This is a genomic window from Ralstonia sp. UNC404CL21Col, from assembly GCF_000620465.1.
Classification (GTDB): Bacteria; Pseudomonadota; Gammaproteobacteria; order Burkholderiales; family Burkholderiaceae; genus Ralstonia; species Ralstonia flatus.
This window is the reverse complement of sequence record NZ_JIBE01000009.1, coordinates 1-55,959: the sequence shown is the minus strand read 5'-3', so window position 1 is coordinate 55,959 and position 55,959 is coordinate 1. Positions and strand designations below refer to the sequence as shown.

The window sequence follows — 55,959 nt, the reverse complement described above, 5'->3', positions numbered from 1 at the left end:
CCGTTTGCTTTTTGGCAACGGATTGCCCGCAAAGGTGCGCCAGTCAACGCTTTACAGGTGCTTCAGGCACCACGCGCGCGCACCGTTTTTACAACGCCTGATGCGCGTTCGCAACAGCGTGTGCGCAAGGCTGCGCGCACGTGGCGCATGCGTCGTAGGCGCGGCGCCTACATCCCGATGATCCGGTCCGCATGGCCGAGACAGAAACCACGTCGGTCATGGTGCCCACAGGTGGGCATCACCTCGTAGCCGGCAGCGCGCAGCAACACCGCGCGGGCGGCCACTTCCACTGGAGGCAGGGGCTGCCCCGAGTCTTCATCGCGCACCAGGCGGCCCAGGAGGCCAAACGGCTGGCGCAGCAGATGGTCCAGATCCAGCGAACCGCAGTACCGCATCACATCACCTTCTTGAAAACAGCGGCGGCACCGGGCACGCCGTTACATTGATTCGTCTGCCAGCTCAGGACACGCAACCAGCGTCTGGCGCACCTGCGCATAGGCGGCACGCTGTGCCCAGATCGCGTCGGTCAGGGCCGCGATCAGCGCGTCGCGCGGCAGGCTTTGCGGTGCCACGCCGAACTGCGCCTCCACGGTACGTAGAGCCTCCGTCACTTCGCTTCGCCATCGGGCGTCGAGTCGCTGGGTCATGTTGTTCTCGTCGGGTCGGTCTGGCGCGGTGGGCGGCGGGCTTGTGCCCACTCTGGCCGCGCTGGGAAGGGATTGGCGGAATGGGTTCCGCTCTTGCTTGTGAAGAACGGCACACGGAACTGAAACTTGATTGCCGCGGCGGGGGGTAAACCGGTTGCCCCGGATGGGCTGCCACCCGCCGCGACTCCGCCAAACGGCTTCCCCCATTCGCGCAGCAACTTCAGCGGGTGCCTGTGGCCCAATTCGGTTCTGAAACCGCCACCTAGCTAACGATGAAGATGGAACGTCACGTGTCTCGACTGTCTTTGCTGCGCCGTACCGTGCTGGCCCTCGCGTGCGCGCTGGCCCTGCCCGCCGTCGCCACCGCCGGGGCGCCGGACCCGCGTCAATACATGCATGGCATCGGCGCAGTGCCCGGCGCAACGGCCAACACCTTCAACGTGTTCTTCAGCAGCTCGGGTCTGCCTCCGCGCGGCGCCGATCACAGCGGAAGCTGGCCGCACGATGTCTATGTCGCGCAGTGGCATGCCGACACGGGTGTGCTCGATGCCCCGCGCGTCTTCATTCAGAAGCCCGAAGCGCAGGAGCCCGTGACGGTGGCCCGCAACCGCGCGGGCCAGGTGATGGTGTCGTTTGAAGACGGCTGGAATGCGCCGGAAAACGTGAACCAGCGCTTCGGCATCTACGACGCCGCGCTGCGGCCCATCAAACCGTATCCGCAACAGGTGGAATCCGGTGGGCACTCCGGCCATATCACGGCCGTGGGCGACCGCTTCGTGGTGTTCTATTCCGACGGCTGGGTCACCGGCGGCGGGGTCGACAACCTCGGCAGCGGCAACGGCGTCTACCTGAAGGTCTACGACGGGCGCGGACGCCGCCTGCACAACGTCGATGTTGCCGATGGCCGGCGCGAATGGTGGCCCATGGTGGCAGGCGGCAGCACCAACGCGCTGCTGGCCTGGCAGCAGTTCGTGCCGGGCCAGACCGAAGCCAATCTGAAGATCGCCGTCTTTGACCCGGTCAGCGGACGCGTGACGGGCGAGCAACTGCTGCACAAGCATCTGCAGTACTACACCTACAACGTCACGTGGATGCCGGCGATTGAGCGGTACCTGCTGGTGGGCGTGGCCAAAGGCAACGGCTTTGCCGATTTGATCGACACCACGGGCAAGGTGCGCGCGTCCATTACCTGCATGCCGGCAACGGTGCGCGAAGCGGGCATCACCGTCAACCAGAACACCGCCTATACGCCCGCCGCCGATGGCCGCCTGCTGCAACTGCAGGCGGGGCCGGATTCGCTCACGCTATCGGCCACGCTGCTGAATACCGACGGCAAGCGCGTGCAGTGGCGCCCGGTGGGCAGCACCGGTTTGCTCCGCACGTCGGGCGCAATCGACTGGATGTCGCTGACGGAAAAGGGGCTGGAGCAAGTGCACTTCGACCCTGCAAAAACGCAGCCCGCCAATGCGGTCGATCAATGCCGCTAGCGCGAAAGCTCAAGCGTCGGTAACAAGCACGCGCAGGCGCACGAGACCATCCCACCGCGCGTGGACGGCATCGGCAATGCGGCGGAGTTCGCCGGCCAGCGCCGGTGGCAAGACCAGGTCGACCTCCACCGCCCCATCGACGTAATGCAGCACGCAGTGGCGCGCGTCGAGCGGCGTGCCGGGCGGCAGCAGTTGTGCCAGCACGGCGTGCAACGCATCGCGGTCGGGCAGCGGCACGGGGTCGGTCGCGATGTGCTCGCGCGGGTCGACGTGAATCTGCACATCGAGTACGGCCATGGCGGTATGTGCCGTCAGCGCGTTGGTGCGAGCCCGCACGGCAATCGCATGGCCCTCGCTCACGGAGACGCGCGGATCCACCTCGATATGCGCGTCCACCAATGCCTGGTCTCCGGTCACGCGCGTGCGCAGGTCGTGCACGTTGATCACGCCCGGCGTGGCCTCGAGGCTGGCGCGAATGGCCTCCACCTGCGCGGGCGGCAAAGCGCGGTCCATCAGGTCATTGAGCGCTTCCCAGCCGAAGCGCACGCCCACACGGCCGATCATCAGCCCGACGACACAGGCGGCCAGCGGGTCGAGCCAGTGATAGCCCATCAGGTTGCCCGCCACGCCGACGGCCGCCACCAGCGACGACACCGCATCGGAACGCGCATGCCACGCATTCGCAATCAGCATGCGTGAGTTGATGCGCTTGGCCACGGCGAGCATGTAGCGGAACAGCCCCTCCTTGGCGGCCAGCGCGATCAGCGCCACCACCAGCGCCAACCCATGCACCGGTGCCGGCCCCTGCGGCGAGCGCAGGCTCTCCACGGCCGCCCAGATCATGCCGGCGCCCGCCCCGACCAGCAGCAGGCCGAGCCCCAGCGACGCGGCGTTCTCGTAGCGCGCGTGGCCGTACTGATGATCTTCATCCGGCCCCTTGTGGCTGTTGCGGTTGGCAATGAAGACGATGCCGTCAGCAATCAAATCCGACAGCGTATGCAGCCCGTCGGCCACCAGACCCTGCGAATGTGACCACAGCCCCGCCGCGATCTGCCCCGCCGAGAGCAGGCAATTGACGCCCGCGCTCACCAGCGTGGAGCGTTCGGCGCTCTGCTGGCGCGCGGCCGCAGAAAGGGTTGTCGGGGATGTGGGCGTCATGGAAATCGGCGTGCTGAGGCGGGGAAAGACATCGCGAACATTGTGCCACGCAGTGACGCGCCGATTCGGTTCGAACCGATGGCCACGATCACAACGCGCTGCGACAAATTTGCACCAGAAGAGCGCAGATCGAGGCGCATTAATAAGACTTTTCCGATGTTCTGCGCTTTCTGCATCGGCGATTCTCAGCAATGCGGCAAACACGTTGCCGCACGTTACACGCTGGAGACACGTCGACATGCAAACCCCCATTCAACTCGTCATTGCAGATGACCACCCCGGCGTGGTGGCCGCCGTGCGGCATCTCGTCTCGTCGGTCGAAGGGTTCGAGGTGGTGGGGGAAGCCGGCAACGCCGATGAGTTGCTCGCCGTGCTGGGCCGCGTGCGCTGCGACCTCGCCATCACCGACTACGCCATGCCAAGCAGCCGCTATGGCGACGGCATCTTTCTGCTCGAATTTCTCGCGCGCCGCCACCCCGATCTGCGCGTGATGGTGCTCACCATGCTGGAGACCCGCGTCCTGGTGAGCAACATCCTGCGCGCGGGTATCAAAGTCATCGTCAGCAAATCCGACGAGCCGCGACACATCCTCGAAGGCATGCTGGCGGCGGTGACCGACCGCATCTACCTTTCGCCGCAACTCGATGCCAAGCTGATCCGCCGCACGCTCGAACCGCTTCCCACCGACGACCCGATCAACAAGCTCGGCAAGCGCGAATTGGAAGTGCTGCGCATGTACGTGACCGGCAAGACGGTCAGCGAGATTGCCGTGCAACTCAACCGCAGCGTCAAGACCATCAGCGCACAGAAGCAGGCCGCCATGCGCAAGCTGCAACTCGGCACCGAGGCGGCGCTGTTCGATTTTGCCGTGCGCCACGGGCTGCTTGGCAGCGGCGAGGCCTGAGCGGATGAGGCGTTCCCTCTTCGCGGTATCCGCCCTCATCTGTGCGGCCATCCTTGTGTGGTGGGGCGGCGGCGCACCCCCAAACGATACCGACGACGCTGCGCACGGACAGGCATATCGATTCGCCCACTTCCCGCCGACGCTCATCGTGGGGGTTATCGGCAACGCGATGATGCCGCTGGAAGGGATTGAAGCGGACCGGCTGAGTGGCTTCTCGGGCGATCTCCTCATGCAGTTGGTCCCACACGACCAGGTGCGTGTGGTCCCTCGGGTATTCGCGCGGCGCGACGAGCTTCTGAATGCGGCATGTCGCGGCGATGTCGACATCATCATGAGTGTGGCACCGCGCTCTCAATACGACCATTGCCTCGAGTATTCGGCGCCGTATCTGGAACGCCCCACCGCAGTGGTCGCGCGCACAGAAAACACCGACATTGCGCAGAACCCCTTCGGGGCGGGCGTTCGCGTTGCGGTAGAGCAAGGCTCTTCACTCGAGCAAGAGCTGGCCCATCAACACCCGAACATCGTGCTGAAGAGCAGCCCCACAGCAGCCGACGCTTTGGACGCCGTGCTCGACAAGACGGTCGACGTCTACGTTGGCATAACGTATCCCACACGGGCGTTGATGGCGCGGCCGCGCTACCGGGAACTATCCATCGTGCAGCTTGCAAACCAGCAGGTCGATGCGCTCCATTTTGCCGCGCCTCGGGATCAAGCGACGCTGATTCGCCATCTGGATCGCCATCTCGCGCAGTTGCCTGACACCACGATGAGCCAACTTCGCGCGCGTTGGATCACACAGGGCGGTACGTCGACCGTGGCACTGCAATTGTCTGACGAGGAGCGCACCATGCTGGCATCACTGCCCCCGTTGCGGTACGCAGCCGACCCGGACTACATGCCGTACACATTTGACGACACGAGCGGTGGCCTGCTCGGCATCTTCCCGGAGTACCAGAATTTCCTCTCGCGAACGCTGGGCCTGCACTTCGAGCGCGTCGCCGTGCGTGACTGGGCCGACGCACTCGACAAGGCGCGCAATGGCGAGGTCGACATCTTGCTCGGCATGTCAGATCAGGACGCGCGCCCAGCTGGATTTACGCTCACGCAGCCCATCGACGCCACGCCTCTGGTTGTCGTCGGGCGCAACGATGCGTTGACTGTGGCAGCGTTGCCCGAGCTTTCCGGCAAGACAGTCGCACTGCCCGCCAGCGATACGCTGACCGCGCTCTTGCACCAAAACGTGCCGAAAATCCGCCTCGTGGCGGCTGGTTCAGTCAACGACGCGCTGTCTATGGTGGCAAGCGGCAAAGCCGATTTCACCATCATCAACCTGCCTGTGGCTGACGCGCTGATCCGCCATCATTTTCCCGGCGAGCTGAAGGTCACGGGCTCGGCCAACACGACCGAGAGCATCGGCGTGGGCGTGGCGGCCCGATACGCCGCACTGGTTCCACTCATCAACCGCGCGCTGTTCGCCATGCCCGAAGGCGAGCAGGTCAGCATCCGCAACAAGTGGCTGTCGGTCAGCTACCAGCTGGGCCCGTCGGCATCGGCCGTGCTCGGCAAGTTTGGGCCGGTGGCCGCGCTGGTGCTGGCGGCACTGGTGGCGCTCTTCATCAAGCAGATGCAGCTGCGCCGCGAAAATCATCAGCGCCGCTGCGCCGAAGAATCCCTCGCCCGGCAACTGAGCTTCCAGCGCGCGCTGATGGAAGCCGTGCCGTTTCCGCTTGTCGCCAAAGACGCCGGCCACCGCTACGTTGCGGTGAATGCGGCGTTCTGCAACATGTTTGGCCGAACACGCGCATCCCTGCTCGGCCGCACGGCGCAGGAGCTGGGGCTGTATTCGGTCAGCGATGCGTCGCCGTTGTCCGAGATCAACCAGCGCGCCGTGGAGACCAGCGAAAGCACGCGCGAAGAACTCGTCATCGACACGCCAGACGGCCAATCGCGCAACGTGCTGTACTGGATTGAGCCGTTGCACCTGTCGGATGGACAACCCGCGGGGACCGTCGCCTCGCTGGTCGACATCAGCGAGATCCGCGAAGCGCAGGCGCGTGCCGAACGCCTGGAGCAGCGCCTGCGCGAGGTGACGGAGTCGCTGCCGGCGCTGGTCTACCAGTTCGAACTGCTGCCCGGCCAGACGCAGGGGCGCATCACCTACGTGGCAGGCAAAGCTCACGAAACGCTGGGCGCGCGCCCGCAAGATCTGCTGGGCTACCTGTCCACGCCCGCGCGGCTGATTCATGAAGACGACCGGCAACGCATGATCGACACGGTGCTCGTCTCGGCGCAACAGCTGACACCGTTCGACCAGCAATTCCGCCACGTCTGCGAAGACGGTGCGGTGCGCTGGTTGCACGCGCGTTCGATTCCGCACCGCGAGGCCGACGGCCGCACGGTCTGGAACGGCTATCTGAGCGATGTCACCACGGAGCGCGAGCAGGCCGATGCGCTGGAAGCCGCCAAGAACGCTGCGGAATCGGCGCTGCACGCAAAGGATCGCTTCCTGGCCATGATGAGCCACGAAATCCGCACGCCCATGAACGGTGTGCTGGGCCTGGTCGAACTGCTGCAGCAGACGAAGCTTGAGGGCGAGCAGAAGCAGATGGTCTCTCTGGTGCAGGATTCGGGGCGCGCGCTGCTGCATATCCTCGATGACATCCTCGATTACGCAAAGGTCGAGGCTGGGCGTCTGGACATCTCGCCGGCAGCCACGGACCTGCGCGAGGTCTTTGACGGCACGGTGGGCTTGCTGGCGAGCCGCGCACACGAAAAATCGCTGGCGGTGCATGTGACTGTGGCCGCCGACGTGCCGGCCAGCGTCTCGGTCGACAGCATTCGTCTACGCCAGATCCTGTTCAACCTGCTCTCCAACGCCATCAAGTTCACCGACACCGGAAGCGTGCGCCTTTCAGCAGAATGCGCGCGCGTCACCGACGACACGGCGCATCTCATCATCTCCGTCACGGATACGGGCATCGGGATCTCGCCGGCGGTACAGGCCACGCTGTTCGCGCCGTTCGTGCAGGCCGAGCGCTCGACCACGCGACGCTACGGCGGCACCGGCCTGGGCCTGGCGATCTCTCGTCAGCTCGCCGGCCTGATGGGCGGCGAACTGTTCATGGAAAGCGCCCCGGGACACGGCACGGCCGTCACGCTGCGGCTGGCCGTGCCTGTGCTGCAGGCGCGGTATGCGTTGCCGCAGCTGGCGGGGCACAGCGTTGCCATCGACGTGGAAGATGCGGCCGTACGGCACAACCTTACGCAGTTGGCGATCGCCGCCGGGCTGCAGCCCGCAGCTGCTGCCGACGCCGACATTCTCCTCTCCGCGACGGCGCAGGCGCAGGGTCGCGCGGTCCGTATCACCTCCGATGCCGGCTACGACGAACCGGGCAACGCGCTGAGCGTCAATCCGCTGAACTGGCACGCATTCGTGCGGGCGTGCGAGCACGCGCTGCGGCGAGCCGGGCATGCGCACATGGCCTCCGTGGCGGCCCACACACCGCCGGCCGCCGCGCCTGCGGAAGCGCCCGGTGCACATATCCTCGTGGCGGAAGACCATCCGATCAACCGCGAACTGATCGCCAAGCAACTCCGCTTGCTGGGCTATCGCGTAACGCTGGCGGAAGATGGCGTGGTCGCGCTCGAACGTCTGCACGAACACCGTTTCGACGCGTTGCTCACGGATTGCCACATGCCGCGCATGGACGGCTTCGATCTGGCCCGGCATATCCGCCACGAAGAGGGCGACGGCCCTCGCCTGCCGATCATCGCCATCACCGCAACGACGCTGGCCGAGGAGCACGCACGCTGCCGCGCCGTCGGCATGGACGCCAGCCTGCTGAAGCCGACCACGCTCGCGACGCTGCAGGAAGCGCTGTCTGCGCTGTGGAGCGCTGACGCCCCCGCAGGCGCCGGCGCGGCCGAGGAGGAGCCGCCCACCCTCTCGCTCGACGACCTGCACGCGGCGCTGGGAACGGACCCTGCCGCGGTCGGTTTGGCGCAGGTCTTCCTTTCGTCGCTGGCCGATGACGCCCAGCGCCTCCAGCCGCTGCTCGATGCAATGGACCTTGCAGCACTGCGCCGTTGGGCCCATCGCACCGGTGGCGCCCTCGCGCTGTTGCACAACCCGGGCGTGGACGCCGTGGCAGAGGCCTTCCGCCATGCCTTGCAGGACGGCAGTGCGAACGCCATCCGCGCAGCCGGCGCGCGCACGATGAGTCTCCTGGCGCACATCAACGGATTGCTAAGCGCCTTCGGATCCGGCGCCACCGACGTTGTGCACCGCACGCAAGTGACGGATTCATAAGGGAAAACCGTTTCAAGCGGTGCATGCGCCGCTTTTAGATGAACCGTTCCAATCGGCCGATTGACTCGGTCGGGGCAGCCTCCTACGATGACATCGACCAATGTCACATTAAGAGGCGCCCATGTGGTGCCCACGGAGACACCACGTGAACGCACGGACCGACTTCCCGCGCGCCGACGCCTTTGCATCGGCCCCGCACAACGCTGACGCCCCGCCCCTGATCGATGCCGCCATCATCGGGACGGGCTTTGCCGGCCTGGGCATGGCGATCCAGCTCAAGCAGCACGGCATCGACAACTTCCTCGTCTTCGAGAAGGCGGGCTCCGTCGGGGGCACGTGGCGCGACAACCATTACCCCGGCTGCGCGTGCGATGTGCAATCGCACCTGTATTCGTTTTCGTTCGCGCCCAATCCGGACTGGTCGCGCATGTATTCGCCGCAACCGGAAATCCGCGCGTATCTAGAGCGCTGCACCGATGAATTTGGCGTGCGCCCGCATGTGCGCTTCCATCACGAGTTGGCGCGCGCGGCGTTCGACGACGCTGCAGGCGTGTGGAACCTAGAGATGGCCGACGGCCGCCGCTACCGTGCACGCACGCTGATCTCCGGCATGGGCGGCCTGAGCCGTCCGGCCTGGCCGAACATTCCCGGCATCGAGACCTTCCAGGGCAAGGCCTTCCATTCGCAGCTCTGGGAACACGATTACGACCTGCGCGGCAAGCGCGTCGCCGTGATCGGCACCGGCGCGTCGACCATCCAGTTCGTGCCGCAGATTGCGCCGAAGGTCGGCCGGCTCGACCTGTATCAGCGCACGCCGCCGTGGATCCTGCCCAAGCCCGACCGCAAGGTGTCGCGCGCCGAGCATTGGCTGTTCCGCCACCTGCCGTTCACGCAAAAGCTGATGCGTACCGGCATCTACTGGATGCTGGAGTCGCGCGTGCTGGGCTTTGTGATCCATCCGAAGTTGATGAAGGCGGTGGAGCGCATGGCGCGCGGCCACATCAAGCGCCGCATTGCCGACCCCGTGCTGCGCGAGAAGGTCACGCCGGACTACACCATCGGCTGCAAGCGCATCCTGATCTCGAACGACTATTACCCGGCGCTCACGCGCGAGAACGTCGACGTGATCACCTCGGGCATCGCACGCGTCGAGCCCAACGCCATCGTTACCACCGACGGCACGCGGCGCGAAGTCGATTGCCTGATCTTCGGCACGGGCTTTCACGCAACGGACCCGTTCCCGCGCGGTGTGCTGCTCGGGAGCCAGGGCGTGGACATTGTCGACATGTGGGACAAGCACGGCGCCGAGGCCTACCTGGGCACCACCGTGTCCGGCTTCCCGAATTTCTTCATGGTGGTGGGCCCGAACACGGGGCTCGGCCACTCGTCGATGGTGTTCATGATCGAGTCGCAGGTCGCGTACATCGTCGATGCGCTGAAGTCGATGCGTGCGCACAACGTGGCCGCCATCGACGTACGCCCGGACGTGCAGCGCCGCTTCAACGACGGCATCCAGAAGCGGCTGTCGAATGCGATCTGGTCTGCGGGCGGTTGCGTGAGCTGGTATCTCGATCCGAAGACCGGCAAGAACACGACGCTGTGGCCGGGATTCACGTGGCAGTTCCGCCGCGCGACCGCGCATTTCCGGCTGGCCGATTACCGCACGCGCCCCATGACCGTACCGAAGGGTGTGCCGCTGCGCGTACCCGCCCGCACGGTGCCGGCCGCCCAAAACACCCCCAACGAAGAAGCGCTCGACCGCGTCTGACGCGCGTCAGCCCCACGGAGACCACGCCATGAAGTCATTCAATAACCAGGTTGCCGCCATCACGGGTGCCGCGTCGGGCATGGGCCGATCGCTGGCGCTGCAGCTGGCGCGCGAAGGCTGCCACCTCGCGCTGGCCGATCGCAATGAAGCGGCGCTCGCGCAGACGCTGCAACTCGTGCGCGCGCATGAAGGCGACCGCATCCGCGTGACCACGCACGCCGTCGACGTGGCCGACCGCGCCGCGGTGTACCGCTGGGCCGAAGAAGCGGCGGCCGCGCACAGCAAGGTCAACCTCATCTTCAACAACGCAGGGGTGGCGCTGTCCAGCACGATCGAAGGCATGGAAGACGACGAGCTGGCCTGGATCATGAACATCAACTTCTGGGGCGTCGTGCACGGTACCAAGGCGTTCCTGCCGCTGCTCAAAGCAACCGGGAACGGCCACATCATCAACACGTCGAGCATCTTCGGCATCTTCGCGCAACCCGGAATGGGCGCCTACAACGCCAGCAAGTACGCCGTGCGCGGCTACACCGAGGCGCTGCGCCAGGAACTGGATCTGATGAACTGCGGCGTGTCGGCCACGTGCGTTCATCCGGGCGGCATCAAGACCAACATAGCCAAGTCGAGCCGCGTCTCGCCGAGCATGAACGGCTTCCTGGTGCGCGACGAACAGCAGGGCAAGGCCGAGTTCGAGAAGTTCTTCATCACCTCGGCAGACAAGGCCGCGGAGGTAATCCTGGACGGCGTGCGCAAGAACAAGCGCCGCGTGCTGATCGGCCCCGACGCCCACGCCGCCGATGTGATGGCCCGCGTGCTGCCGGCCGCATACCAGGCGCTGGTCGTGCGCGAAGCCCGCCGCACGCGCAAAAAGGCGCTGCGCGACGATACGGCGCCGGCCACCGCCCGCGCAAAGTAGGAGGCCGCCGATGAACACGGCCACCACCGGAGAATTGTTCGCCAGCCCCCCGCGCGCGAACCTGCTCAACGTTGCACGCGCCATGCTGCGCCCCGGCCGCATCGGCCTGCGCAGCATCGGCCGCGACGTGCTCATCGCACGCTACGCCAAGCCGCAATCGCGCTACCTGCCGTTGATGGGCACGCGCGTGCATTACACCGACGAAGGCGCTGCCAACGCCGAAGGCACGTTGCTGCTGATCCACGGTTTTGGCGCGTCGCTGCATACGTGGGATGGCGTGCTGCCGCAGCTCACGCGGCGCTACCGCGTGATCCGGCTCGACCTGCCGCCGTTCGGCATCACCGGGCCGCTGCGCGATGCACAGGGCCGCCCGCGCACGATGGAGCTGCCGCTGTACCGCGACTTCATCGATGCGTTTGTCGATTCGCTCGGCCTGTCGAAACTCACGCTGATCGGCAACTCGCTGGGCGGCATGGTGTCGTGGGATTTTGCCGTGCGGCACCCCGGCCGCGTCGAGAAGCTCGTGCTGATCGACTCCGCCGGCTTCCCGATGAAGCTGCCGATCTACATCGATCTCTTCAATCACATTGGCGTGCGGATGACGTCGCCGTGGATGCTGCCCGAGGGGATCATCCGCGCCGCCACGCGTGATGTGTATGGCGACCCGTCGCGCGTGTCCGAACCCACGCTGCGCCGCTACGCCGATTTCTTCTATGCCGACGGTGCACGACAGGCCATCGGCAAGATGGTGCCGAAGTTCCGCTTTGACGATGTCGATACCAGCGGGCTGGCCTCGATCCGAGTGCCCACGCTCATCCTCTGGGGCCAGCGCGACCGGTGGATCCCGCCCGCGCATGCCGGCGAATTCGCCCGCCGCATTCCCGGCGCCACGCTGCGCATGTACCCGGCGCTCGGCCATATCCCGATGGAGGAAGACCCCGTACGCGTGGGGACCGACCTCTGTGCATTCCTCGATCAGGGGCGCGCATCGACGCGCCTTTCAGAAACCACATTCCAGGAGAACCGCCCATGATGCCAGTCCGTCGCGACGTGCATCCTCACCTGCCGGCTGATCGCATCAGCAACTGGCACGAGCGAGGCCCGCACGTGACCCACTTCCTGAACGCGCTGTCGATCTTCTTCCCGACCGGCGAGCGCTTCTTCATGGACAGCGTGCGCAACTACCGCCACCTGGTGACCGATCCCGAACTCAAGCAGGCCGTGGCCGGCTTTATCGGGCAGGAAGCCATGCACACACGCGAACACGTGCTGTACAACGACCTGCTCGATCGCGCCGGACTGCCTGCCACGCGCATCGACCGCTTTATTGGCAAGTTCCTGAACGTGCTGCGCAAATACACGCCCAAGTCGCACCAGTTGGCCGTGACCGTGGCGCTCGAGCACTACACCGCCATGCTGGCCGGTCAGGTGCTTTCACATGAAGATGGCCTGGGCCGCAATTCGGAACCCGGCTATCGCCAGGTCTGGCTGTGGCACGCCATGGAAGAGACCGAGCACAAGGCCGTCAGCTACGACGTATGGAACCTCGCCATCAAGCCGGGCGTGGGCCGCTACCTCACGCGCACGCTCACGATGTTGGTGACGACCGTTACCTTCTGGGCGATGGTGTTCTACGTGCACTTGCGGCTGATCTTTGCGGATCGCACCGTCAAGCACAAATTCCTCGGCCTCGGTAAGGCGTTCCATTTCCTGTGGATTCACCCGGCGCCGCTGCGCAAGATCATCCCGGAATTCTTCGACTTCTTCCGGCCCTCATTCCACCCGTGGGATGAAGACAACCGTGACGCACTTGAACGCCTGCCCAAGCTCATCTCGGAAATCGAAGCGTATGCGGCAGCGAACGGCGAAGCGCCGTCGCCATCGATCCGCCGCAAGCTGTCGACCGCGGGTGCAGCCGGATCTTGAGCAGGCATTCAAAACGCCTGCAGCACCCGTCGTATCGGGATCAAACTAGAAATAGATAAGGCGCGCCCCACGCATGGGCGCGCCGGAGACACTAGCCTTTGTCCGGCCCGGGCGCGCTGCCCGGCGGTTCATGCATGTGCTCGATGACCTGCGCCACGCGGTCGCCCAGGTATTTGTTGGCGGCCGTCTCAAGCGCGCGCATCAGCTCGGCTTCGACCGCCACCAGCGCCAGCGGACGGATGCGCCAGATCACATCGACCAGACGCGGCACGTCTTCGACCGGCGGCAGGTCGCTGCCGTATTTGTCGAGTTCGCGCACGACCATGGAGACGAGATCGTCGGCCACCGCCTGCGTATGCGGCCGGGCACGCTCGATGATGTCGAGCACTTCGATGAGCGGGAAACCGGCCTTCGCCATCTGCGCGCCGGCCAGCAGCGCTTTCGGGCTGCGCGCCAGATAGCCAAGGCCATCGGGTTCCAGCAGGCCCAGCGAGATGGCCCGTGCCAGCGCCTGACGCGACATGGCGCGGCCAAACAGCTTGGCAAGCGCGAGGAGCGAGTAATGCTTGGGCGACTCGTCCGACCACGGGCTGGCGATAGCCGATTCCAGCCCGAGGATGGAACGCAGGTCATGGCCTTCGACGATGGCCTTGAGCAGCTCCTGGATGTTGGAGAGCGTGTAGCCGCGCCCGAGCAGGTGGTTGATGAGCTTGAGCCGCCCCAGATGCGCCTGCGTGTAGATGCCCACGCGGCCGCGCCGCTCGGGCGGATCGATCAGGCCGCGGTCCTGATACGAGCGAACGTTGCGGACAGTGGTTTCAGCCGCGCGCGCGAGTTCGTCGATGGTGAACTCGCGGGCGGGTGGAGTGGCAGGCGGACCGGCGTCGCCGGTTGGTTTGCGGGCAGGCATGCAAAAAATTCTACACGAGCGCGGCGACAGACCGCGTCGGTGACCGGAACGTTTCCGGTGCGTTTCTCACGACGAGGAGACCGTCGATGTGGGACTTGATGATGCGTCATCGAAATAGCGCGCTGCGGGCTGCGGGCGCGCTGGCGGCGGCACTGCTGCTGCAGAGTTGCGCCACCGCGGGCGACGGGCACGGCGCCATCGAAGCCGACAAAGCCAAGCAGCTGGAAGATGCACGCGCGCAGGCACGGGCGCCATTCCAGTCGGGCAATCTCGCCACGCGCGAGGTGAGGCCCGCCACGCTGCGCGATTCGGGCCAGCCCGATGCGATCTCGTATCTGCGTCATGTCGATTTTCGTTTCGACGGCGGCGTGGGCTTTCTGGTCGATCAGCTCGCGCTGCGCATGGTGCCGCGTGCACCGGGCGACCCGGTGTGGCTCGACGATGTGTCGTCGTACACGCTGCAGCCGGTGAGCGGTTCGGTGCGCGTCACGGCCGAGAGCATGGCCGCGCTGTTCAACACCGTGGTGTTTGCGCGCGGGCCGGGCCAAGATCCGCCGCTGCGCGGCTTCAGCTTCGCGCTCGACGACGGCACGCTCGACATGCGGGCCGAGATGCGCCGGCGCGGCGCGTGGGTGCCCATCGAGCTGCGCGGCCCGTTGGTGCTGCGCGATCCGCAAACCATCGTGTTCCGCCCCAACGTGGTCAAGGTGCGCGGGCAGGACGCCGGCGCGCTGATGGGCGCGGCGCATATCGAACTGGCCGATCTGCTGCCGGTATCGACGCCCGCCGTGCAATTGGCCGGCAGCGAAATCGTCATGCAGGTGCCCAAGCTGTTTCCGCCGCCCGCGCTGGATTTGAAGCTCTCCGCCATCCGCGTCACGCGCGACGGGCTCCTCATGCAGATCGGCGACGGCAATCCGCAGATGCCGCCGCTGGCCAACGCCGCCGACGCGCAGCGCCCGTACATCCTCTTCCGCGGTGGCGACATCCGCTTCATGCGCTCGATGCCGATGAACGCGCGCATCGATATCGTCGTGGCCGACCCGGCCAAGCCTTTCGTCTTCAATCTGTACCGCTATCGCGATCAGCTCGTGGCGGGGTCGCTGCGCTTCTCGCCGGATGGCGGCATTCGCGTGCTGATGCCGTCGTTCGACACCCTGGCCGCTGCCAAGACCGCCAAGGCAACTGCGGTTGCCAAGACGAGCAGGCCCGCCCTGCAACTCGCCAAGAGGACCGCGCCATGATCGCCCCCGCCTTCGCTTTCGCCGCTGTGATGTTGCGCCTGGCGTTGGTGACGCTCGGCCTGACCGGCCTTCTGGCCAGTGCGCTCGCCCGCGCCGCGGAGCCGCCAATGGCCAACGCCCAACGCAAGGAGTTGACCACGGTGCGCCAGCAATGGGCACAGCGCTGCGACCCGTCCTCGGGCGCGCCCAACGCCAGCGGCCCGGCCGCCGCGCGCGATTCCGGCACCGCACCGCCCGTCGTGCAGATGCGCGATGTGGATTTCCGCATCACCGGCGACATCGGTTTCCACGTGCATCAACTGACCGCGCAGCTCGTGGCGCACAAGCCGGGGCAGCCCGTCGACATGGACGACCCGGGCCAGTTCGACATCCGCATCCTCGGCGGCGAAGTGACGGTGCCCAAGGAGTCGCTCGACGCGCTGTTCAACCGGTATCTGCTCGACTATTCGCCGCGCTCGCTCAACGCGCTGTCGCTCACACCCGGCGACGGCGTGCTCGACGTGTCGGGCGGGCTCAAGCTGCGCAATCATTTTCCCGGCGTGTGGCTGCCGTTCGGCATGCGCGGCACGTTGGCGCTCAAGGAATCGCGTTACCTTGTCTACACGCCCACCGAGGCACGCGTGATGGGCATCCAAACGCTGGCGCTGCTCAAGGGGATGGGCCTGGAGCTGTCGCAGCTTGCGCCGCTCAACCGCCCCGGCGCCAAGCTCGACGGCAACGACATGGTGCTGGACCAATACACGGTGTTTCCGCCGCCGCGCCTGATCGGTCAGATGAAGACGGCGCGTGTCACGCCCGACGGGCTGGTGCTCGGCTTCGGCCCCGCGCCCGCCATGTGCGCGCCTGCGCCAACCGACGCCGCCAGCCGCATCTGGATCCAGTCCGGCGACCTGAAGATGTACAACGTGCTGGTGGCCAACAGCCGCATTCTCGTGACCGATACGTCAACGCGTGGGCCGCTGCGCTTCGATCTGTACCACTACCGCGAGGCCGCCGCGCGCGGCACCACGCGCATGGACGCGGACGGCACGCTGCGCGTCGACCTCGCGCCGGCGGCGGCCGTCCAGTAACGCCATCGTCAGCGCACTACTTTTGGCACACGGCGCGCAGGATCGCCTCGCCCTCTGAGCGCGGCACGACGGCCTCCCAGCGGGGGCCGTCGATGGTCTTGGTGAGCACTGTGCCGTGCTGGCTATCCTGGATCAGCGCACTGACCGGCAGAATGCGCCCCGCCTTGCAGTCGTAGACGGACGTGCGCGTATCGTACTGATACGCCTTGCCGTCTGAGAGCTTGCGCGGCGCGTCATAGGCGTCGCGCGTCGTGGCGCGCACGGTGCCATCCGCGTTGCGCTCGATGGAGTCCTTGTCCAGATAGAGCGAGCCGCTGTTGTTGGCCAGCGGGGCCAGCTTGACCCAGTTGTCGGCCGCCATGGCCATCGAGCTGCCCATTGCCAGCGCAGCAGCCACCCAGTAGATCAGCGTCGTTCGTTCCGTTCGCATCACAACCTCCGTTTGCCTTATTGCACAGACGTATGTGCGGCGTGGCAGCACCACTGCATCGTTCTCCGCACATCAAAACTGGGGGTAGCAAACGGCATGCCTCACGTGCGCCGCTGCCCCGGCAGACAACAAAAAAGCCCGCACGGGGCGGGCTTCTTCGGGGATGCGGGGACGGCTTACTTGGCAGCGGCGGCCATGTAGTCGACGGCGGCTTTCACGTCTTCGTCGGAGCCGGCATACGTACCCTTGGGCGGCATTGCGCCCTTGCCGTGCAGCGCGATGTCGTACATCTTGGCCTTGCCTTCGGCAATGCGCGGTGCCCAGGCAGCCTTGTCACCAAACTTCGGCGCGCCGGCCACACCGGCAGCGTGGCACATCTGGCACGTCGAATCGTAGACCTTCTTGCCAACCTCGCCTGCAGCTGCTTGCGGTGCGGCAGCTGCGGCGGGCGCGGCCGGGGCCGCAGCAGGTGCCGGTGCAGCAGCGGCCGGAGCCTGTGCAGCCGCAGGGGCCGATGCTTCCGGTGCAGCCGCCTGAGCCGGTGCTGCGCCCGCGCCCGCCGGGGCGGCCGGTTCCTGCAGCTTGCCGCCCGCAGAATTGGCCATGTAGACGATGGCGCGCTCGATTTCGTAGTCGCTCACATCATCCGGGGACGTGCCGCCGCGTGCGGGCATGCCACCCTTGCCGGCCAGCGCCACCTTCGTCAGGCCATCCAGGCCCTGCGACAGGCGCGGGCCCCAGCTGGCCGCATCGCCAAACTTGGGCGCGCCAGCCACGCCTGCTGCGTGGCAAGTCGCGCAGACTTCCTTATAGAGCTGCTCGCCGGTCTTGTAGACGCGGGGTGCGTTGGGATCTTTCAGTTCGAGTTGCGCAACGGGCTTGATGCGATCGTTGACGGCCTCTTCCGACATGCCGGAGCCGCCCGCGCCTTCCTTGGCGCCCAGGCCAACGTAATTGGCCAGCAGGATGATGATGAGGATGGGAACGGCAAAGGCGGCGATCACCGCGATGATCAGCTGCTTGGGGGTCTTGATCAGAGGCTCGTGTTCGTCGTGTTGCGCGTCGCTCATGCTCAACTCTCAGGATGGTGGAACCGCTCTTGGAGCCCTCGGAGCGCCGCCGGCAAGGTCACGAGCATCGCCGGCAGAGCGTGGGGGCCGCATTGGATCGCGATGAGGGCAGGAAGACCATGGCGATTGAGTCGCCGCGTCGGCCCAGACAGACCTGTCCCCGTCTTTCTTCTGGCAAATAACGCGCGATTATATCCGCAATGCCTGGGCCTTTGACACGCGGGACAGCCCTAGGCGCCGCTTTTCGACCTGCGTCAAAAACCCAACGAAACGTTGCAGCAGCACGCCCCGTACCGGGCCGTTCACGGGCGCCCGATGGACGGTTTCGCCCAAATGCGCTATCCTGCGGGGCTTCTCTTTCGGTGCGTTCTGTGCCGATATGCGCCCGTAGCTCAATGGATAGAGTACTGCCCTCCGAAGGCAGGGGTTGCTGGTTCGATCCCAGCCGGGCGCGCCAAAAATCAAAGATTCACTCAAACTTGTACGGCTTTCCCTGCCACAACCGCGCTTGCGCCGCGACGTGCCGGTTTGCCTGTTTTCGAACCATTTCAGCTCCCTGCATTTTTCGATGCCGCGATCGCGCTGCGGGCACGCTGAAAATCCCCCCATCAGGAGTCGAACCGTGAGCCGTTACTGGAGCGATATCGTTCAGCAACTGGTGCCTTACGTCCCCGGCGAGCAGCCGGCCATCGCGCGGCCCATCAAGCTGAATACGAACGAAAACCCGTACCCGCCGTCGCCGCGCGTGGTAGCGGCCATCTCTGCAGAGCTGGGAGCGTCAGGCGACAGCCTGCGCCGCTATCCCGATCCGCTGTCGCGACGGCTGCGCGAGACCGTCGCCGCGCAGGTCGGCGTCAAGCCCGAGCAGGTCTTTGCGGGCAACGGGTCGGACGAAGTGCTGGCGCACGTCTTCCACGCGCTGCTCAAGCACGACAAGCCGCTGCGCTTTCCCGACATTTCGTACAGCTTCTACCCGACCTACGCGCGGCTGTACGGGGTGCAGTGCGAAGTGGTGCCGCTGGCGGACGACTTCTCCATCCGCGCCGATGACTATCTTGGCGATGCGGGCGGCGTGCTGTTCCCGAACCCGAACGCGCCGACCGGCCACGCGCTGCCGCTGACAGAGATCGAACGGATCGTCGCCGCGAATCGGTCGTCGGTGGTCGTGGTGGATGAGGCCTATGTCGATTTCGGGGCCGAGTCTGCCATTGCGCTCATCGACCGCTATCCGAATCTGCTCGTGGTGCACACGACGTCGAAGTCGCGCTCGCTGGCGGGCATGCGCGTGGGCTTTGCGTTCGGGCACGTGGCGCTCATCGAAGCGCTCAACCGCGTGAAGGACAGCTTCAATTCGTACCCGCTGGACCGCCTCGCGCAGGCTGCGGCGCAAGCGGCTTACGAAGACGATGCGTACTTCCGCGCCACGTGCGCACGCGTGATGGCGAGTCGCACGCGGCTGACGCAATCACTGCAGTCGCTGGGGTTCGAGGTCGTGCCGTCGATGGCGAACTTCGTCTTCGCGCGGCATCCGGCTCACGATGCAGCCACGCTGGCGGCGCGCCTGAAAGAGCAGGCCATCTTCGTGCGCCATTTCAAGCTCGCACGCATTGACCAGCACCTGCGCATCACCGTGGGCACCGACGATGAATGCGACGCATTCTTAAATGCGCTGCGGGGGCTGCTGAAATAAGTACGCGGGCGTCTGCGGCAAATTGCCACCGGGGTCCGCCCGCCGTTCGGCGGACAGCGCCCCGCGCCGGTGGCTGCAGGCCTCGACCACACGGTGCATGCGCGGCAGGGCGCGATGTGGATGGAGGGCCGCGAAAGTCAGCGATTACTGCGCGCAGGTATGGGGAACATTGACCGTACGCAGATGCCGGCGGCCAATTGCTGTGCCAGAATGCACGAGCGGGTAAACGGCGCGCCGACGCCGTCCGCTGTCCCCTAGGGCGAGCCTGAGCACTGCGCGGGCGGCACGGGACGCCACACAACACACTCCCACAAAAGGAATCAGCATGTCCAATCGTCGTCAATTCCTGAAGAGCATCCCCATCGTGGCCGCCGCGGGCGCCGTCATGTCGATGTCGGACCTGGCACTGGCTGCACCGATGGTGGCGGAAAGCGACCCGCAAGCCAAGGCGCTGGGCTACGTGGCTGACACCACCAAGGCCGACAAGGCGAAGTTCCCGAAGCACACGCCGGATCAGCACTGCGGCAACTGCGCCCTGTACCAAGGCGGTGCGGCTGCGCAAGGCGGTTGCCCGCTGTTCGCCGGCAAGGACGTCGCCAACAAGGGTTGGTGCAGCGCCTGGGCCAAAAAAGCCTGAGCGAAGCGGTATCGCACCCATGAAAAAACGGACTCTGCGGGGTCCGTTTTTTCATGGGCACTCGCTCTACAATGCGTGCCATGCCGTTCACATTCACGCCCACCGTCCTCGTCATCGACGACGAACCGCACATCCGACGCTTCGTGCGCGCCGCACTGGAGGAGGAAGGCTGCGAGGTCCATGAAGCCGACCGCGTCGAGCGCGGCCTGATCGAAGCCGGCACACGCCAGCCGGATGCGGTGATCCTCGATCTGGGCCTGCCCGATGGCGATGGCATGCAGCTGATTCGCGAGCTGCGCACCTGGACGGAAGTGCCGGTGCTCGTGCTTTCGGCGCGCGTGGATGAGCGCGACAAGATCGAGGCGCTCGATGCAGGCGCGGACGATTACCTGACCAAACCCTTCGGCGTGGGCGAGCTGGTTGCGCGCCTGCGCGTGCTGCTGCGGCGACATGCCAAGCGCGGCGAAGACGGCGGCAGCGTCATCCGCTTCGGCGAGGTGGAAGTGGACCTGGCGCGCCGCCTGGTCAGCCGCAACGGCGAGGCGGTGCATCTCACCCCGATCGAATACCGGCTGCTGGCGGTGCTGCTCGGCCGACGCGGCACCGTGATGACGCACCGCGAGCTGCTGCGCGAAGTCTGGGGCCCCGCGCATTCCGACAGCAGCCACTATCTGCGCATCTACATGGGCCATCTGCGCCACAAGCTGGAGCGCGACCCCGCGCGGCCCGAACATCTGCTGACCGAAGTCGGCGTCGGGTACCGCTTCACGGCATAAGCCGGTTCACTGCTCCTTGATGCCGGCAGCGCGCACGATGCGGCCGTTGCTGTCGTATTCGGCGCGAATGGCCGCGGCAAACTGCTCGGCTGTGCCGCCCGCCGGCACCACGGCGGCCTGCGTGAGGCGCTCACGCAGATCGGGCGCCGCCAGCGCCTTGTTGATCTCGGCGTTCAATCGGGCAATCACGGGGGCTGGCGTCTTGGCGGGTGCGAACACGCCGAAGGTCGAGGCCATGTTCGCCTTGGCGTAACCGAGTTCGGTGAAGGTCGGCACATTCGGCAGCGCGTCGAGCCGGTGCGGCGCACCCACCGCCAGCGGGCGCAGCTTGCCGCTGGTGATGTGTTGCATCAAGGTCGGACCGACGTTGGTCGACATGACTTCCACCTGGCCGCCCAGCGCATCCGTCAATTGCTGGCCGCCGCCCTTGTACGGGATGAGCGTGATATCCACGCGCGCCTGCGACTTGATCTGCTCCAGCGCGAGATGCCCCACCGTACCAAGGCCCGATGTCGACCAGCGGATCGAACCCGGCTTGGTGCGGGATTGGCTCAGCATGTCGGCAAAACTCTTGCCGGTGAACGACGGCGTGCCCAGCAGGATCATCGGTGCGTACATGACGTTGGCCACGGGCGCGATGTCTTTCTGCGGGTCATACGGCAGTTTGCCGAAATGCGGATTGAGCGTGAGGGGGCTGACCGACGAAAAGCCCAGCGTGTAGCCATCGGGCGCCGACTTGGCTACGGCGTCCATGCCGATGCTGCCACCGGCACCCGCGCGGTTTTCCACCACCACCGGCTGGCCCAGTTGCGCAGACAGCTTTTCACCCAGCGCACGCGCCACGTTGTCGGAAATGCCACCGGTCGGATACGCGACGATGATGCGAATCGGCTTGGCCGGATAGTCCTGCGCCTGGGCAGGCACAGAGGCCAGCAGCGGCAGGCCAGCGCACAGCATCACGGCAGAAGCAATCAGACGACGGCGGGCGGTACGTGCGGAAGTCATGGCGCAATGTCAGGGGAAGAAACGGAAAAGAACATTGTAGGCCGATGCCCAGGCAAGCTCGCCAGGGCGACGTACAAAAACAGCAGGCAAAAGAAAAGGCGCCCGAAGGCGCCTTTTCCATTCCCAATCGCGTGACAGTGTCGATTAGAAGATGTGGCGGATACCCACGCCAACGCTCGTCTGGTTCGACTTGCCAACGCCGGTTGCGTTGCCGCCACCCGACAGTTCCGGCAGAGCTGCGTCCTTGACCTTGTTGTAGTCGACCGTGCCGTACACTTGCGTGCGCTTGGACAGGGCGTACTCGGCCAGCAGCACGCCGGTGTAGCGCTTGCCGTCGTTGCCGGCGGTCAGAGCAGCGTTCTTGATGCTGTCGTAGTAGAACGCGCCCGTCAGAGCCAGGGCCGGGGTGATGTTGTACGTCACGCCCAGGATGCCGACGTGGTCACGACGCTTCGTGGCGCCCGGGGTCAGGCCAGCGCCCGAGGTGGCGTTGCCGTAGATGTTCAGGCCGAAGGCGCTGCCGCCGACGCAGTTAGCCGAGCTGTTCACGCAACCCGTGGCGTCGCTGCTGTCGATGTAGCCTGCGAACAGCTTGGCTGCAGCGATGGTGTAGTTACCACCGATACCCCAAACGGTTTGCTTGTTGCCAGCAACGTCCTTGTGCTGCTGTGCGAATGCGCCGATGTAGGCCGGGCCGAATTCATAGGCCACCGTGCCGCCAACGTACGAGTTCTGGCTAGCAGCGCCAGCCACTTCGCCAAAGCCGTAGGCCAGGCCGACCGACAGGCCGTTCCACTTGCCTTCGTACTTCAGCATGTTGGATTCACGCAGACCGGTCAGGCCGTAGTACATCCACGAGTTGCCGTCGTAGTTACCCACGCCCAGCGGGTCGAAGTTGCCGCCCGTCGTGAAGCCGAAGTTGTATTGACGGCCCAGGGTGATGGTGCCCAGGTCCTTGTTCGACAGACCCACGAACGATTGACGGTTGAACAGCGTACCGGTGCTGCTCATGCGGCCCGAGTCGGAGTTGAAGCCGCTTTCCAGCACGAACAGTGCCTTGTTGCCGCCACCCAGGTCTTCCGAGCCCTTCAGGCCCCAGCGGCTGTTCGACACAGCACCGCTTTCCATCTGGGTCACGCTGTTGCCAGCTTGGTTGGCGTTGTTGATGTAGTGAATGCTGGTATCGACAATACCGTACAGCGTCACGCTCGATTGGGCGTAGGCAGAACCTGCGAACAGGGCGCCAACTGCAACCAGAATGGCAGACTTTTTCATGTGGGCTCGTAATAAAAGAGTTGTCTCAAACCGCCCGACCCCGTGTGCATGAGGTTGGGCTCCTCCGTTTCCTTAACTTCCGTGTCGGAAGTGCCGCGCAAATTTAACAAAAGCCCATATGCGCGGCAAAGCAATTCACGGAATCGTTCTACCAAGTGTGGTAAGCGCGCATCGCTCTTAATGCGCTGCACCAAATCGGCCTATGGCAAGGCTTGCCGGCTCGTGACGCCCTGCTGTGGTGCATCAACGCCGAGCGTCGGCTTTCACCCCATCTCTTGATTAGACAAAAAGGTTGGGAGATTGCAGGACGCGTTACGCCATTGGCGCGCTTTTCAGCGCCGTTCACGCTGACTTGCATCATTTCGGCGCCGACAACGAACCGTTCGTCGCACCACCGTGGATACGGTATGTCCCCTGACCTAGGCTGTAGACCGTGGCAGGACATCAAATGACCACGCCTAAAAACAGCACCGAAAATCAGTTGAAGAAGGAGTTCGCCATGCGACTCAAGCAGATGGGGTTGGCCGCCATGCTGGCGGTCGGGGCCCTCGCGGCGGGCAGCGCTTGGGCGCAGGCCAGCCGCGTGGAAGTGTTCGGGCAGGATGCACGCGCCGAACGGTTCGACGTCTACAGCGACGGTGCCCGCACCGGACGCTTCGATACGTATACAGAAGGCGCGCGCGCAGGCCGCTTCGATCCGTATTCGGAAGGCATGCGCAGCGACCCGGCCGGCCGCGCCCGCGAGGGCGGCGGTACGGTCTACGGGTATCCGGTTCCGAATTGATGCGCTGAACGGCATTCACCGCGTTCGTCACGCGGCGGTCACGCAGCCGTTACGCATTGATCAGTTACGGGCCGGTCTCCAGGCATCCTCCGTTTTCCGCCTCTTGGCCCACTCGGGCCCCGCCGGTGATGCGCCAGCGGGGCTTTTTCATGCGCGCTCAGATGAGCTTGTCGAGCGTGATCGGCAGTTCGCGCACGCGCCGGCCGGTGGCATGGTAGACCGCGTTGGCGATGGCCGCCGGCACGCCCGTGATGCCGATCTCGCCGATGCCCTTGGCGCCCAGCGGGTTGACGTACGCGTCCGCCTCGTCGAGTACGAGGATGTCGATGTCGGGCACATCGGCGTTGACGGGCACGTGGTACTCCGCCAGGTTGTTGTTCACGGTGCGGCCGTAGCGCGTGTCGAGCAGGCTCTCTTCGAACAGCGCCATGCCCATCCCCCACACGATGCCGCCCATGAGCTGACTGCGCCCCGTCTTGGCATTGAGCAACCGCCCCACGCCGTAGCTGCCGACGATGCGCGGGACGCGGACCACGCCCAGATCCGCATCGACATGCACCTCGACAAACACCGCGCCGAACGAGTGCATTGAGAACTTCTGCTTTTCCTCCCCCGGCTGCACCTTGGCGGTCACCTCGATGGGGCTGCCATGGCGGGCAACCACGGCAGCCACCGGTTCCCGCGCACCGCCGCGTGCGGTGAGGACTCCGTCGGCCACAGTGATGTCCCCCGCGGCCAGCCCATGCAGCGGCGAACTGGCGTCGGCAATGGCCGCGGCAATCAATGCATCGCGCGCCTGCTGGCCGGCGGCCTGCACCGCGGGCGAGACGCTGGCCACGCTCTGCGAGCCGCCCGACACCGGCGCTTCCGGCATGCGCGTATCGCCCAGGCCGAAATGCACGCGGTCGACGGGCATGCCCATGGCATCGGCCGCTACCTGCGTCATCACCGTGTAGGTGCCGGTGCCCAGATCCTGCGAGCCCGATTCGACCTGCGCCGTACCGTCCGGCAGATAGCGCGCCGTGGCAGCGGCCGCGCTGCGATTGGCCGGGTACGTGGCCGTGGCCATGCCCCAGCCCACCCGTGTGTTGCCCTCGCGCATGCTGCCCGGCTGCGGGTTGCGGCGCGCCCAGCCGAAGCGTTCGGCGCCCGCCCGGTAGCACGCAGCCAGGGATTTGCTCGACCACGGGATGCGTTTTTCCGGGTCTTGGGCGGCATCGTTGCGCAGGCGCAGTTCCACGGGGTCGATGCCGAGCGCGTAGGCCATCTCGTCCAGCGCGACTTCCAGCGCGAACGTGCCGGTGGCTTCGCCGGGCGCGCGCTGGAAGGTGGGCGTACCGACGTTCAGACGCGCCAGCCGATGCGTCGTCCGCTGGTTCGGCGTGTCGTAAAGCATGCGCGTGACAATGGCGCAGGGCTCGGTCCAATCCTCGATCATCGACGTGGTGGTCAGCGAGTCATGCGAGATGGCGGTGAAGCGGCCATCGCTGGCGGCGCCCAGGGCGATGCGCTGCTCGGTACGTGGGCGGCCGCCAACGGGGCCAAACATCTGCGGCCGCTCCAGGACCAGCTTGACGGGCCGCCCCACCTGCCGAGCAGCCATCGCCGCCAGCACCACGTGCGACCACACCGAGCCCTTGCAGCCGAACCCGCCGCCCACGAACGGGCACACGACACGGAGCTTGTCCGGCGACAGGCCAAGCGTCTTGGCGACGGTGCGGCGCACGCCCGAGACGTATTGCGTGCTGTCGTACAGCGTGAGCGAATCGCCCTCCCACACGGCGATGGTCGCGTGCGGCTCCATCGGGTTGTGCGTTTCCATGGGCGTACCGTAGACGGCCTCGATGCGCTGCGCCGCCTGCGCCATGCCGGCAACCACGTCGCCGCGTGTGGTGTCGGCCGACTGCCCCTGCACTTTGCCGGGTGAGTGCGCATCGGCGCGGGCAGTTTCGAAGTCGAGCCGCGCCGCCTGCTGCGCAACCTCTACGCGCACCATGCGCGCTGCGGCCTGCGCATGTTCCAGCGTGTCGCCCACCACCAGCGCGACGGGCTGGCCGTTGTAATGCACCTGATCGTCCTGCAGCAGCGACAGCGCGCGCCCGGCCGGCGGTTCCAGCGCGGGCTTGCCACCGTTGGGCAAGCGCGGTGCGTTCTCATGTGTCATCACCAGCAGCACGCCGGGCATGGCCTGCGCGACATGGGTATCGACCCGCGTGATCCGACCGGCCGGCACGGTGCTCTGCACCAGTACGGCATGCACCAGACGCGGCACCTGGAACTCTGCTGAGTAGCGCGCCTGGCCCGTGACTTTGAGCAGACCGTCGGTGCGGTCCAGCGGTTGGCCGACGTTGCTCATGCCACACCTCCTGTCGGCTTGGCGGGATTGGCGAGATTGCCCGCGATGGTGAGCGCCCGGGCCACCGCCCGCTGTGCGAGCGGCACCTTGAAGCCGTTGTCGCGCAGCGGCTGGGCGCCCTGCACGGCCAGCGCTCCCGCCTGGGCAAACAACTGCGCATCCACCGCCTGGCCCGCCAGCATCTGCTCTGCCGCATGCGCCCGCCACGGCTTGTGCGCGACGCCGCCGAGCACAATGCGCGCCTCCCGAATCGTCCGCCCATCGGTCTGCAAGGCCAGCGCCGCAGCCACCGACACCAGCGCAAACGCGTAGCTGGCGCGGTCGCGCACCTTCAGGTAATGCACGTGCGAGCCGAACACGGGCGGCGGCAGATCGATGGCGACGATCAGCTCGCCAGGCCCGAGCGTCGTATCGATTTCGGGATGCGCTTCCGGCAACCGATGGAAGGCTTCGATCGGGATACGCCGCTCGCCATGCGTGCCGTGCACAACCACCGTGGCGTCCAGCGCAGCCAGCGCGACGGCCATGTCGGACGGATGCGTCGCCACGCAGGCCTCGCTCGCACCGAGGATGGCGTGCATGCGGTTGAAGCCCTCGCGCGCGGCGCAGCCGGAGCCGGGCTGCCGCTTGTTGCACGCCGGGTACGCCGTGTCGTAGAAGTAATGGCAGCGCGTGCGCTGCATCAGGTTGCCGCCGTTGGTGGCCATGTTGCGCAGCTGGCCCGACGCGCCCGACACAATCGCCTCAGTCAGAAGCGGATAGCGCGAGCGCACCAGCGGATGCGCCGCCGTATCGGCATTGCGTGCCATCGCGCCAAGTCTCAGGCTACCGTCGGGCAACGCGCGGATCTGCGCCAGCGGCAGGCGGCTGACATCCACCAGCCGCTGCGGCTGCTCTACGCCGCCCTTCATCAGGTCCAGCAGGTTCGTGCCGCCGCCGATATAACGCGCGCCCGGCTCCTGGGCCAAGCGCACGGCAGCCTCGACGGAAGACGCGCGGTCATAGGCAATCGATTGCATGGCGGCTCCTTAAACCGTGCTGCCGGATTTGGCAGCCACCACACGGATCGCCGCCACGATGTTGGGGTACGCACCGCACCGGCAGAGGTTGCCGCTCATGCGTTCGCGGATTTCGTCTTCGGTCAGCGCAACCGGGCCGTCTGCGCCGAGTGCCTCGGGCGACGTGAGGGTGCTCGGCATGCCGCGCCGCGCCTCTTCCAATACCGCCACCGCCGAGCAGATCTGCCCAGGCGTGCAATAGCCGCACTGAAACGCGTCGTGTTCAAGAAACGCGGCCTGCACCGGATGCAGCGCCGCACGGTCGACCACGCCGTCGTGCGCGGGCGCCAAGCCTTCGATGGTGGTGATGGCCTCGCCTTCGTGCATGATCGCCAGCGTCAGGCAACTGTTGATGCGCCGGCCGTTCACGAGGACGGTGCATGCGCCGCACTGGCCGCGGTCACAGCCCTTCTTGGTGCCGGTCAGCCCGAGCACCTCACGCAGCGCGTCGAGCAAGGTGACACGCGGCTCCAGCGACAGCGCATACGGCTTGCCATTGATATTGAGCGAGACCGGCCGCGCCGGCGCCAAGGCAGCGGCGCGGGCCGCGCCCTGCGCCGGAGGGCGTGCGCCGGCGGACTCATGCGGCAGGGCCAACGCCGAGGCCGCGGCCGCCGCGCTCTGCAAGAAGCCACGCCGGCTGGGGCGGGCGGGTGATCCATCCGATTCGCGGGAGGGCTCGTTTGGGGCTGCGGAGGGATGTTCGGACATGGCGCGCGCTCCACCGGCCGGGCGGCCGTAGCTGGGGACATGCGTCAGGGGAAAGCAAGCGGAATACCCGGCACCCGGGCGGTGGGAAGCCGCAGGACAGCGGCTTCGCGCAGAAGATGTGCCGCGGCGCGTGTAAGGCTTACGCGCCGCGTTGCAGTGCAGTTATTTGGTGAAGCCGACGCGGTCGCGCGACACGTCCATGACCATGCGCGTCAGCAGATACAGGCGCGGCACGATCGAGTTCAGGTCGACGTATTCGGCGTCGTTCGAGTGCGCGCCAAAGCTCGCCAGGCCAAAACGCTCGATCACGGGCGCCTTGGTCTTCGAGGCGGCAAACGCGGCATCGGTGCCGCCGCCTTCGGCCTTGTCGTCAATCTCCAGCGACTTGCCCAGTTCGCCGTAGATCTTCTGGGCGTGCTCGGCCAGCGCGCGCGAGGCCGGCGTCGCCTCTAGCGGCGGGCGGCGACGTTCGAACTTGGCCGTGACCTGCGTATCCGGAATCAGCTTGTTCTTGATGCGTTCGTTGACGGTTTCTTCCAGCTTGTCGGCGTCGGCCGCGCGCAGCAGGCGCACATCGGCCTGGGCGCTGGCCACGGCGGGGATCACGTTGCGGTTGGTGCCTGCCTGCGCCACCGTCCAGTTCACCTTCAGGCCCGTTTCGGGCTTGGACAGATCGCGCATCTGCAGCACCTGGTGCGACAGTTCGTACAGCGCGTTGCGGCCCTGCTCCGGGGCGCCGCCCGCGTGCGAAGCCTTGCCCTTCACATCCAGCAGGATCGCGCCGATGCCGCTGGTCGCCAGCGACAGCTTGTCCGACGTCACGCGCGTGCCCTCGCACGAGAACACGGCGTCCTGCTCGGCGCCCAGCTTGGCCTGCATGGCGCGCGCGCCCGGCGAGCTGATCTCTTCATCGCCGTTGATCAGCACCGTGAGCGTCCCGTACTGCTTGAAGTTGACGGCCTGCAGAATTGACACCGTGTGCAGGATGACCGCCACGCCGTTCTTGTCGTCGGCAATGCCCAGCCCGTAGGCGCGGTCGCCGTCGATGCGGAATGGCTGCTGCGCGAGCATGCCCTTCAGGTAGACGGTGTCCATGTGCGCGATCAGCATGATGTTGCGCTTGCCGTCGCCCTTGAAGCGCGCAAGCACCATCTTGCCGATCTTCTCGGGCGTGTCGGCCATGCGGTAGGCCTGGTCGCTCGGGTCGATGAGCTTGACGTCGCCGCCCATGCCGCGCAGGCGCTCGGCGATCACGCCGGCAATCTTGTCCAGACCTTCGATGTCCTTGCTGCCCGATTCGATCGAGACCAAGGTCTTCATGGTGTCGATCAGCGCGGGTTTTTCCTGCTGGGCGCGCTTGTAGATTTCAGCCGGCGGCACGGCGGCGGCCTGGCCTGCAGCCAGCGCACCCACCAATGCGACAACGGCCAGCACTGCAGGGCGCACGCCCTTGGGCAACAACGGGGCTCTCATGGATGTTTCCTCACCTGTTCTTAGTTATGGTCTGCAACAAATCGGCGATTTTCTCACGCCCGCCTGAGGATTGCCCGAGGGCCATCCCCCCTTTGGCTAGGCGCATGACACCGCGCAAAGGAATACTGATAGAGATGCGCAAAACGAAAGCGCTGGGCTGACACTCTCGCTACAATTGCTGCCATGCAATACATCCATGTCGTCAACGGCGATGTTGCCGGCGCCACGCTCAAGCAGGCGCTCGCACAGGCTGGCCGCCCCGATTCCGTAGTCGTACTGCGCGACGATCTCGCCGTCGGGCCGCTGGTCGACGTCGACAGTGTCGCCATGGCGCGCTCCGGTTTCTGGCAGCGCGTGGCGCCCAACAGCAACATCGACTTCGCCGCCGAGATGCGCGACGCACTGGCGTCGCTCGCCGACCTGCGCGATGCCACCACGGAAGTCGCCATCTGGCACGGCCAAAGCGCGTCGGACCAGCTCATGCTGCGCCGGGTGGCGTTCCATCTGCACCAATCGCCCCAGCGCATCAATGAAGTCGGCATGGATGTGCGCGAACTTGAGGCCCCCAACGGTCAAGGCCCGCTGACGACCATCGGCATGTACTCGGGCGCCCGGTTGGCGCGGCGGTTTTCGACCATTGCGCCGGTGTCGGTGCTGCGCATCGGCCGCCTGGCCTACGAATGGCAGCAGACCGTGCGCGAGAACGCCGATACGCGGCTGTGGAAAGGCAACACGCTGGTACCGGTGTCGTACGGCACGGTGGATGAAGTGATCCTGGAGCATGTTCCGACCGACTGGGCCAGCGCACGCGACGTGGTTGGCAGCATCATGGGCGCCATCGACGGGCTGCTCGCCAGCGACTGGTTCGTCTTCTGGCGCTGCCGCGAACTGGTCGGCAACGGTCAGTTGCTGTTGCGCGGCGAGGCCGATTCGCTCAGCACCTGCGAGCTGCGTCGCAATGTGAGCGTGGCCGTCTAAGCAAGTAGCCCTGCCCCGAGGAGCGCCCAAAGCGCTCCTTTTTGTTTGATGGCGGCGCCTGCCCTTAAAACCCGTTCGTCATCGAAGCGGCTCAGCCGTCGCGCCGGATGCCTGCGCGCGCCGGGCAATCGATCGGGGTTTCCGCATCGCCGCCATCGACTTCGTTGGCAAGATCGCCATCGGGCTGGGCGTCTTCCACGTCGCTATGGACATCCCCCTCGCCCCACGGCATGCCGGATTCGCGCAGGCGTTTGCGCTGCATGCGGTCGCGCTGGAACATTTCGGCCAGCTCGTCACGCCCTTGCTGTGCAAGCGACACGAGCTTCTTCTGATCGCGGTAAACCGGGTAGACCTGCTCCATTGAATTGAGCGTGTGGCGGCGGAACGTCTGGGCGATGCGGTGCGCCTCGTACGGCTCCTTGCCCAGGCCTTCCAGCACGCGGCGGCTCAGCATGAGCGAGCCTTCGAACATTTCACGCTCGATCACCTCCACGCCGCGGTCGCGCAGCTGGTAGACGTGCGACACGTTGCGCGCCCGCACGTACAGCTTCAGGTGCGGAAAGCGCTCGCGCACGCGGTCGACCACTTCCAGGTTGGTTTCCATGTCGTCGATGGCGACGACCATCATGCTGGCCTTGTCGGCGCCGGCGGTTTCCAGCAGGTCCATGCGCGTCGCGTCGCCGTAGAAAACCTTGAAGCCGAAGCGGCGCAGCATGTCGATCTGGTCGGGGTCGTGATCGAGCACGGTGGCGCTATAGCCCTGGCTGTAGAGCATGCGGCCGACAATTTGCCCGAAACGCCCGAAGCCCGCGATGATGACCTGGTTGTCCTGCGGCTCGATGGCGTCGGGCGCGCGCTTCTTGCCGTCCATCATGCGCGGCACCAGTACCTTGTCGTGCAGCAGGAGCAGCAACGGCGTGGCGGCCATCGACAGCGCCACCACGAGGTTGAGGGCGGCGGCCGTCTCGTCGCCCAGCACGTTGCCGGCCACGCCGGGACCGAACACCACAAACGCGAACTCGCCGCCCTGTGAGAGCAGGAAGGCAAACAGCCACGCCTGCCCGCGCGCAATGCCAAAGCGGGTGGCCAGCAGACGCAGCGCGCCGATCTTCACGGCGAGGAACACCGCAACCAGGCCGATCACGGCCCACGGCTGGCGCATCAGCACACCAAAGTCGATCGACATGCCCACGGCCAGGAAGAACAAGCCGAGCAGCAGCCCCTTGAACGGCTCGATATCGGTTTCGAGCGCGTGACGGTATTCGGAATCGGCCAGCAGCACGCCGGCAATGAAAGCGCCCAGCGCCATCGACAAGCCCACGCTGTGCATCAGCAGCGCAATGCCCACCACCAGCAGGAGGGAGAACGAGGTGAACATCTCGCGCATGTTGGTGCGGGCAATCGCGCGCAGCACGGGCCGCAGCAACGTGCGCCCGCCAAAGATCACGGCCGCCACCACGCCCACCGCCTTGGCCGCCGCCACCCAGCTATGGCCGCCGGACGCGTCGCCCGCGTCCGTTGCCAACAGCGGCAGCAGCGCGATCATCGGGATGGCAGCGATGTCCTGGAACAGCAGAATGCCGAAGCTGGCCGTGCCCGCCGGCGTGCGCATCAAATTGCGCTCGGTCAGCGTCGCCAGCGCGATGGCCGTGGACGACAGCGCCAGTCCCAGGCCGGCCACCACCGCCGCACGCCAGGGGTGACCCACCACCATGACTGCCAGCCCCACGGCCAGCGCGCACACCACGAGCTGCAGCCCACCATATCCGAAGATGCTGCGCCGGAGCGACCACAGCCGCGCGGGCTCCAGCTCCAACCCGATCACAAACATCATCAGCACGACGCCGAATTCGGAGAAATCCAGAATCGACTGCACATTCGTGATGAGCCGCAGGCCCCATGGCCCGACGATGACCCCGGCCAGCAGATACCCGAGCACCGATCCCAGCCCCAGGCGACGCGCGAGCGGCACCGCCGCCACCGCGGCAGCCAGGTAGATGACGAAATTAACGAGCAGATCGTGCGATTGCATGGGCAAGGAAGAGATCGGGAAACGTCAGGCGTCGGCGTCGCTCGGGAGCCAGGGTTGCAGCGCGGCGCGGACCTGCGCGATATGGGCGTCGATGGTCTCGGCGGATGCATCGTCGGCGTCGTGCAGCACATGCGGTGGCTGCCATTGCATGCCGCACAGCGCTGCCGTCTGCTGCAGCGGCAGCAGGAACATGTCGAACGTGTGGCCGTGAATGCCGTCCGCGTTATAGGAATGTGCGCGGCCGCCCGTGGTGGCCAGCACCATCAGATGCTTGCCGCGCAGGGCCGTGCCGCCCGGCCCGTAGGCCCAGCCCATCTCGAGCACCACGTCGATCCACTCCTTGAGCAGCGACGGCGTGGCGTACCACTGCACCGGAAACTGGAAGACGATCAGCTCCGCCGCTTCCACCGCCTCCTGTTCGATGCGCACGTCGATGTCGAAATCGGGGTAATGCCAGTACAGATCATGCATGGCCACGCCGGGCAGACTGGCCAGCGCACGCGCCAACGGCTTGTTGGCGCGTGAACGGCGCGGCGCAGGATGCGCGTAGATCACAAGAATGCGCGAGGACGTCATGGAAAATCAGGAGGCTAGGGCGGCTTGATGGCGCATCTTCGCACGGCTATTGTTGAGCGGCGTTACGGGCGGGACAGCGGCTGGCACGGTGCCGCCACGGAGGGCACCTGGCAAAGCGCTGCGTTGCGCGCTTTTTGCGCGACGCAGCATCGACGTTGTCAGGACGCCACAACCCCGAGAGCCGCGCCCGGCTGCGCTAAATCAATGATTTATCGGGAAATCCTGTGGAAAGTCTGACACCAGACTTACGGGGAAACCCTGATTGCACTACAATAGTATGGTGCATTGCACAACACTCAGTTGCACCCGATTGAGTGCCCCGGAGGCGCCATCCGCACCTCCGACTCACCACTTTGCCGCCCTCGACTGACGGGCGCGATCAGAACAGGAACCGTGTCGTGAACCCGCTCGAACTGAGCAAGGCCATCGGCGTCGTCACTCAGGACGACATCGACAAAACGGAAGCTGCGCAAGGCGCGCCGCGTTCCACCGTACTGGTGCGCGAGCTTGCTGCGCATCACCGGTCGCGCCTGCTCAAACACCTGCTCGCCCTGGGCGAGGAAGACCGCCTGCTGCGTTTCGGCCAGGTGGTGCGGGATCACGTCATCGAGGCGTACGTCGACAGCATCGATTTCGACCACGACAAGGTTTTCGGCGTCTACAACGAGCGCCTGGAACTGACCGGCGTGGGCCACCTCGCCTACCTGCGCGACAACCCGCAAGGGCGCGTGGCGGAGTTCGGCGTGTCGGTGTCGGAATCGGCGCGCGGCAAGGGCGTGGGCAGCGCGCTCTTCCAGCGTGCCGCCATGCACGGGCAGAACACCAAGGTGCGCACGCTTTACATGCACTGCCTGTCGCGCAACGCGGCCATGATGCACATCGCCAAGAAGGCCGGCATGCGCGTGCAATACGCCTACGGCGAGGCCGATGCCTACCTGGAATTGCCGCCCGCCGACACGATGAGCCTGTTGACCGAAGCCATCGACGAACAAGTCGCCGATCTCGACTACATGCTCAAGCGCAACCTGCGTGACGTGCGCCGTTTCGGCCAGCGCTTCTGGCGCTCACTGGTGCCGCAAAAGCGCACTGTGTAAGCGGCAGTGCTTGGGGTGAACCGCCAGGTGTCACCCAGCGGCATTATCTTCATCGGCCCCCGCGGCGCTTTCGACATTGGCTGACATGCGCTGCAGCACGACGCGAAAGCGCTCCAGATCGGCTGCGTCGATACCGGCGCGCAAACGCGCGTCGTACGCGATGGCCGCATCCCGAAGCTTGAAGAACAGCGCCCGCCCCGCATCCGTCAGCGCCACCTGATGGACCCTGCGGTTGTCGGGCAGCGGGCTTCGCATCAATAGGCCGTCCTTTTCCATGCCGTTCAGATGATGCGTGAGCGTGGGCCCTTGCACGCCCACCGTAGCGGCCAGCTCAGCCTGGGTACGGTGCTCACCAGCCATCAGCGCCTTCAGGATCAGCCACATCGGCAGCGATCCGCCCCGCTCCTGCAATGCGTCGTCAAACGCGCGGGCCGTCGTCTTGGCGGTCTGGGCGAGGAGGAATCCCACAGGGATGCCATGGGCTTGCTTTGGCTTCATGTTGGTCTATGATAGATATCGAATCATTCGATGTCAAAGAATAGTCCACGCCAGATGGACCCAGAGTGTTCGCCCAACCCGCAGCTCAAATCAGGAGTCACCATGCAATTCAGTTGGATTCTGTTGATTGCGCTTCACGCCATGGCCACAGTGTTCTGGACCGGTTCCACCTTCATGCTCGCCCGCACCGGCGGTGCCAATGCCGATGTCATGTTTCGCCCGCAGATGGGCGCGGCAACGATGGCCGTGCTGACGGGTCTCGGGCTCGGCGCGATGGTCCACGCCGGGCTGCTCGGCTGGCCGCGCGCCCTGCTCATGATCGGCGCGCTGGCGGCCATTGCGGCGGCCGGCGTACAGGGCGCACTGCGCAAGCGACCCGCCCTGGCGCATCGCGTTGCAGCGCCACTGTTGGCTGTCGCCCTGGTGTGCATGGTCATTGCCCGTTATGTCGGCTGAAGGAGGTTCGCCATGATTGTGCTTGATCACACCATCCTGCGGGTACGCAACGCGGCCCGCGCGGTCGACTTCTATACCCAGGTGCTCGGCTTCGTGCACGAGGGGCAGATGGGCCCTTTCGATGTCGTGCGCGTGAACGACACCTTCACGCTCGACTTGCGCGAGGTCGACGATCTCCAGAGCGAACACCTCGCCTTCAGCATGGACCGCGCGTTGTTCGACACCATCCACGCGCGGCTGGTGGAACGCGGCATCGCGTACGGCGGCTCGCCGTTCGACCGACGCAGTGGACAGGTCGGGCAAAGCTTTGGCGCGCGCGGCATGGCCGCATCGATCTACTTTGACGATCCCGACGGCCACGCGCTGGAGATCCGTGCCTATCCGGATCCGACTGCCACCGCCTAGGGCAATTGCGTGCTTGTCAGCCGCGCGGGTGTCTTCCCTACGATGAGGATGCGGCACCTCTCGCTCTCCAGCGGCGGCCATCAGCGTCGCCCGCGAGCCGATGCCGAGGCAAGAAGGAGACGACGATGAAGACACCATCCGCGCGATCGATGCTGCTGGCCACGGCCATGCTGCTTTGCCTGGGCGCTGCGCCCGCGGGCGCACAGGACGCCGCCATGGGCGACATGATGATGATCAACCCCTCCGCCCTGAAGTGGGTCGACGCGCCGCCCGGCTTGCCCAAGGGCGCCAAGCTGGCCGTGCTCTACGGCGACCCGGGCAAAGACGGCCCTTATGTCGTCCGCCTGAAAGCGCCGGGCGGCTACAAGGTGCCCCCGCACTGGCACACCCAGACGGAGAACCTCACGGTGATCTCGGGCACCCTCTATCTGGGCAGCGGCGACACCATGGACATGGGCGCCGCGCATGCGCTCAAGACCGGCGGCTTTCACAACCTGCCAGGCGGCATGCATCACTACGCCTTCACCAAGACGGCAACGGTGGTGCAGATTCATGGCACGGGGCCGCTGGACGTCAAATACGTCAACCCGCAGGACGATCCGTCGGCCAAGCAGTGAAGCCTGACGCGCCAGCGTCGATGATCGCCAGCCGCCGGCAAGGTACATAAACAGCCGTTAACACGCCGCCGACGGGCGCTGGCTACCATGCCCCTCCACAGGTCAAGCAACCACGGAGGGGCAGATGGTCACCAAGGCCCAGGCGAAGCCCAAAACCGATTTCGAGCGCTGGCAGGACTACATCAACACCGCGGCCCAGCACCCCGACCGCTGGAACGGCTACGACTGCGACATCCAGGCTGCGGTGGCGGAATACAACCGCCACCTGATGGGCAACGCCGGCTATCTGCCGCTGGACTGGCAGATCGTCAAGGCGATGGTGTGGGTCGAGACCGGAGCCGATTCGGAAGCGTGGTCCACCCGGCCGATGCAGATCGGCAACCTGGGCGACCCCGCCTTGAATACCCTGCTGCGCGGCGAAGAAGGCAGCGACCTGATCGTCCCGCCAGCCATCCGCACCCGGTTGAACGCCGGCCTGGCCCGAACAATGCCCGCGTGGAACATTCGCGCCGGCGTCGGCTACCTGCTCACGCGCATGGCCAAGTTCGACGTCCGGAGCGTGCGCGATGCCGACGACAAGGTCTACGAAGTCGCCGTCAAGGCAGGTGATAGCTTTGACAAGATTGCCCGCGCGCAAGGCTCGACCCTGGCGGAGATGCGCGCGCTCAATCCGAATGCCGCAACACTCAAACCCGGACAGGTGGTCAAATACCGCAAGGCCGCCATGCGCAAGGTGATTACCGGCTGGCGGCCCGTGACGACGCAGAACATTGCCGTGCTCTACAACCACGGCGACGCCGCGTACATCCGGAAACTCGATTACGTGCTCACGCTCATCCCGAAGATCGGAACCGCCGCATGCAAGTAGGCCGCCTCCTCATCGCCGTGTCGCTGCTGGCCGCGCAATCGGCCATGGCTGCAGATACCCTGACCGGAACCTTCCGCGGCGATGGCCGTGCCTGCTACGGCGCCTTGTTCCTCCGCCCGAAGACGATCGAGTGGAATGCCAGCTTCTTCAAGTGCGGCCCCACGCGCTACAAGGTGATCGAGCAAGACCTGTCGGGCGAGCATCCGCACGCGGCGTTCAAGATTGAAGACCACCGCAAGCGCTGCGGCCTGGCCGTCATCGAGGTCTCGCGCTACAGCGAGTTCTCGTGGAGCGTAAAGGGCTACCCAACGGTGGAGGCGTACCAGAAGCGCGAAGAACCCGGCTGGAAGGATTCCGCTGACCCTGCCCGCCAGATCGCCCTGTGCGGCATGCGCAAGGAATAGCGCAGCCAACGCGCCGCCATGCAGCCGCTCCAACGCTTCGCCCTGGAGAAACACAGCGGCCCGTATGAGCAGTGGCCCATGCGCACGCGTGTGATCGTCGACGGCGTGCCGCACCCCACGCTCGCCATCCTCGGCTACGAGCTGCTGCGGCAATATCAGACGAATCTCGGCTTCGTCCTCATCACCAATTACGACTGCCCGTTTGAAGAGGCCGTCTCCATCACCCTCGTCGCCCCCGACCTTTCACGTGCCATCAGCAGCGGCACCATCGGCGCGGCGTACTACACGTTCTGGCTGGATGAGGTGGAGTGGATCGACGCGAATCACTTCCGCGTCACCTGCGAAGACGCGGTAGGCGATTGGCTCGTCACGCTGCGGGCTCGGCATATTCCGGTGTTATCTCCCGCCGTCTTCATCAAGCGCCGCGTGGCGCCACCGGTCGAACCTGCGGTGTAGAGTGAAAGCCGCCTCCTTCACCGACACCCGCATCGCCATGACCGACGACGAACGCGCCATCCGCAACGTGGTGGACACCTGGCTCGCCGCCAGCAAAACCGGCGACATCGATACCGTGCTCGGCCTGATGACCGACGACGTGCTGTTTCTCACGCCGGGCCAGCCGCCCTTCGGCAAGGACGCCTTCGCCAAGATGTCGGGCGGCATGAAGGACGTGCACATGGATGGCACGAGCGATATTCAGGAGGTGCAGGTGTTTGGTGACGTCGCTTACTTGCGCAACGCGCTGCGCATCGTCATCACGATGCCGGATGGAAAGTAGGTGCGGCGCTCGGGGCAGACGTTGACGATTCTGCGGAAAGAGGCGGATGGGAAGTGGCGGTTGGTGCGGGATGCAAATTTGGTGATGGCAGACTCGGCAAACTGATACCGACATGGTCTTCCTAGCAATCAGCCCTGAAGGTTTGCAACGCGCGCTACAACTGGCAAGCGAGGCGAATCTGCCAATCTGGTGCGGAACGGATGCAATATCCGACGTTGACTACGGCAAACTCGCCGGTCGCAACGTTTCGCGGTTTGTCTATCCGCTGCGCGGCGCCTCTGCCCGAGCGCTGCAAGATGCTATCGATACGATCGCGGAGCATCATCCGGGTGAGCCCGTTTGGGTAGAGCACCTGCCGCCGACCTAGACCCTGATGCCATGCGACTTTCACTAGAACTACTTTGGCGTGACCCAGATGACGGCATGCTCGAACTGCGGCTGTCCATCGAAGGCGAGCGCCAGTCGGTTGTGGCCGATTTCTACGACTACGCAGATGAACTCAAGAAATGGGGCGCGGGACTGATGACGTTCCCTGCCGGCGTCAACGAAGAGATCGCTTTCGAGAAGGGTGCAAAGGACGGAAACGCCTATCTTTGGCTGGCTGTACGAGCGTTCGTAGCAGATGGCGTCGGCAATACGGCCCTTGAAATCGAATACAAAAAACCGGGCAACCGCTTGCACCTCGAAATCGTGCGCTTTGCGATCTCGGTAGAGGCTGCAACGATCAATCGCCTGGGCGCCGCACTGAAAAGTTGGGAGCCCACGGAACATGCACCCCTCGTATTCAGCGATGGCTCACCAGAGCCCGCCTGATTCAGCATCCCCGCCCGTCTCGGGGAAGCCTTCCTACTGTTTTAGTTTTCTTCCCGCTCAAGCAGGTCCAACACTTCCCACCGGTACGGATCGACCAGTACGCCCTCCAGCGTGGTCAGCAGATACGCCCCAATTGCGTCAAGAAACCCGGCGCGATATTCGGGCGCATGCATGCCGACAGCGAACGCAAATTCCCAGCGCAAGACGTTCGGCCGGAATTGCCGATGCACACGCATATCCGACTGCGCGCGCCGCAGAAACTGCCGTGCAGCCAGTGCGCCGGTCAGGTACTCGCGTTTGCGATGAGTCATTGGGCACCTCCGCGAGCGGTGTACGCGGGGTTGCGAGGCGGGGATGGATAGGACGCGGGGCGGTGCCCGCAAGTGGCGAAAGACATAGCGTCTCCTAGCGACTGTTGAACACAGGCCGCCACCTCATCGCCAGACGAGGGTGGCGGGCCTGACGGCGGGGCTGGCGAACCGGAGCTAGGACCCGGCAGACCTTGCGGTCTCCCCACCCGGCCCGCCGTATGAACATGGCGTGCGCGAGCGCGACGAGCGCTTCGCGCGTTCGCCGTCCTAGTCCTATGGGTCGCCAGACCCGTGCCATCTGCTACGCGATGGCGCAGCGATTATAACGGGCTTTTCCGATTGGCAATTCCGAAAGGGATATGGACCATCGGAATATTCGCGGCAGAAGATTGCAGATGACTCAATTGATCATCGAAGTACATGTGCGGCTTCAGAATCGAGAGAATTCTCGCCTTGTCCATTCCGCCTAGAAAAAATGACTCATCGGGTGATACTCCCCACGATTTCAGAGTGGTAACTACGCGCTCGTGAGAAGGTGCATTGCGTGCAGTCACAATGGCCGTCCGTAACAATTTCTTATATCCGGGCTCCTCCTTCACTCGCTTTTCTTCAAGCTTCTGCAAGAAGGCAAGCTTCATAAATAGATTTGCAAGTAGCCCCGGCTGATGAGGTATCTCGCGGTGAGCCGATTCGTGGGCCTGAAACTCTCCCAGATCGTTGTTACGCTTGTAAACCGACTCTGCTTCATCGTCCGCGATAACACCATCGAAATCGAAAGCGACCCTTAACTCGATATCAAGCTCGTCGTCATACACTGTCGAGGGCAGTACTAGGCCCGCTGGGTAGTTAGCATCGATTGATTGTTGAACGTCGGTTTGATTTGCCGTCAAAAACAAGGACGCGTTAAAGGCAGGAACATACTCATAGGGCGATCGCCCAGCCATAAATGCCGCCCGTGTGATATCAAGTCCGTAGTGCCTGATAGAGCGAAAAACACGTAGACCTGTTTCCGGAGAGTTTCGAGATAATAGAACCACCTCCACGGGCGATTGCTTCGGAAAGACTTGATTGATGCGCAAGAACCGCCTGATGAACGGAAATGCAACACCTTTCGGGAACGGTGTGTCTAGGTTTTCTTCTTGGTGCAGCCGATACTCTTCAACGCCTTGCCTTTTGTAAATCTCATCCGACTCCGAGAGATTGAACAAGGCGCTGGACGCCACCCCAATTACTAATTTTCGTTCTATTGGATAAGCCACTACCTACTCCACTAACCCCTCAAACCACCACCGGCAACGCCGTCGTATCCTTGATCCGCTCCAACGCAAAACTGCTCTTCACATCGATCACCGCCGGGTGGGCGAGCAGCTGGTCGCGGATGAAGCGCGCGAAGTGCTCCATGTCTTCTACGAACACCTTGAGCAGGTAATCCATCTCGCCGGTCATGGCGTAGCACGTGACCACCTCGGGCCATGTCGCCACCGCGGCGCGAAAGATGTCTGAGGGGCCCTTGCCCTTGGGCGCGCCGCCCTGCTTTTCCAGCCGCACATTGATGTACGCCGACAGCCCCAGCCCGATCTTGGTCGGGTCGAGCAGCGCGGCGTATTGGCGGATGACGCCGGACTCTTCCAGGCGCCGGATGCGTCGCAAACACGGGCTGGGCGACAGATTCACCCGCTCGGCGACTTCCAGATTGGTGAGGCGGCCGTTGTTCTGCAGGACTTCCAGGATCTTGCGGTCGATCTTGTCGAGTTCCACTTTATTCATTTTGTTGCTCCGCACCAATTAATTCGGCAATTTTCTTGCGCAAATTTAGCAAGGTGGGCACAACTTCGCAATTTTTGCTTGGATGGACACTCCTACACTGCGAGGATCGTCAAAGACCTGAGCGCCCTAACGGCGCCCGCCCCGCAGGAGACTCACCATGCAATTCACGCCTTGGGAAAACCCGATGGGCACCGCCGGCTTCGAGTTCATCGAATATGCCGCGCCGGACCCCGTTGCCATGGGCCAGCTGTTCGAGAACATGGGCTTTACCGCCATCGCGAAGCACCGTCACAAGAACGTGACGCTGTATCGCCAGGGCGAGATCAACTTCATCATCAACGCCGAGCCGGATTCGTTCGCGCAGCGCTTTGCGCGCCTACACGGCCCGTCGATCTGCGCGATCGCGTTTCGCGTGCAAGACGCCGCGTTCGCCTACAAGCGCGCGCTGGAACTGGGCGCCTGGGGCTTCGACACCCACAGCGGCCCGATGGAGCTGAACATTCCGGCCATCAAGGGCATCGGCGATTCGCTGATCTACCTGGTCGACCGCTGGACCGGCAAGAACGACGCCAAGGCCGGCGACATCGGCAACATCAGCATCTACGACGTCGATTTCGTGCCCATCGCGGGCGCCAACCCGAACCCCACCGGGCACGGCCTGACCTACATCGACCACCTGACGCACAACGTCTACCGTGGCCGGATGAAGGAATGGGCCGAGTTTTACGAACGCTTCTTCAACTTCCGTGAAGTGCGCTACTTCGACATCGAGGGCCAAGTCACGGGCGTGAAGAGCAAGGCGATGACGAGCCCGTGCGGCAACATCCGCATCCCCATCAACGAGGAAGGGACGGAGAAGGCTGGTCAGATCCAGGAGTATCTGGACATGTACCACGGCGAGGGCATCCAGCACATCGCGCTCGGTTCGACCAACCTGTTCAACACGGTGGATGCGCTGCGCAGCAAGGGCATCAAGCTGCTGGACACGATCGACACGTATTACGAACTGGTCGACAAGCGCATCCCCGGCCATGGCGAAGACGTGGCCGAACTGAAGAAGCGCAAGATCCTCGTCGACGGCGCGCCGGGCGACCTGCTGCTGCAGATCTTCTCGGAAAACCAGCTTGGCCCGATCTTCTTCGAGTTCATCCAGCGCAAGGGCAACCAAGGTTTTGGCGAGGGCAACTTCAAGGCGCTCTTCGAGTCGATCGAACTCGACCAGATGCGCCGCGGCGTGCTCAAGGCCGACGATCAGCCGGCCTGAAGACCCTCAAACTTCAGGCGAGCTGTACCCGCACCCCGATGGTTCGCCATCGGGGTGTTTTTTATGGGCGTTGCGGCATGCGCGCATGCGGCGCTGACATGGCCCCGTCGCAAAACCGACCCACACCGGTCTTGCGATGCATTGAGGATACGGATGGGCGCAGGCAATAAAAAACGGCGCCCGAAGGCGCCGCTTGCGTACGGAAATTCAAACGAGGCGTCACTCGCCCTTTGTCGCCGACGGGCCGCCCGGCATGGCTGCCGCCGCCGGGGTATTCATCTGCGCCTTGCGGGCGTCGTGACGGGCCTTCATGTAGGCGCGGATCTCGTCTTCGGTGATCTTGCCGTCGTGGTTGGCGTCGATCTGGTCGAAGTTCTTGGCCAGACGCGGCATGCCGGCCTGCACTTCGTCCTTGGTCAGGCTGCCGTCGTTGTCCTTGTCGGCCGCCTTGAACTTGGCGTCGAAGCGCTGCGCCATCTTTTCATGCATCTCGCCCTTGTGGGCCTTGTGCCACGCCGCCAGCTCGTCCTTGCTGAGTTGGCCGTCGTGGTTGGCGTCAATCTGGTCGAAGTTCTTCTCGAGCCACGCATGGCCCTTGGCCTCGTCGCGCGAGATCTGGCCGTCGCCGTTGGTGTCGATGGCCTTGAAGCCGCCGTGGTGGCCCGGCTTGCCTGCGCGGGCGCTGTTCTGCGGTGCAGCCGGTGCAGCAGCGGTGGCCGGCGCTTGTGCGCTGGCGGCGGGGGCGCTGGCATCCTGGGCGCGGGCGTTCATGCCCGACATGGCCAGGAACAGGGCCGAGGTGGCGAGGAAGGCTTGGACAGCACGTTTGTTGGTCATGGTCAGCTCCTTTTCACATGGACTGTGTAGCGGATTAGAACCCGACAATGCCGGCGCGTTGCCGGCTTTTACACGCTGTTACCCCGTTGACACCCGCTGTAATATGCGCCCGCCCGCGCATGGCCAGTCACGACACGGGCGCCATGCCTATTGGTCGGCGCCCGGCGGGGGCGTATCGCCCTTGCGTGCAGCGGCCGCTGCGCGGTGGCGCGGGCCCACGATGCCGCCGCCTTGGCTGGCAGGCTCGTCGCCTGTATTGATCTGTGCGGGCGCGATGGGCAGCATGGCGCCCGGCATGGCGGTGTTGGCCGGGTTGTTGGCCACCGCCGGTGCGGGAGGCGCCGGCGGCGTGGACAGCGGTGCTGCAGCACCCGCCGGCGGCAGCGGCATGGCCGGCGCATTGCGATTGGCCGGCGACACGCCTGCCACCGCGCTGGCCGGCAGCGGAATCTCCTGGCGCGCACCGTTGCGCTCGATCACCACCGAGCGTGCCTTGATTTCCACCAACTTCAGATTGGACGACAGCGACTTGCCGGCCCGCACGGCCTGCGGTGCGCCGCCATCCACCGACACGATGGCCGCGCCCGAACCATCGGCCAGATCGGCCACCACGCCCATCACCTGCACATCGCGCGGGCCATTCTGCGGACCGCCGCCGAAGAGCGTGACGGCCGCGCCGGTCTCCAGCGCATCGGTCTGCGCCACGCGGGCCTCACGCGGCGCGCCCAGCGAGCGCAGCGACGACAGCGTCAGCACCCAGTGCGTCAGGAGCGCACACAGGGCAGCAAACAGTACAAGGCTGAGCAGGCGGGACGACTGTCGAGCGTTCATGAAATGGGGCGAGGCACCGTAGGAATACGCCGATTCTATCCGCCCTTCATGCCGGTTCGGTGAACAGCTTGGAGGGGCGGCTCTAGAGCCAACACAGCATGACCCTGCCGCGCAATATATGGTCATATCTCACGGATATACTGTGTCTCTTCCCCTTATTGCCAACTCTGTCGCCATGATGCAAGGCCAACTTCGCTCCTCCTTCCGCCAGCGTGCCCTCGCCCGACATGCAGCGCGCGGCTTCACCCTGATCGAAATCATGGTGGTGGTGGTGATCCTGGGTATCCTCGCCGCGCTGGTGGTGCCGAAGATCATGAGCCGCCCCGACGAGGCGCGCATCATCGCCGCCAAACAGGACATCGCCTCCATTTCGCAGGCGCTCAAGCTCTATCGCCTGGACAACGGCCGCTACCCCACCACCGAGCAGGGCATCAGCGCGCTGGTGACCAAGCCGACCACCGAGCCCATCCCCAACAACTGGAAAGGCGGCGGCTATCTGGAACGCCTGCCCAAAGACCCGTGGGGCCATCCGTACCAATACCTGAACCCGGGCGTGCGCGGTGAAGTGGACGTCTTCAGCTTCGGCGCCGACGGCCAAGCCGGCGGCACGGGCAACGACGCCGATATCGGCAACTGGGACAACTAAGCCGCCGCAGTCGCCCCGGCCACCCGCGCGCCATGTTCGGCCCACCACGCCGCCGCCGGCACCCTCGCGGCCGTCGCGGCCCCCTCGGCTTTACGCTGCTGGAGTTGCTGGTGGTGGTGGTCATCATCGGCATCGTGCTGGCCGTGGTGGCCGTGAACGCCACGCCCAACCCGCGCTCGCAACTGGCCGATGACGCGCAGAAGCTGGCTCGCCTGATCGAACTCGCACAGGAAGAGGCACAGCTCACCTCACGCCCCGTGGCGTGGGAGGGCGATGCGCAAGGCTGGCGCTTCTACGAATCGACGCCCACCGGCTGGCGCGTGCTCAACCGCGACGTGCTCGCACCCGGCCATTGGCGCCAAGGCATGGACAACGTACAGATCGTCGCAGGTGCCGCTACGGTGCCCGGCGCCCCGCAGCGCCTCGTGTTCGGTCGTGAGGCCATCGGCCTGCCGTGGCGCGTGGCACTGACCTCGCAGGGTGCGCGCGTCGACGTGGTGTCCGATGGCGGCCCGCGCGTGCTAACGGAGGCGCAAACGCAATGACGCGCCGCTTCCTCCGCCGTGCATCCGGCGTGCGCCCGCGCGGCTTCACCCTGCTCGAAGTGCTGGTGGCGTTGACCATCGTGGCCGTGGCGCTCACCGCCACCATGCGCGCCATGGGCAGCATGACCACCGCCAGCGATTCGCTGCAGACGCGCATGATCGCGACCTGGAGCGCCGAAAACCACCTCGCCAACCTGCGCCTGGCACGCGTCTTCCCCGATCCCGGCGCGCGCGGCTTTGCCTGCCCGCAAGGCGATACGCAACTGTGGTGCGAAGAGACCATCGCCAGCACGCCCAATCCGGTGTTCCGCCGCGTGGAAGTGTCCGTCTATCCGGATGCCTCCAAATCCGTGCGGCTGGCGTGGCTCGTGACCCTGTTGCCAAACGATGCGCGCAATGTCTTCTAATCGCCCCGCGAACATCGGCGCGCGCGGCTTCACCCTGCTCGAGCTGCTGGTGGCAATCACGCTGCTGGCCATCCTGGCCGTGATCGCCTGGCGCGGGCTGGACAGCATGACCCGCACGCACGAGGCGCTGGCCCAGCGCGACGAACGCATCGAGGCACTCAAGACCGCCTACGCCCAGTTCGATGCCGATTGCACCCAACTGGCCGATCCGAACACGCTGTCGCGCTCGCCGGTGGAGGTGGACGCCAACCGCGTGCTGATGGTGCGCGACCGCCGCGACGACAACCAGCCGCCTGCGTGGCAAGTGGTGCTCTACCGCATCGTCGACGGCCGGCTCGAGCGCCTCCAGACCCAACCGATCACCAACCGCGGCGACCTGCGCAATGCGATGGACAACCTGCGCCAGGGCGGCGTGGGCGCCGCGCGCTACCTGCTTGCTGCCAACGTCGACAGCATCAGCGCGCGCGCCTGGATCGAACCCGGCGGCTGGATGGACAACACGGGCGCCCTGTCGGCGGCGCTGTTCCCGGCCGGCAGCAACACCACCACCCTCACCGGCTTGCCGTCGGCTTCTACGCCCAGCGCGTCGGCGCCGTCGACCAATAGCCCGGGCGTGGTGGTGCCGGCCGCGTCGGTGCGCGCGGTGGAACTGGCATTGCTCGTGCGCATGACGCCGCAGGGCGCGCCGCAGCGCTTCACGCGCATCTGCATGACAGGGCTCTGACATGGCGCGATGCTCCCGTCGATGCGCTCATCCTCACCTGCGCGCGAAGCGCCAGCGCGGCGCGGCCATCATCACGGCGCTGCTGGTGGTCACGCTGGCCGTGGTGATCGTGTCGGGCATGCTGTGGCGCCAGCAGGTAGAAATTCGCGCCGTAGAAAACCAGCGCCTGAAGGCGCAGGCCACGTGGATCGCGCGGGCGGGCATCGACTGGGCGCGCCTCATCCTGCGCGACGACCAGCGCCGCACCGGCGCCGTCGACCACCTGGGCGAAATCTGGGCCGTGCCGATCCAGGAAACCAAGCTGTCGGATTTTCTCGGCAGCTCGCTGCGCACGGATACCGCCGGCGAGGAGTCGTACCTCTCGGGCCGCATCTTCGATGCCCAGGCGCGCTTCAACCTGATGAACCTGCTGACAGCGCAGACGCTGGGCGCCCGCACGCTCATCACCGGCCGCGACAAGGACGCCATCAAGGCGTACGGCCTGCTGCTGCAGTCGCTGAGCATCGACCCCAGCCTGGCCAATGTCACGGCGACGTACCTGGCGCAGATGCTGGGCGGCTTCCAGTCGATCGAAGGCATGCAGGGCGGCCAGCAAGGCGGTGAAGACAGCGGCGGAAGCGGCGGCAGCAACAGCAACGGCCCAAGACCCCTCGACGACGTGGCCAGCCTGCTGACGATTCCCGGCTACACAGCCGACATGATCGCCAAGCTGCGCCCCTACGTGGTCGTGCTGCCCACCCGCACGCAGATCAACGCCAACACGGCGAGCGCCGAAGTACTGGCCTCTGTCATCCCGAACCTGAGCCTGGACCGCGCCCGCGCATTGGTGCAGGCGCGCGACCGCGCGTACTTCCGCAATATCGGCGACGTCACCAACCAGTTGCGCGGCATCGCGCCCGGGGTCGACACCACTGCCGCGGCCAACCTGCTGGACGTGCAGACGCACTATTTTCTGGTCTACGGCATGGCCCGCCACGAGCGCGCCCGGATCGGAGAAGTGGCGCTTGTTTCACGTGGGGATCCGATCAACAATAACGCGACCCGCATCGTCTGGATCCGCCGCATCGACGAGATTCCGTGATGACAGCGGCGCAACACCCCTGCACGTGCGTACGCGCCGCTTGTAGACAGACCCTGGCCTTCGCCGTATTGTCATCCGCATCGTTCAGCATCGCGGGTCTTGCGCAATCCGGCGCTTCCGTTGGCAGTTCGCATTCACACTCTCAAGATCAATAGAGGAGCGGTTTGACGACCTCCCTGTACGTGCGCCTGCCGCACCGGCCCATTCAATCGCCCGAACGCTGGTCGGCGGGCGCGCTTGCCTCCGTGCCGTTCGCGCTGGTGCGTGAAGAGGGCGCGCTTGGGGCCCAACGTGTTCAGCGCGAAGGCACGTCGCGCACCGACGAGCTGCCCGCGGCCGATCGGCTGGTGCTCCTGCTGCCCGCCGCCGATGTGCTGCTGGTGCCGGCCAACGTGCCGCCGCTGGCGCTGCCCAAACTGCGTCTGGCCCTGCCGAACCTGGTGGAAGACCGCCTCGTGCAGGACGCGCAGCAATGCCATATCGCCCTTGGGCCACGCTTGGGCGACGCCCCCACGCGTGGCTGGCGGGCACCCCGCGAGCCGCAATCGCGCGCATTGATGATTGCCGACCGTGCGTGGGTTCGCTTCATTCTCGATACCTTTGCCGGTCACAAGCACCGCACCTGCCATCTGCTGCCTGCGCAGCTTTGCGTGCCGTTTGAAACGCCTGCCGCAGCGGCAGCGCTGATTGCAGCATCGGCAAACGCCGTCGAACGCGCAGAGCCATCGCTCGATGCTTCCGCAGCCGCCGAGCCTGCAGTCGAATTGCCCGTGGCTGACGCCGTTGCGGCAATCGCACCGGCCACCATCGCGCTCGACGCGGCGCCATCGTCCGACCCGGACGCGCCCGTGGCCGTCGACATCACCGTACGCACCGGCCGCGCCGAGGGCTACGGCCTGCGGCTGCTACCGGCCAACGTCGGCAACTGGCTGGGGATTGCGCCGACGCCGGCCACGCTGATGGTGTCGCCCGCATTGCGCGAGCTGGCGCCCGGCCTGTCGACCGACCCCACGACCGCCACGCTGGACTGGTCCACTTGGGCCGCCGGCGCCCGCGACGCCCTCACCTCCGGCGAAGCCGATCTCTGCCAGTTCGACTTTGCACGCGGCGGCGTGGCCGGCATGGACTGGAGCCTCTGGCGCCTGCCCATCGCGCTGGCCGTGCTGATCGTGGTCGTGCAGCTCATCGGCATGAACGCCCGCTGGCTCACGCTGCGCGCGGAGCAGAAGCGGCTGGATTCCGCCATGCGCGCGCAGTTGCAAACGGCATTCCCGAATACGCCGGTGATCCTCGACCCGCCCGCGCAGATGCGCCGCCAGGTCGAGCAACTGCGCTTGGCCGCCGGCAAATCGGCGCCGGAAGACTTCCTGCCGCTGGCCGATCGCTTTGCCCAGGCCGCCACCGGCCTCGCGCCCGATGCGCTGCTCGCGCTCGATTACCACGGCCGCGCGCTCACGGTCACGCTCAAGGACGGCACCGACACCGCCAGCCTGCGCACCGCCGCCCGCAATGTCGGCCTGAACATGGACACCGCCGAGGCCCCGCGCGGTGCCGAGGCGACCGTACCGGGCTCGCGCTGGACGGTCTCCATCGCCCAATAACGATTCCTCCATGGCGACTTCCTCCCCCTCCTCTTCCCGATCGTCATCCCGTCGCCTGCCGCGCATCGGCGTGCCGGACTCGGTGCGCGACGCCGCCACGACGTTCTGGATGCAGCGCGAGCCGCGCGAACGCCGCATCCTGGCCGGTGGCGGCGTGGTGCTGCTGCTTGTGATCGTCTACCTCGTGCTGTGGGAGCCGGCCTTCGAAGGCCAGCGCCGCATCGAGAAAGCCCTGCCGCAAATGCGTACGCAGCTCGCCGAGATGGAAACGCTGGGTCAGGAAGCGCGCGGCCTGTCGGCCATTGCCGCCGCGCCCGTGCCGCGCGGTGCGGAACTGCAGCAGGCGCTCACCGCGAGCCTGACCAACCACGGCCTGAAGGCCACGCGGATGGCGATGTCGGGCGAGAGCGTGCAGGTGCAACTGGACAAGGTGCCCTTTGGCGCCGTCGCCGAATGGCTGCAGGAGGTGCGCCAGGCGCAGCGCATGAAGGTGATCGACACGAACATCAAATACGTGGGCGCGACGGCCCTGGTCAACGTGACGGCGACGCTGCAAGGCCCCGCCGCCGCTGGCCGCTGACGGGTCCGATCGTGCCGATGGGGATCGAATCGCTGCCGCCGCTGCGCTTGCGCCGCCGTGCCGGGCCGGACGACCGCACGGGCCTCGGCTGGCGTGTCCTGTGGTGTGGTGTGGCGCTGCTGGCCGTGGGCGTGACCGTGGTGGCGCAGTATCCGGCCGCGTGGGCGGCGGAGCGCATCGCCGCAGCCACGGGGCACCGTGTTTTGCTGGCCGACAGCCAGGGCAGTCTCTGGCACGGCAGTGCAACGCTAGCGCTGACCGCCGGCAACGGCGGCGCCGATGCGACCGTGTTGCCCGGCCGGCTGTCCTGGTCGATTGACATGCTGCCGCTGCTGACCGGCACGCTGCGCGCGCGCCTGGCGCACGATCGCGCGCTGGAGAAGCCGGTCAAGCTGACGGTCACGCCGGGGCATTGGGAGGCAGAGGCCGGCGCGGTCGCGCTGCCGGCATCGTTGCTGGAAGGCGTTGGGGCGCCGTTCAACACGCTCAAGCTGGATGGCCGGTTGCGGGCGCAGTGGACGCCGCTCTCGGGCCAATTCGGCAGCGGAAAGGGCCAGCCAAATACCGCCCAGGGCGCGCTGACTGTCACGCTCGAGCAGGTATCATCCAGCCTCAGCCGGGTACGGCCGCTGGGCAGTTACCAGGCGGTGGTGTCGTTTGGCGGCGTGAGCGGTGCGCCGATGCAGTTGTCGCTGTCGACACTGGCCGGGCCGCTCACCCTGCAGGGCCAGGGCACCCTTGGCCAGGGCGCGCATTTTGACGGGGTGGCCAGTGCCACGCCGGAGTCGGAACCGCAATTGATTGGCCTGTTGAGTCTGCTGGGCCCGCGCGACGGGTCCCACCATCGACTCCGCTTTTGATCCTCAAGCCGGCGCGCGAGCCAGCGTGCCGACAACCATGAACGAGACCATGTACAACGCCTCTTCCCGACTCACCGTTCGCGCCATCGTCCTGGCATGCTGCGCAACAATGGTGGCCGGCTCGATGCCAGTCTTCGCCGCTCCGCCCAGCGCGGCATCCTCCCAGAACGGCGCCGCCGGTAATCCAGGGGATGAGGTCTCGCTGAATTTCGTCAACGCGGATCTGGACTCCGTGGTCAAGGCCGTCGGCCAGGCCACCGGCAAGAACTTCATCGTCGACCCGCGCGTGAAGGGCACCGTCAACCTCGTCACCGAAAAACCGGTGACGCGCTCGCAGGCGCTCGAATCGCTGGGCTCGATCCTGCGCATGCAGGGCTACGCGATTGTCGAGGGCAACGGCTTCACCAAGGTCGTGCCGGAAGCCGACGCCAAGCTGCAGGGCTCGCCGACCAGCGTGGGCGCGGCAGGCGCGCGCGGCGGCGAGCAGGTCGTCACGCAGGTCTTCCGCCTGCAGCATGAGTCGGCCAACAACCTGGTGCCGGTGCTGCGCCCGATGATCGCGCCCAACAACACGATCACCGCCTACCCGGCCAACAACACGCTGGTCATTACCGATTACGCCGACAACCTGCGCCGCATCGGCCGCATCATCGCGTCGATCGACACGCCCGTGGCCGGCGAGACCGAACTGATTCCGCTGAAGAACGCCGTGGCCATCGACGTGGCGGCCACGCTGCAGAAGCTGCTCGATCCGTCGGCCGGTGGTGCAGGCGGCGCGGCCGGTGCCGGCGCGGCGCTGTCGGACCCAAGCTTGCGTACGTCGGTCGTGGCAGAGCCGCGTTCGAATAGCGTGATGGTGCGTGCGTCCAGTGCGGCCCGTCTTGCCCAGGCCAAGCAACTGATCGCCAAGCTGGACGTGCCGAACGCGCGCCCGGGCAACATCTGGGTGGTGCCGCTCAAGAACGCCAACGCGGTGCAGCTGGCGACGACGCTGCGCGCGATCGTGGCGGCCGATGCCACGCTGTCGGCCTCCGCATCGACCGGGCCCGGCGGCCAGAGCGCTGCGCAAGGCGCAACTTCGCAGCCGGCCGGCGGCGTGAGCAACCTGCAGAACCAGAACACGCAGAACACCAACTACGGCAGCGGCTCGGGTTCGGGCAGCGGCTCGGGCGGCGGCAGCTCTTCGTTCCGCGCCTCGTTCGGGCAGAACAACACGCCGACCACCGGCGGCATCATCCAGGCCGATCCGGCCACCAACGCGCTGATCATCACCGCCAGCGAGCCGGTCTATCGCAACCTGCGCGCCGTGATCGACGACCTCGACGCGCGCCGCGCGCAGGTCTACATCGAATCGATGATCGTGGAAGTGACGGCCACCAAGGCGTCGCAACTCGGCATCCAGTGGCTGGTGGGCGGTGGCGGGCCGGGCACGTTCATTGGCGGCGGCACCAACTACGGCACCGGTTCGGGCAACTTGATCAGTCTGGCCGGTACGATCGCCGCCATCGGCTCGGGCGGTATCGGCGGCACGGCCGCACAGACGGCGCTGACCAGCCTGAACGTCGGCCAGCTCAACGGCGGCAACTTCGGCGTGTTCAACAGGGGCAGCGGCTTGGGCGTGCTGCTCTCGGCGCTGGGCTCCGACGGCTCCGTCAACGTGCTGTCCACCCCGAACCTGATCACGCTCGACAACGAAGAAGCCAAGATCCTGATTGGCCAGAACGTGCCGATCACCACCGGCTCGTATGCGCAGACGGGCACGTCGGCTTCGGTCTCGCCGTTCCAGACGTTCGACCGCAAGGACGTCGGCATCACGCTGCGCGTCAAGCCGCAGATCACCGACGGCGGGCTGGTGAAGATGCAGATCTTCCAGGAATCGTCGGCCGTGGTGCCGGGCACGCAGAATGCGACGCAGGGCCCGACCACCAACGTGCGCTCGATCGAGACCAATGTGCTGGCCAACGACGGCCAGGTCGTCGTGCTGGGCGGCCTGCTGGAAGACAACTACCAGGACGGCGAGCAAAAGGTGCCGGGCCTGGGCGACATTCCCATCCTGGGCGCGCTGTTCCGCTCGGAGAACAAGACGCGTGTGAAGACGAACCTGCTGGTGTTCCTGCGCCCGATCATCCTGCGTACGGCCGACGCGACCGGCGCGCTGTCGGACAACCGCTACAACTACATGCGCGACACGCAGCAGGGCTTTGTCTCGCCGAACATGCTGCCGACCACGTCGGACAAGGACACGCCGGTGCTTCCCACGCCCGAGGCCATGCGCCCGGCCGACAACTACGGCGATGTGTCGATCGTGCCGAAGGGCCCGGCCGGTACGCAGGTGCCCCCGGGCGCCCCGATGCCGATGCCGCAGGGCACCACGCGCAGCCAGCCGCGCCTGCAGAATTTCGCGGCGCCCACCTCGGGCGGCTACGACGGCAACGCGCCGCGCAATGGCGGCTGACAACGGACAACGAACCATGGCCACGCACGCTTCCACCACCGACGTCAGCACGCTCGAGCCGCCCTCTCAGTCGGCCGTGCGGCTCGTGCCGTATGCGTTTGCGCGCGACGCCAGGTTGCTCGTCGCCCGCCAGGACGTCGACACGCTGGAAGTGTGGGTCTGCCCCGAAACCTCGCGCACCGCGCTGGCCGAACTCGGCCGCGTGTTCGGCGCGCTGCATCTGGTAACGCTCGACACGGCAGCGCTGTCCACCGCCACGCAGACGGCCTACAACGCGCAAGACGGCAGCGCGGCCCAGGTGGTGGGCGAAGTGGAAGGCGAAGTCGACCTCTCGCGCCTGATGCAGGACATTCCGGCCGTGGAAGACCTGCTTGAATCCGAAGACGACGCGCCGATCATCCGCATGATCAACGCGCTGCTTACGCAGGCCGCGCGCGAAGGCGCATCGGACATTCACATCGAGCCGTTCGAGAATGCATCCGTCGTGCGCTTTCGCGTCGATGGGACGCTGCGCGACGTCGTGCGCCCGAAGAAGGCGCTGCATGGCGCGCTCATTTCGCGCATCAAGATCATGGCGCAGCTCGACATTGCCGAAAAACGCCTGCCGCAGGATGGTCGCATCACGCTGCGCGTGGGCGGACGCCCCGTAGACGTGCGTGTGAGCACGCTGCCCACCGGCCACGGCGAGCGCGCGGTGCTGCGTCTGCTCGACAAGGAAGCCGGCCGGCTCGACCTGGGCAAGCTGGGTATGGGCGCCGGCACGCTGGCGCGCTTTGACCACCTGATCAACCAGCCGCACGGCATCGTGCTCGTGACCGGCCCGACCGGTTCGGGCAAGACGACCACGCTGTACGCGGCGCTGTCGCGGCTCGATTCAGCGTCCACCAACATCATGACGGTGGAAGACCCGATCGAATACGACCTCGACGGCATTGGCCAGACGCAGGTCAACCCGAAGATCGACATGACCTTCGCCAAGGCCCTGCGCGCCATCCTGCGCCAGGACCCGGACGTGGTGATGATCGGGGAAATCCGCGACCTGGAAACCGCGCAGATTGCCGTGCAGGCCTCGCTGACGGGCCACCTAGTGCTGGCGACGCTGCACACGAACGATTCCGCTTCCGCCGTGACGCGCCTGATCGACATGGGGATCGAACCGTTCCTGCTGTCGTCGTCGCTGCTGGGTGTGCTGGCGCAGCGGCTGGTACGTCGCCTGTGCGTGCATTGCCGCCGCGAAGAAGTGCTCGAACTCACCGCGGCCGAACTGGAAGCCGTGGCCGGCACGCCGGTGGCAGAGGGTGTGACACCGGCCGCGCCGGCACGCAAATCGGTGTGGCATCACGTCGGCTGCGACCGTTGCAGCAACTCCGGCTACCAGGGCCGCACCGGCGTGTACGAACTGCTGACCGTCACGCCCGAAATCCAGACGATGATCCACCGCCAGGCCGCTGAATCCGAGATCAAGGCGTTCGCCATCGGCCAGGGCATGCAGACGATGCGCATGGATGCACAGCGCTGGATCGACACCGGCGCCACGTCGCTGGAAGAAGTGCTGCGTGTCACGCGCGACTAAGACGCGAATCAACGAATAGCGCATGCCAGCCTTCCGCTACGAAGCCGCCGACGCCACCGGCAAGACCGACAAGGGCGTCATCGAAGCCGACAGCGCGCGCCAGGCGCGCACGCTGCTGCGTGCACGCGGGCTGACGCCGCTGCTGGTGGACGCGCTGGGCGCACAGGCCACCAAGCGCGGCGGGTCCAGCTTCGGCAAGCGGCTCTCGGCGCAGGAAAACGCGCTCGTCACGCGCCAGCTCGCCAGCCTGCTGGTGGCGGGCCTGCCGCTCGATGAAGCGCTGGCCGCGCTGGCCGATCAGGCCGAACGCGCCTACGTCGGCGAACTGCTCGCCGCCATCCGCGCGGAAGTGGTGGGCGGCAGCTCGCTGTCGGTGGCGCTGGCGCAGCATCCGAAGGATTTTCCCGACATCTACCGCGCCCTCGTTTCAGCGGGCGAGCACTCCGGCAACCTCGGCCTCGTCCTCTCGCGCCTGGCGGACTACATCGAGAGCCGCAACGCGCTCACCTCGAAGATCAAACTGGCCTTCACGTACCCCGCCATCGTCACGGTGGTGGCGTTTGCGATCGTGATCTTCCTGCTGTCCTACGTGGTGCCGCAGGTGGTCAGCGTATTTGCCAACACCAAGCAAAAGCTGCCGACGCTCACGATCATCATGCTGTGGCTGTCGGACTTTGTGCGGAACTGGGGCTGGCTGGCAGCGATCGTGCTTGCGGCCATTGGCGTGCTGATCCGCAATCTGCTCAAGCAGCCGGCGCTACGGTTGTCATGGCACAAATGGCTGCTGACGGCGCCGCTGTTCGGCAAGCTCGTCCGCGGTTACAACACCGCGCGGTTTGCGAGCACGCTGGCGATCCTGACGAGTGCCGGCGTGCCGATCTTGCGTGGGTTGCAGGCAGCGGGGGAAACGCTGAACAACGTTGCGCTCAAGACCAACGTCGAGGATGCCTCCACACGCGTGCGGGAAGGGACTTCGCTGGCGCGGGCGTTGGCAGCGCAGAACCAGTTTCCGCCTGTGCTGGTGCATTTGATTCGCTCGGGTGAGGCGACGGGGAACCTGCCTGCGATGTTGGAGCGGGCTGCGCAAGGGGAGGCTCAAGAGCTTGAGCGTCGGACGCTGTTTCTCACGGGCTTGCTTGAGCCGGCGCTGATTTTGACGATGGGTGTGGTGGTGTTGTTGATTGTGTTGGCGGTGTTGATGCCGATTATTGAGATTAATCAGTTGGTGCACTGAGGGTTTTTGTTTTTTGGGCTTTGGTGCATCCCTTGTTTCATCCCCTGCCGGGGCTGACTCACTTTCTTTGGTCTTGCCCAAAGAAAGTAAGCAAAGAAATGCGCGCCCGAGATG

The 55,959-nt window shown here is 65.7% G+C and carries 55 protein-coding genes, 1 tRNA gene and 1 pseudogene; 37 read left to right on the top strand and 20 right to left on the bottom strand.

Annotated features, from left to right (window positions below; all coding sequences use genetic code 11):
- Positions 1-167: 167 nt before the first annotated feature.
- Together N511_RS0117340 and N511_RS0117335 are read right to left on the bottom strand one after the other, a co-directional pair.
- Entirely contained in the window at positions 168-395 is a 228-nt protein-coding gene (locus tag N511_RS0117340) for a hypothetical protein (RefSeq protein WP_015855793.1), read from the bottom strand.
- Between the two features lie 42 nt (positions 396-437).
- Entirely contained in the window at positions 438-647 is a 210-nt protein-coding gene (locus N511_RS0117335) for a hypothetical protein (RefSeq protein ID WP_027680453.1), read from the bottom strand.
- A 272-nt stretch (positions 648-919) separates the two neighbouring features.
- Here N511_RS0117335 and N511_RS0117325 point away from each other — a divergent pair, with 272 nt between their 5' ends.
- A complete protein-coding gene (locus tag N511_RS0117325; protein ID WP_037027109.1) occupies positions 920-2,134 on the top strand; it encodes a hypothetical protein in 1,215 nt (404 codons plus the stop codon).
- A gap of 9 nt (positions 2,135-2,143) precedes the next feature.
- On the opposite strand, the gene N511_RS0117320 is transcribed toward N511_RS0117325, so the two are convergent.
- Positions 2,144-3,292, bottom strand: a complete 1,149-nt coding sequence (locus N511_RS0117320) for a cation diffusion facilitator family transporter (RefSeq protein ID WP_027680434.1) — start codon at positions 3,290-3,292, stop codon at positions 2,144-2,146.
- Between the two features lie 238 nt (positions 3,293-3,530).
- Here N511_RS0117320 and N511_RS0117315 point away from each other — a divergent pair, with 238 nt between their 5' ends.
- The 6 genes from N511_RS0117315 (at position 3,531) to N511_RS0117290 (ending at position 13,121) form a co-directional block, all read left to right on the top strand.
- A complete protein-coding gene (locus tag N511_RS0117315; protein ID WP_027680433.1) occupies positions 3,531-4,196 on the top strand; it encodes a response regulator transcription factor in 666 nt (221 codons plus the stop codon).
- A gap of 4 nt (positions 4,197-4,200) precedes the next feature.
- Positions 4,201-8,508, top strand: coding sequence for an ATP-binding protein (locus tag N511_RS0117310; RefSeq protein ID WP_027680432.1), 4,308 nt, complete (start codon positions 4,201-4,203; stop codon positions 8,506-8,508).
- A gap of 145 nt (positions 8,509-8,653) precedes the next feature.
- A complete protein-coding gene (locus tag N511_RS0117305) occupies positions 8,654-10,276 on the top strand; it encodes a flavin-containing monooxygenase (protein WP_027680431.1) in 1,623 nt (540 codons plus the stop codon).
- A 28-nt stretch (positions 10,277-10,304) separates the two neighbouring features.
- On the top strand, positions 10,305-11,195 hold the full coding sequence (locus N511_RS0117300) for an SDR family NAD(P)-dependent oxidoreductase (protein WP_027680430.1): 891 nt from the start codon (positions 10,305-10,307) through the stop codon (positions 11,193-11,195).
- Between the two features lie 10 nt (positions 11,196-11,205).
- Entirely contained in the window at positions 11,206-12,228 is a 1,023-nt protein-coding gene (locus N511_RS0117295; RefSeq protein ID WP_027680429.1) for an alpha/beta fold hydrolase, read from the top strand.
- On the top strand, positions 12,225-13,121 hold the full coding sequence (locus N511_RS0117290) for a metal-dependent hydrolase (protein ID WP_009239703.1): 897 nt from the start codon (positions 12,225-12,227) through the stop codon (positions 13,119-13,121). The genes N511_RS0117295 and N511_RS0117290 overlap by 4 nt, the downstream gene beginning before the upstream one ends.
- 91 nt (positions 13,122-13,212) lie before the next feature.
- Here the strand turns inward: N511_RS0117290 and N511_RS0117285 are convergent, their stop codons facing one another.
- Positions 13,213-14,031, bottom strand: coding sequence for a MerR family transcriptional regulator (locus N511_RS0117285; RefSeq protein WP_027680428.1), 819 nt, complete (start codon positions 14,029-14,031; stop codon positions 13,213-13,215).
- A gap of 86 nt (positions 14,032-14,117) precedes the next feature.
- On the opposite strand from N511_RS0117285, the gene N511_RS0117280 reads away from it, so the two are divergent.
- Positions 14,118-15,275 carry a hypothetical protein gene (locus N511_RS0117280; RefSeq protein WP_027680427.1) on the top strand — a complete coding sequence of 386 codons (1,158 nt, stop codon included), beginning with the start codon at positions 14,118-14,120 and terminating at the stop codon, positions 15,273-15,275.
- Positions 15,272-16,345 (top strand): hypothetical protein, encoded by a 1,074-nt coding sequence (locus N511_RS0117275; RefSeq protein WP_027680426.1) that lies wholly within the window; start codon positions 15,272-15,274, stop codon positions 16,343-16,345. The genes N511_RS0117280 and N511_RS0117275 overlap by 4 nt, the downstream gene beginning before the upstream one ends.
- A 16-nt stretch (positions 16,346-16,361) precedes the next feature.
- Here the strand turns inward: N511_RS0117275 and N511_RS0117270 are convergent, their stop codons facing one another.
- Positions 16,362-16,775: a surface-adhesin E family protein gene (locus N511_RS0117270; protein ID WP_027680425.1), complete on the bottom strand. Its 414-nt coding sequence runs from the start codon at positions 16,773-16,775 to the stop codon at positions 16,362-16,364.
- 176 nt (positions 16,776-16,951) lie between these two features.
- Entirely contained in the window at positions 16,952-17,845 is an 894-nt protein-coding gene (locus N511_RS0117265; protein ID WP_027680424.1) for a c-type cytochrome, read from the bottom strand.
- Positions 17,846-18,226: 381 nt separating this feature from the next.
- Here N511_RS0117265 and N511_RS0117260 point away from each other — a divergent pair.
- The 4 genes from N511_RS0117260 (at position 18,227) to kdpE (ending at position 20,948) form a co-directional block, all read left to right on the top strand.
- A tRNA-Arg gene (locus N511_RS0117260) sits at positions 18,227-18,302 on the top strand.
- A gap of 165 nt (positions 18,303-18,467) precedes the next feature.
- On the top strand, positions 18,468-19,535 hold the full coding sequence (gene hisC, locus N511_RS0117255) for a histidinol-phosphate transaminase (RefSeq protein WP_027680423.1): 1,068 nt from the start codon (positions 18,468-18,470) through the stop codon (positions 19,533-19,535).
- Positions 19,536-19,860: 325 nt separating this feature from the next.
- Complete coding sequence (locus tag N511_RS0117250; RefSeq protein ID WP_027680422.1) at positions 19,861-20,172, top strand: high-potential iron-sulfur protein; 312 nt, start codon at positions 19,861-19,863, stop codon at positions 20,170-20,172.
- Between the two features lie 71 nt (positions 20,173-20,243).
- Complete coding sequence (gene kdpE, locus N511_RS0117245) at positions 20,244-20,948, top strand: two-component system response regulator KdpE (RefSeq protein WP_004628876.1); 705 nt, start codon at positions 20,244-20,246, stop codon at positions 20,946-20,948.
- Positions 20,949-20,954: 6 nt separating this feature from the next.
- Here the strand turns inward: kdpE and N511_RS0117240 are convergent, their stop codons facing one another.
- Both N511_RS0117240 and N511_RS0117235 read right to left on the bottom strand, forming a co-directional pair.
- Positions 20,955-21,953: a Bug family tripartite tricarboxylate transporter substrate binding protein gene (locus N511_RS0117240; protein ID WP_027680421.1), complete on the bottom strand. Its 999-nt coding sequence runs from the start codon at positions 21,951-21,953 to the stop codon at positions 20,955-20,957.
- A gap of 144 nt (positions 21,954-22,097) precedes the next feature.
- Positions 22,098-23,228, bottom strand: coding sequence for a porin (locus tag N511_RS0117235; protein ID WP_027680420.1), 1,131 nt, complete (start codon positions 23,226-23,228; stop codon positions 22,098-22,100).
- Positions 23,229-23,727: 499 nt separating this feature from the next.
- Between N511_RS0117235 and N511_RS0117230 the strand changes: the two genes are divergently transcribed.
- Complete coding sequence (locus N511_RS0117230; protein WP_027680419.1) at positions 23,728-24,012, top strand: hypothetical protein; 285 nt, start codon at positions 23,728-23,730, stop codon at positions 24,010-24,012.
- Between the two features lie 157 nt (positions 24,013-24,169).
- Here the strand turns inward: N511_RS0117230 and N511_RS0117225 are convergent, their stop codons facing one another.
- From N511_RS0117225 to N511_RS0117210, 4 genes are all read right to left on the bottom strand, one after another.
- Positions 24,170-26,368 carry a xanthine dehydrogenase family protein molybdopterin-binding subunit gene (locus N511_RS0117225; protein ID WP_027680418.1) on the bottom strand — a complete coding sequence of 733 codons (2,199 nt, stop codon included), beginning with the start codon at positions 26,366-26,368 and terminating at the stop codon, positions 24,170-24,172.
- On the bottom strand, positions 26,365-27,387 hold the full coding sequence (locus tag N511_RS0117220) for an FAD binding domain-containing protein (protein WP_027680417.1): 1,023 nt from the start codon (positions 27,385-27,387) through the stop codon (positions 26,365-26,367). The genes N511_RS0117225 and N511_RS0117220 overlap by 4 nt, the downstream gene beginning before the upstream one ends.
- A 9-nt stretch (positions 27,388-27,396) precedes the next feature.
- A complete protein-coding gene (locus N511_RS0117215) occupies positions 27,397-28,137 on the bottom strand; it encodes a 2Fe-2S iron-sulfur cluster-binding protein (RefSeq protein ID WP_027680416.1) in 741 nt (246 codons plus the stop codon).
- 162 nt (positions 28,138-28,299) lie between these two features.
- The gene (locus N511_RS0117210) at positions 28,300-29,610 is read right to left on the bottom strand and encodes a M20/M25/M40 family metallo-hydrolase (protein WP_027680415.1); all 1,311 of its coding nucleotides are present in this window, start codon (positions 29,608-29,610) and stop codon (positions 28,300-28,302) included.
- Between the two features lie 183 nt (positions 29,611-29,793).
- Between N511_RS0117210 and N511_RS0117205 the strand changes: the two genes are divergently transcribed.
- Positions 29,794-30,588 carry a DUF1835 domain-containing protein gene (locus N511_RS0117205; protein WP_009239689.1) on the top strand — a complete coding sequence of 265 codons (795 nt, stop codon included), beginning with the start codon at positions 29,794-29,796 and terminating at the stop codon, positions 30,586-30,588.
- Positions 30,589-30,679: 91 nt separating this feature from the next.
- Here N511_RS0117205 and kefC read toward each other — a convergent pair whose 3' ends face one another.
- Both kefC and kefF read right to left on the bottom strand, forming a co-directional pair.
- Positions 30,680-32,620, bottom strand: coding sequence for a glutathione-regulated potassium-efflux system protein KefC (kefC, locus tag N511_RS0117200; RefSeq protein WP_027680414.1), 1,941 nt, complete (start codon positions 32,618-32,620; stop codon positions 30,680-30,682).
- Between the two features lie 24 nt (positions 32,621-32,644).
- Positions 32,645-33,196, bottom strand: coding sequence for a glutathione-regulated potassium-efflux system oxidoreductase KefF (kefF, locus tag N511_RS0117195; protein WP_027680413.1), 552 nt, complete (start codon positions 33,194-33,196; stop codon positions 32,645-32,647).
- A 398-nt stretch (positions 33,197-33,594) separates the two neighbouring features.
- Here kefF and N511_RS0117190 point away from each other — a divergent pair, with 398 nt between their 5' ends.
- Positions 33,595-34,290 carry a GNAT family N-acetyltransferase gene (locus N511_RS0117190; RefSeq protein WP_027680412.1) on the top strand — a complete coding sequence of 232 codons (696 nt, stop codon included), beginning with the start codon at positions 33,595-33,597 and terminating at the stop codon, positions 34,288-34,290.
- A gap of 30 nt (positions 34,291-34,320) precedes the next feature.
- Here N511_RS0117190 and N511_RS0117185 read toward each other — a convergent pair whose 3' ends face one another.
- Positions 34,321-34,788, bottom strand: coding sequence for a MarR family winged helix-turn-helix transcriptional regulator (locus N511_RS0117185; RefSeq protein ID WP_027680411.1), 468 nt, complete (start codon positions 34,786-34,788; stop codon positions 34,321-34,323).
- Between the two features lie 102 nt (positions 34,789-34,890).
- Between N511_RS0117185 and N511_RS0117180 the strand changes: the two genes are divergently transcribed.
- The 9 genes and pseudogenes from N511_RS0117180 (at position 34,891) to N511_RS0117145 (ending at position 39,129) form a co-directional block, all read left to right on the top strand.
- The gene (locus N511_RS0117180) at positions 34,891-35,244 is read left to right on the top strand and encodes a hypothetical protein (protein WP_027680410.1); all 354 of its coding nucleotides are present in this window, start codon (positions 34,891-34,893) and stop codon (positions 35,242-35,244) included.
- 12 nt (positions 35,245-35,256) lie between these two features.
- Entirely contained in the window at positions 35,257-35,649 is a 393-nt protein-coding gene (locus N511_RS24345; RefSeq protein ID WP_051530961.1) for a VOC family protein, read from the top strand.
- 125 nt (positions 35,650-35,774) lie between these two features.
- On the top strand, positions 35,775-36,266 hold the full coding sequence (locus tag N511_RS0117170; protein ID WP_027680409.1) for a cupin domain-containing protein: 492 nt from the start codon (positions 35,775-35,777) through the stop codon (positions 36,264-36,266).
- Between the two features lie 124 nt (positions 36,267-36,390).
- Positions 36,391-37,134 (top strand): LysM peptidoglycan-binding domain-containing protein, encoded by a 744-nt coding sequence (locus tag N511_RS0117165; protein WP_027680408.1) that lies wholly within the window; start codon positions 36,391-36,393, stop codon positions 37,132-37,134.
- Positions 37,125-37,538 carry a hypothetical protein gene (locus tag N511_RS0117160; RefSeq protein ID WP_027680407.1) on the top strand — a complete coding sequence of 138 codons (414 nt, stop codon included), beginning with the start codon at positions 37,125-37,127 and terminating at the stop codon, positions 37,536-37,538. Before N511_RS0117165 ends, N511_RS0117160 begins: the two co-directional genes overlap by 10 nt.
- Positions 37,539-37,556: 18 nt before the next feature.
- A complete protein-coding gene (locus tag N511_RS0117155) occupies positions 37,557-37,994 on the top strand; it encodes a hypothetical protein (RefSeq protein WP_027680406.1) in 438 nt (145 codons plus the stop codon).
- Positions 37,995-38,031: 37 nt separating this feature from the next.
- Positions 38,032-38,421: pseudogene (locus N511_RS24340) on the top strand (SgcJ/EcaC family oxidoreductase).
- Positions 38,422-38,428: 7 nt separating this feature from the next.
- A complete protein-coding gene (locus N511_RS25005) occupies positions 38,429-38,683 on the top strand; it encodes a hypothetical protein (RefSeq protein WP_081785391.1) in 255 nt (84 codons plus the stop codon).
- A gap of 56 nt (positions 38,684-38,739) precedes the next feature.
- A complete protein-coding gene (locus N511_RS0117145) occupies positions 38,740-39,129 on the top strand; it encodes a hypothetical protein (protein ID WP_027680405.1) in 390 nt (129 codons plus the stop codon).
- A 41-nt stretch (positions 39,130-39,170) separates the two neighbouring features.
- Here the strand turns inward: N511_RS0117145 and N511_RS0117140 are convergent, their stop codons facing one another.
- The 3 genes from N511_RS0117140 to N511_RS0117130 form a co-directional block, all read right to left on the bottom strand.
- Positions 39,171-39,440 carry a hypothetical protein gene (locus N511_RS0117140; RefSeq protein WP_027680404.1) on the bottom strand — a complete coding sequence of 90 codons (270 nt, stop codon included), beginning with the start codon at positions 39,438-39,440 and terminating at the stop codon, positions 39,171-39,173.
- Between the two features lie 320 nt (positions 39,441-39,760).
- Positions 39,761-40,699, bottom strand: a complete 939-nt coding sequence (locus tag N511_RS24335; protein ID WP_037027107.1) for a 5'-nucleotidase — start codon at positions 40,697-40,699, stop codon at positions 39,761-39,763.
- A gap of 19 nt (positions 40,700-40,718) precedes the next feature.
- Positions 40,719-41,207, bottom strand: coding sequence for an Lrp/AsnC family transcriptional regulator (locus N511_RS0117130; protein WP_027680403.1), 489 nt, complete (start codon positions 41,205-41,207; stop codon positions 40,719-40,721).
- A 157-nt stretch (positions 41,208-41,364) separates the two neighbouring features.
- On the opposite strand from N511_RS0117130, the gene hppD reads away from it, so the two are divergent.
- Positions 41,365-42,471 (top strand): 4-hydroxyphenylpyruvate dioxygenase, encoded by a 1,107-nt coding sequence (gene hppD / locus N511_RS0117125; RefSeq protein ID WP_027680402.1) that lies wholly within the window; start codon positions 41,365-41,367, stop codon positions 42,469-42,471.
- A 219-nt stretch (positions 42,472-42,690) separates the two neighbouring features.
- Here the strand turns inward: hppD and N511_RS0117120 are convergent, their stop codons facing one another.
- Together N511_RS0117120 and N511_RS0117115 are read right to left on the bottom strand one after the other, a co-directional pair.
- Positions 42,691-43,308 (bottom strand): EF-hand domain-containing protein, encoded by a 618-nt coding sequence (locus N511_RS0117120; protein ID WP_027680401.1) that lies wholly within the window; start codon positions 43,306-43,308, stop codon positions 42,691-42,693.
- Between the two features lie 147 nt (positions 43,309-43,455).
- Positions 43,456-44,139: a type II secretion system protein N gene (locus tag N511_RS0117115; protein ID WP_027680400.1), complete on the bottom strand. Its 684-nt coding sequence runs from the start codon at positions 44,137-44,139 to the stop codon at positions 43,456-43,458.
- A gap of 175 nt (positions 44,140-44,314) precedes the next feature.
- On the opposite strand from N511_RS0117115, the gene gspG reads away from it, so the two are divergent.
- The 11 genes from gspG to gspF all read left to right on the top strand — a co-directional run bounded on the left by gspG (position 44,315) and on the right by gspF (position 55,845).
- The gene (gspG, locus tag N511_RS0117110) at positions 44,315-44,785 is read left to right on the top strand and encodes a type II secretion system major pseudopilin GspG (protein WP_009239680.1); all 471 of its coding nucleotides are present in this window, start codon (positions 44,315-44,317) and stop codon (positions 44,783-44,785) included.
- A 32-nt stretch (positions 44,786-44,817) separates the two neighbouring features.
- Entirely contained in the window at positions 44,818-45,330 is a 513-nt protein-coding gene (locus N511_RS0117105; RefSeq protein WP_027680399.1) for a GspH/FimT family pseudopilin, read from the top strand.
- The gene (gspI, locus tag N511_RS0117100; protein ID WP_037027105.1) at positions 45,327-45,737 is read left to right on the top strand and encodes a type II secretion system minor pseudopilin GspI; all 411 of its coding nucleotides are present in this window, start codon (positions 45,327-45,329) and stop codon (positions 45,735-45,737) included. Before N511_RS0117105 ends, gspI begins: the two co-directional genes overlap by 4 nt.
- Positions 45,718-46,461: a PulJ/GspJ family protein gene (locus N511_RS0117095; protein WP_051530960.1), complete on the top strand. Its 744-nt coding sequence runs from the start codon at positions 45,718-45,720 to the stop codon at positions 46,459-46,461. Before gspI ends, N511_RS0117095 begins: the two co-directional genes overlap by 20 nt.
- A 1-nt stretch (position 46,462) precedes the next feature.
- Positions 46,463-47,542 (top strand): type II secretion system minor pseudopilin GspK, encoded by a 1,080-nt coding sequence (gene gspK / locus N511_RS0117090; protein ID WP_027680396.1) that lies wholly within the window; start codon positions 46,463-46,465, stop codon positions 47,540-47,542.
- Between the two features lie 164 nt (positions 47,543-47,706).
- Entirely contained in the window at positions 47,707-49,143 is a 1,437-nt protein-coding gene (gene gspL / locus N511_RS0117085; protein WP_027680395.1) for a type II secretion system protein GspL, read from the top strand.
- A 10-nt stretch (positions 49,144-49,153) separates the two neighbouring features.
- Positions 49,154-49,723 carry a type II secretion system protein GspM gene (gspM, locus tag N511_RS0117080; RefSeq protein WP_027680394.1) on the top strand — a complete coding sequence of 190 codons (570 nt, stop codon included), beginning with the start codon at positions 49,154-49,156 and terminating at the stop codon, positions 49,721-49,723.
- 17 nt (positions 49,724-49,740) lie between these two features.
- Positions 49,741-50,583, top strand: a complete 843-nt coding sequence (locus N511_RS0117075) for a type II secretion system protein N (protein ID WP_037027104.1) — start codon at positions 49,741-49,743, stop codon at positions 50,581-50,583.
- 37 nt (positions 50,584-50,620) lie between these two features.
- A complete protein-coding gene (gene gspD / locus N511_RS0117070) occupies positions 50,621-53,038 on the top strand; it encodes a type II secretion system secretin GspD (protein ID WP_027680392.1) in 2,418 nt (805 codons plus the stop codon).
- 16 nt (positions 53,039-53,054) lie between these two features.
- Positions 53,055-54,611, top strand: coding sequence for a type II secretion system ATPase GspE (gspE, locus tag N511_RS0117065; RefSeq protein WP_027680391.1), 1,557 nt, complete (start codon positions 53,055-53,057; stop codon positions 54,609-54,611).
- A gap of 22 nt (positions 54,612-54,633) precedes the next feature.
- Positions 54,634-55,845 carry a type II secretion system inner membrane protein GspF gene (gspF, locus tag N511_RS0117060; RefSeq protein WP_027680390.1) on the top strand — a complete coding sequence of 404 codons (1,212 nt, stop codon included), beginning with the start codon at positions 54,634-54,636 and terminating at the stop codon, positions 55,843-55,845.
- Positions 55,846-55,959 lie beyond the last annotated feature (114 nt).

Coding starts and splice junctions, on each gene's coding strand:
- N511_RS0117340 (WP_015855793.1), bottom strand. CDS start 395: ATGCGGTACTGCGGTTCGCTGGATCTGGACCATCTGCTGCGCCAGCCG.
- N511_RS0117335 (WP_027680453.1), bottom strand. CDS start 647: ATGACCCAGCGACTCGACGCCCGATGGCGAAGCGAAGTGACGGAGGCT.
- N511_RS0117325 (WP_037027109.1), top strand. CDS start 920: ATGAAGATGGAACGTCACGTGTCTCGACTGTCTTTGCTGCGCCGTACC.
- N511_RS0117320 (WP_027680434.1), bottom strand. CDS start 3,292: ATGACGCCCACATCCCCGACAACCCTTTCTGCGGCCGCGCGCCAGCAG.
- N511_RS0117315 (WP_027680433.1), top strand. CDS start 3,531: ATGCAAACCCCCATTCAACTCGTCATTGCAGATGACCACCCCGGCGTG.
- N511_RS0117310 (WP_027680432.1), top strand. CDS start 4,201: ATGAGGCGTTCCCTCTTCGCGGTATCCGCCCTCATCTGTGCGGCCATC.
- N511_RS0117300 (WP_027680430.1), top strand. CDS start 10,305: ATGAAGTCATTCAATAACCAGGTTGCCGCCATCACGGGTGCCGCGTCG.
- N511_RS0117295 (WP_027680429.1), top strand. CDS start 11,206: ATGAACACGGCCACCACCGGAGAATTGTTCGCCAGCCCCCCGCGCGCG.
- N511_RS0117290 (WP_009239703.1), top strand. CDS start 12,225: ATGATGCCAGTCCGTCGCGACGTGCATCCTCACCTGCCGGCTGATCGC.
- N511_RS0117285 (WP_027680428.1), bottom strand. CDS start 14,031: ATGCCTGCCCGCAAACCAACCGGCGACGCCGGTCCGCCTGCCACTCCA.
- N511_RS0117280 (WP_027680427.1), top strand. CDS start 14,118: ATGTGGGACTTGATGATGCGTCATCGAAATAGCGCGCTGCGGGCTGCG.
- N511_RS0117275 (WP_027680426.1), top strand. CDS start 15,272: ATGATCGCCCCCGCCTTCGCTTTCGCCGCTGTGATGTTGCGCCTGGCG.
- N511_RS0117270 (WP_027680425.1), bottom strand. CDS start 16,775: ATGCGAACGGAACGAACGACGCTGATCTACTGGGTGGCTGCTGCGCTG.
- N511_RS0117265 (WP_027680424.1), bottom strand. CDS start 17,845: ATGAGCGACGCGCAACACGACGAACACGAGCCTCTGATCAAGACCCCC.
- N511_RS0117250 (WP_027680422.1), top strand. CDS start 19,861: ATGTCCAATCGTCGTCAATTCCTGAAGAGCATCCCCATCGTGGCCGCC.
- kdpE (WP_004628876.1), top strand. CDS start 20,244: ATGCGTGCCATGCCGTTCACATTCACGCCCACCGTCCTCGTCATCGAC.
- N511_RS0117240 (WP_027680421.1), bottom strand. CDS start 21,953: ATGACTTCCGCACGTACCGCCCGCCGTCGTCTGATTGCTTCTGCCGTG.
- N511_RS0117235 (WP_027680420.1), bottom strand. CDS start 23,228: ATGAAAAAGTCTGCCATTCTGGTTGCAGTTGGCGCCCTGTTCGCAGGT.
- N511_RS0117230 (WP_027680419.1), top strand. CDS start 23,728: ATGCGACTCAAGCAGATGGGGTTGGCCGCCATGCTGGCGGTCGGGGCC.
- N511_RS0117225 (WP_027680418.1), bottom strand. CDS start 26,368: ATGAGCAACGTCGGCCAACCGCTGGACCGCACCGACGGTCTGCTCAAA.
- N511_RS0117220 (WP_027680417.1), bottom strand. CDS start 27,387: ATGCAATCGATTGCCTATGACCGCGCGTCTTCCGTCGAGGCTGCCGTG.
- N511_RS0117215 (WP_027680416.1), bottom strand. CDS start 28,137: ATGTCCGAACATCCCTCCGCAGCCCCAAACGAGCCCTCCCGCGAATCG.
- N511_RS0117210 (WP_027680415.1), bottom strand. CDS start 29,610: ATGAGAGCCCCGTTGTTGCCCAAGGGCGTGCGCCCTGCAGTGCTGGCC.
- N511_RS0117205 (WP_009239689.1), top strand. CDS start 29,794: ATGCAATACATCCATGTCGTCAACGGCGATGTTGCCGGCGCCACGCTC.
- kefC (WP_027680414.1), bottom strand. CDS start 32,620: ATGCAATCGCACGATCTGCTCGTTAATTTCGTCATCTACCTGGCTGCC.
- kefF (WP_027680413.1), bottom strand. CDS start 33,196: ATGACGTCCTCGCGCATTCTTGTGATCTACGCGCATCCTGCGCCGCGC.
- N511_RS0117185 (WP_027680411.1), bottom strand. CDS start 34,788: ATGAAGCCAAAGCAAGCCCATGGCATCCCTGTGGGATTCCTCCTCGCC.
- N511_RS0117180 (WP_027680410.1), top strand. CDS start 34,891: ATGCAATTCAGTTGGATTCTGTTGATTGCGCTTCACGCCATGGCCACA.
- N511_RS24345 (WP_051530961.1), top strand. CDS start 35,257: ATGATTGTGCTTGATCACACCATCCTGCGGGTACGCAACGCGGCCCGC.
- N511_RS0117170 (WP_027680409.1), top strand. CDS start 35,775: ATGAAGACACCATCCGCGCGATCGATGCTGCTGGCCACGGCCATGCTG.
- N511_RS0117165 (WP_027680408.1), top strand. CDS start 36,391: ATGGTCACCAAGGCCCAGGCGAAGCCCAAAACCGATTTCGAGCGCTGG.
- N511_RS0117160 (WP_027680407.1), top strand. CDS start 37,125: ATGCAAGTAGGCCGCCTCCTCATCGCCGTGTCGCTGCTGGCCGCGCAA.
- N511_RS0117155 (WP_027680406.1), top strand. CDS start 37,557: ATGCAGCCGCTCCAACGCTTCGCCCTGGAGAAACACAGCGGCCCGTAT.
- N511_RS25005 (WP_081785391.1), top strand. CDS start 38,429: ATGGTCTTCCTAGCAATCAGCCCTGAAGGTTTGCAACGCGCGCTACAA.
- N511_RS0117145 (WP_027680405.1), top strand. CDS start 38,740: ATGCTCGAACTGCGGCTGTCCATCGAAGGCGAGCGCCAGTCGGTTGTG.
- N511_RS0117140 (WP_027680404.1), bottom strand. CDS start 39,440: ATGACTCATCGCAAACGCGAGTACCTGACCGGCGCACTGGCTGCACGG.
- N511_RS0117130 (WP_027680403.1), bottom strand. CDS start 41,207: ATGAATAAAGTGGAACTCGACAAGATCGACCGCAAGATCCTGGAAGTC.
- hppD (WP_027680402.1), top strand. CDS start 41,365: ATGCAATTCACGCCTTGGGAAAACCCGATGGGCACCGCCGGCTTCGAG.
- N511_RS0117120 (WP_027680401.1), bottom strand. CDS start 43,308: ATGACCAACAAACGTGCTGTCCAAGCCTTCCTCGCCACCTCGGCCCTG.
- N511_RS0117115 (WP_027680400.1), bottom strand. CDS start 44,139: ATGAACGCTCGACAGTCGTCCCGCCTGCTCAGCCTTGTACTGTTTGCT.
- gspG (WP_009239680.1), top strand. CDS start 44,315: ATGATGCAAGGCCAACTTCGCTCCTCCTTCCGCCAGCGTGCCCTCGCC.
- N511_RS0117105 (WP_027680399.1), top strand. CDS start 44,818: ATGTTCGGCCCACCACGCCGCCGCCGGCACCCTCGCGGCCGTCGCGGC.
- gspI (WP_037027105.1), top strand. CDS start 45,327: ATGACGCGCCGCTTCCTCCGCCGTGCATCCGGCGTGCGCCCGCGCGGC.
- N511_RS0117095 (WP_051530960.1), top strand. CDS start 45,718: ATGCGCGCAATGTCTTCTAATCGCCCCGCGAACATCGGCGCGCGCGGC.
- gspK (WP_027680396.1), top strand. CDS start 46,463: ATGGCGCGATGCTCCCGTCGATGCGCTCATCCTCACCTGCGCGCGAAG.
- gspM (WP_027680394.1), top strand. CDS start 49,154: ATGGCGACTTCCTCCCCCTCCTCTTCCCGATCGTCATCCCGTCGCCTG.
- N511_RS0117075 (WP_037027104.1), top strand. CDS start 49,741: ATGGGGATCGAATCGCTGCCGCCGCTGCGCTTGCGCCGCCGTGCCGGG.
- gspD (WP_027680392.1), top strand. CDS start 50,621: ATGAACGAGACCATGTACAACGCCTCTTCCCGACTCACCGTTCGCGCC.
- gspE (WP_027680391.1), top strand. CDS start 53,055: ATGGCCACGCACGCTTCCACCACCGACGTCAGCACGCTCGAGCCGCCC.
- gspF (WP_027680390.1), top strand. CDS start 54,634: ATGCCAGCCTTCCGCTACGAAGCCGCCGACGCCACCGGCAAGACCGAC.